Below are 57671 nucleotides of genomic sequence, written 5' to 3'. Positions count from 1 at the left end.
ATAGGTTTACGCAGCTTGAGTATGATTTTGGGATAGTAGTCGATAGACTAAGAAATGTCGGGAAATAATAGTAAAATGCCGCCCTGTTCAATAGACAGCCTGCGGTATTTTTGTAATCTTCTGAACTGCTACAGACAAATTGAATAACAAGAGTGTATTGGGAGACTGTTGAAAATGAGAATACAAGACTTTAAAGTGGGCAGCCCGATAGATATGTATGTGTACTACGGTGAAGGAGATAAGGGCTGGAAGTTCTTACAGAGTCTTTTTACTCCATTCGGTCAAGGTTTCGGAAAGTCAACAACCTCCGCCAATCCGGTGGCAAAAAGGGAGCGCCTAAAGGCCATCGCGGGCAGACGCTACATCCCGTGGCACAACCCGATGAGATTCGGGTTTATCCGCATCTAACGTGCACCTCCTGTCAGGCGTCTTTGGCAGATGTCCCGGCTCATGGGTTTGAAGCACGACAAGTCTTCGACCTGCTTCCAATGAAGTGGATTGTCACCGAACATCGGGCCGAAACGAAATGCTGCCCGTCCTGCAGGAGCACAAGTACCGCTGCTTTTCCCGAACGTGTCAAAGCTCCCGTTCAGTACGGTGAAACGCTACCGGCCTGGACCAGCTATCTAAGCGTCTACCAGTTGTTGCCCTTGGCACGGATCGCCCAGCTCTTCGAAGACTTAACCGGTCATGGCCCCAGTGAAGCCACACTGCTGTCGCAACTGCAGCAGATGTATGCCGACTTGGCACCTGTGGAAGAACAGATCCACCAGCATCTGCTTCAAAGCTCGGTCATCCACGCGGATGAGAGCGGCTTTCGCGGAGGCGGCAGCGGGGTCTGGATGCATGTTGCGAGTAATGGCGAGTACACGCAGTTCACCGTTCACAGTAGCCGGTCTTCAAATAGATTGTGAATGGCGTTTTGATATTTATAATCGCGTTGGATGTTTGGGAACTATATTTAAAGAGAAATAATGGGGGAAGTATGTTGAAGTATCTCATTTTATGGTTTGCACCCTGCTACTTCATTTTTTTTGGAATCTACATGATAAATGCTATGAAGAAAAAAAAGAAAAAAAGTCATAGTTTCTTTTCGTTCTGTGTCTTAACTATACTTTCAGGTACTATATGGTTTTCTTATTTAGTACTGGATTTATTCAAGATCAATGAATATGTTACCTGGAATGGCAACGTTGCTTCTGCCCATGATTATATTCCGGCTGCTGACTCTAAAACATCGGTTCATATGATATCAGTGGGCTCCATGTATGTGAATTCTATCGGTGATAAAACTTTAATCCACATTCTAAAATTTCTAAAAAATCCCTACTATTTTAATCGAGAGAATACTTCATTACAGTATTCAACGCAAGAGGAATACTCCAAGGTATCTGTATATTCAAAACAGGAATCAATCGATAACATGTATATCGCTGCGTATGATTTTGTAGGTAAGCCATTAAGTTATCAAACCTCATACAAGGTATTAACCACACATAAACAGTTCCCGTCAGCCTATCAGGAGTTGCAAGAAGGTGATATTTTGCTTTCTTATGATGGTCATTCAATGAATGGGAAGAAAGAGTTGGATTCATATATTCGTGCTTATAACAAGAACTCGTTACAACTTGAGATACAGCGGAATAGTGAACGGAAAACAGTTGATATTCAACTAGATCCTAAATATCCGGGGATTTATGGGACTGGATTTGAAATCGGCACTATACGAGACTACAAGCTGCCTGAAGATGCACCCAAAGTTGATCCGAAGGTATGGGACGGGGGCGATTCAGCAGGTATGATGATGGCGATTCAAACCGCCTCTCTATTGAATCGCATTAATTATGCAGAGGGCGTTCCTTTTGCGGGTACCGGTGCAATTGATGAAAAAGGTAATGCACGTGCTATTGGCGGTTTATATAACAAAGTCGATACCGTTAAGGGAACGGGATATATTAGCCATATGCTTGTACCCAAGGTGCAGGAGAAAGAAGCCATGAATGCCAAGTCCGAATTACACGCTGATCAAATCGAAATTCATCCTTATTCAAGCTTGAAAGAAGCGATTTCGATCTTAGAAAATTTGGGTACTCGAAAATAAATTCTATTTGTTGTTTCAGTAGTATTCCCATTTGCATTGCTAGGGTACGCTGTCATCCTTCATTAGTTTGGAGTAATTGATTGATATCACATATTGTGAACGCTATTCCAGAAGTGAGCTACCGCGGATCCACGCGGCGACCGCGGCGCGCTCCGTAAGCGTCCATTACCTTCGATAAATTCCATGTCATTCAGGCAGCGAACGAAGCTGTTGATGAAGTACGCCGAACGGAAAGAAAAAGCTGTTCCGAACTAAAGGATACGCGCTATATTTGGCTGAAGAACCCAGAAAACTTGACGGCCGCACAACAAGAAACGATGGACAAACTCAAGGACTGCGATTTAGATACAGCGAAGGCATACCGAATGCGCTTAATTCTGCAAGAGATTTACCGCTATCCGGCTGAGATTGCGCCTATGGTACTGAAAGACTGGATTCATTGGGGACTTCGATGCCGGTTAGAACCCATGGTCGAAGTAGCAAAAATGTTGCAAAACCACTACGATGGTGTTGTTCGATGGTTTTCGTCCAAACTGACGAATGGTCTTCTTGAAGGCGTGAACAGTCTATTCTAGGCGGCCAAGCGGAAGGCCCGAGGCTATCGTTCCGATAAAAACATCATCGCCATGGTATACATCTTGGCGGGCAAGCTAAACTTCGCCTTGAAATAGAAAAAGAATCGGCAACAGTACGGAGCCACGCATCGCTCGCATCTGCACCAATTCCCTTGTCCAGCAATTAGTATGTCCATGTTGGATTCTGTTTATGCTGCAACAGAGGGTGAGCGCGGAGCGAAGTATCTCTACCAATTCCCTTGTCCGATTTCCAAAGATTTTCTGGAAATTCATAGCGCTAATTTTGCCTCATAGCATTGCTAGTGGCGAGGAGCCAGTTTTCGCAATCTATGAGGATATTGATGGTTATGTACACTTCTATTATTTCGAATGCCCCCATGAGAATAAGAACAAGATGAAAAGTTATCATTTTTTTGAAGAGTTCAGGACATTTGTTGAAATGTATTGAATACGGAGGGTTTCGTGATGATGAGAAAAAGAGGAATTATCGTCGGCAAGCGTAGACGATTTTGGATGCGTTCATCATGGGCTAAAAATCGTCTGCATTGGCGGGGATTATGTCAAGTAGTACCTGAGTGAATACGGAAGTACATGAATGGGGATTTGTAACTGCCGTACCTGTGCGATACGGCTTTCCTCTTTTCTAACGATCTTCACAGAATATATTGCCTTATGATATAATTAACGCATTACGATTCTTTGCATTTTCTCCTCAGTCACTTTTTCTGGGGAGAGTGGGGAGTACGGCCGTCAGTGCCGTCGATAAACATTAAGGCTTAAATCAGCCGTGGAGAACAACAAGTATGCCTATTTGGGCATGCTTTTTTGTGCTTCCACGGCTATTTTTTTGCCTACAAACAAGGAGGAAATAGGTATGGGCATGGGCATCGACTTGGAAAGACTCAAGAGCAATCTGCAGCCAGCGAGAAATTCATCGTATTACACCCCCGGACTTTTTAGGGCTATTGAGGCCGCCCACTTCGAGTGCAGAAGCGACCAGGTAGACTGGGGCTCTTTCACTCTAGCTGAAGCTGAACAAGCGCTAGGGGAAGCGATGGTTTACGCTAGCGACGAAGATTTGTCCGCGACAAGTTTTATGAGTGAGGATGAACTGACGGAAGAGGATCGTTTTCCTAACCAGGAGAACGCCATTCATCAGTTTATTCATAACCTAGAGGCCATTAGCAAAATTAAGCGGACAAAGCCAATCAAGCAGAATGCTGAGGAAGTTCAATTTTTCTAAGGAGAGGTGTGGAGGCAATTGGAACAGACGTATTTTTGCTCTGAGCAGGTAGATCAGATGCAGGTACAATACGACGCGTTTGTCATGGTGAAAATTGCGTATGATGCTGGGTGTGATCTTGTGACGAATCCCATCAATTTTTATTGCTATGAGTGGACTTCGCAAACACCCTACTTCTACGATTGCCTGGAACGCATCTTTGGTGAGTGCCAAACGACGTTTGACGGAGAGAACGATTATGGCCAAGAAGTCGTCTCCATGCGGATCCCGCTCCCGCAATTAAAGGAGCTGTTCGCATTGGTGACTTCCGAAGAAAGACGCCGCTACATCCGGAAGTTCAATCAAAAGCTGCGTTACAGTTGCGATCGTTTCGAGATGAAGATGGAGGGTGTGTTAGCCGGAAATTGTCTACACGTGACACTTTCTGGCTCCTACGGCACTTACTCGCCGTTCTTAAAGCAATTGGTGGAAATAAGAAGCGAAGTGATCGAAGCAATTCATGAGCGGAAGCGTAATTTGATCCAGCACTTACGAAATGTGGCCATGATCAAAATGGTTCACGAACGTTTCGGGACGGTCCCAGACGTTTCGACGTGGGATAACCCGAATGTGGTTTTCTCGCGCTTGATGACGCACTGCGGGTTCGATCTTGCCCTCGAGGTAAACGATACGCTTTCCTACGACGCGATGGTGGCTATGCTTCAGCAAGTTCTCGATCAGGCGGCAATAAATAATTCCAGAAAGGATGAGGCGGCATGAGTCAGACTGCAGTAACGCCGGAAGAAAAAAAGGATAGTGAACTGGTGATTCGACTTCGCGAACACGGTTTGCCGATAGTGGAAGAATACCAAAAGGGAATCAAGGTGGGAGAGGGCCAATATACTCATGAGGCGCTTGCTCACGCAATCATGCGGTCAGCAGACGTCAGTGGGTTCTTGACTCCCATTCTTCCTCGAGGCGCGATCCAATACACGGAATCAACTACTGGATGGAGGAAATTCTGCTTTCTTGAAGTCCCCCCCCATCGCAGGACTGTGTACTATCACGAAGCTAAGATCGACGATGTTCCGTTTCCCCGTCTCATATTCGGATTTGAACTGATCGATAGGGAAGGCAAACTCGACATCTCCAAGGTATTTGTAGGAGCGCTTGGGGCATATGAACTTCCGAATGAGGATTCGGAGGTTTTTTTCTACCCCTATACCAATGTGGAGAACGATTTTACAGTTTGTTGGAATCATCAGAAACTCCCTGTGCTGGATCGGGTTTCTCAGTTGTCCACGTTACCGGAGCTGTTTTTCAATTCGCCGAATTCGGACTGCTATTACACCTCAGCGAATATCAGCAATAAGCCGTATCGTGAGCTGATTGAAACCCTGCGAGGCAAGGAGTTTCCGGATGAGTACCTGAAAAAAACAGGATACAAGCTCTCCGAATGGATCAACAAATTGACACCAACTAACTAATCCCGGTTCGAAACAATAACGAAAAAATTGGAGGCAATAAATATGTCAAATCAAGACCTTTTCGGTGGTAACGATCTTTTTTCCTATTTCGGTGGCGGATTTGCTTCTTCATCTGATTCTGAACCCGCTCCGGGCGCTGCCCAAACTCCGAATCCGGAGTATAGGGACAACGCTACTGGCTCTCCTTTGAAAGACGGGGGCCAAGCTGCAGGTGCAGGACAGGAACCGGTGGACGATAGTGGCAAGAGAAACGTCCTTCCACTTACGGCGGGACGTCAAAAGGGGCAGAAGGCGGAAAAACCTATAGACTCTTGCACAGGCACTTGCAAGTCTAATGGCCATAGGAAAGATACGGACGAATTGACCAAAGAAGAGTGTGAAGCACTCCAAAAAGAAGAACCGGAAGACGAAGCAGCAGATGACCGCAGAGAGCTTGCCGGCGGACAAATCGTAAAATCAGACGACAAGTCCACGGTAAAAAAAGGCGAGGTTAAACCGGTATTCAATAATACGACGTTCATCGCCTATGCTGGCCATACCCGCCCTCTGAACAAATATTTCACAGAGGATAAACTGGCTCTGCTCGAACTCGAAGACGTTCGAAAGCGTCTCGAGAAAGACCATCCAGAGCTCTCCAAGCAGCGTACCAAAATGGAGTGGGACGAGAAGAAGAACTTGATAATCCCAATCGTCACGGGTGGGAAGAAGGGCGCTTGGTTCTTTGAAGGAACCCGAGCCTTCTTTTCATCTGCGAAAGAACTTTTCGATAACAGGGAACTCCATCCGATTAACGTTTTCGCGGCCAAAGACGGTTTCTATGAAATCCGCGAGAATCCGATCGGCGTTTTCATGGTCAAGTCCCCTGTTGGCGAGTTGAAGGAATGGGATATCTTTGAAGAGTTCTCTTCGTCTCTTCCTCCGACTGCTGAACTGGAACATTGCCAGGAAGGTTTCAAATTGAACCTTCCCAAGATTCCGGATCAACTTTTCGTCCAGCTCATCTCCTTCTTCATGGATTATGCAGATCGCGAAGCAGAAGTTATGGGTGTCTTCTATTACGATACCATCGATAAGCGTTACGTCCTCGACGTACCGGTGCAGCGTGTCACCAAAGTCTCCGTCGATCCGAGCTATACGGAATTTCCGCCACATTTCATAAAGGTAGCGGAAATCCATTCCCACAATACCATGCGGGCCTATTTTAGCTCTATCGATAACGATGACGAACTGGGGACGATGCTTTACGGTGTCATTGGCCGGCTCAAGAAAGGGAGCGGGACCATTCGTTTCGACGTCCGGACTCGTGCTGGCGTAGCGGGCAAATTTATCCCGCTCGAGCCATCGGTCATCCTTCAGGGTAATTACGAAGGCGTCGATGATTCCTGGAATCTCGTGCCGTATACACCGTATCCGTCGAAGTGGAGAAGTCGCGTAATGATAAATCAAACTGGAGGCAATTCATATGATCAATCTGCTCAGTTTTCATAAAGGGGATTCTTCTTCCCTCCGTATTAGGGGGAATGAGATATCCAAGCTCTTTTACTATATCGTTCTGATTGGCGCCGGCGGCAACGGCGGATATACGGTGCAGCGCCTTACCAAGATGATGAGTGCGTTTAACAGCACCGTTAAGTCCTTTTTGCTGATTGCAGATCCGGATATGGTTGAGGAGCGCAACCTGCTGCGCCAACCCTTCATACCAAGCGATATCGGTCTGAAGAAGGCTGATGTACTAGCGAAGCGTTATGGAGCGACATACGGCCTGCGAATCGGCTCCTATTCTAATTCGTATGTGGAATCTGTGGAGCAGCTCGAGCGATTATTTTCGCTTACGGATTATCGGCATGAGGACGGCCAATTCATCCAGAAGGTGATTATTGGGGCAGTCGATAACGATTACTCCCGGAACGTGATGAACCAATTCTTTGAGAAAAGCGACGATTTAATTTATATCGACGCCGGCATCGAAGGGGTGTTCATCCCGCCCGGTGATCAATCGATGAACCAGTGGACACCCGAGGAAGCAATGGACCATAACGAGAGCGGCTATTCGGGGCAAGTCGTTGTGGGAGTCAAAAAAGGTGGCGAGGTTATCTTGCCGCCTCTTGATGGGGTTTACCCGATCAATGCGCAAGATGCGATTCCTCCTTCGCATAACTGCGGCTTGGAACCAAGCCAGCCGCAGCGTATGATTGCAAACGAAATGGCCGCCTTTCAAATCTCGACGGTCGTAAACGAGCTTTTCTCTTCAAACAGCATCATGATTCATTATGCCAACTTCAACGCGCGCGCCGGTAGCTGCCGTCCGGTTTATACCGACGAGTCTTATACCGCACCCGCTTCTGTTGAAGAAAGCTTGCCTGATTCCGGAAGCGTAGAGGCGGTTTCCGCCGGTACGAGGGAATTCTTACTTTCCGACGAGGCCATTGAATTCATCCGGCAATATTATGAGCTGGATGACCTCTCGGATACATCCAAACCATTTGTGGCCCAAGCCCTGATTGAGTACTCGCTAGATTACCTTAATGTTGACCTCCTTGGATGGAGTCGGCATACCCTTCATGTTGAGATCGACGTCAGGGGAGGGTTGACCTATCTAGTTGCAAAGGATGTGCCGGATACGGCAGCTATATCCTCGGGGTCATTGGAAAATGCCGAGGACGAAGGCAATGATGATGAGGATGACTACGTTGAAGAAGAATCCGAACGAATCATTGAACTCCAATTATCTGCTGGTGACCTCGACCGCGTAAAGGAAACCTACGAATTTGATGATCTTTCCGATACGCAGCATCCGGATGTGTTTAACGCGCTTGTGAACTTCACCAATGAAGCCCATGGTGTTGATTTGGTTGAGTGGTCTCGGCATGACCTGCATGTGGCACTCTTCGAGAGAAGCGGGAAGATGTTTCTTCTGGCCCGGGATATTCCGGATACTAACGGTAATTCATATATTACGCCGGTAGGAGGAGGGCACGACGATGAACAGGATCCGGGAGAGGATTCTGTTCGGACGATTAAGCTACAGATATCGCCGTCTGCCATTCCTTTTATTAAGGAATCTTATGGGCTCGATGATCTTTCCGATATGAAACGTGCAGAAGTGTTCAAAGCACTCATCCTGTACGCCAACGATTCACTCGGGGTTGATTTGCTGCGCTGGTATCGGCAAAAGCTCGATGTAGAGCTCACCGAGAAAGACGGGAAGATGTTTCTTCTTGCGCGGGATATTCCAGAGCCCGAACTCGAGACTGCTCGATAATAAGGAATAAAGGAAGGCAATAAATCATTCGTAAAAAGGACTTTCGAGTCCTTTTTACGAATTAATAGGGGCGGAATCATATGACAAATAAAGCTAAGGACGAATTGATCTTTACCGCATTGTGTGAAGCTATCGAGGATTACAAAGAGGAAAACAATAAGAATTTCCCGCAAGCCGGTGAAATTTGGACAAAGCAGTACAATGGATATACCGTTACCCTCACAGGAGAAAAACGTCTCCTCGATGCTTTTGCCAGTTACGAAGATACGGACGGAGTTTATGAGATGGTATGGACCGATGAAGAAGGATTATTGGGTTCTCCGGTTCAAACGTTTTTCCGTGCCCCTTTAGGGCTTTAGTGCTTTCGGGTGGAAATGGCAATAATTTAATTTAGTTTTGACACGGAAGGGGCCTTTAGGCTCTCTTTTTTTTCGTCTATACAAGGATATTGACGAATTATGCGGAATATGGTAAATATAAAGTACTACGATTTTGGTATTATTTTCTTTGTCGTTGATGAATCGACAGAGTAGGGGCAACGCCGCAACATTATTCGGCTGATAGATATTAGGGCTTATTTCGCCATGGAGTAAATCAAGACACCTTTGAGGTGTCTTTTTGTGCTTCCATGGCTTTTTTTATGCCCAAAAACAAGGAGGAAATAGAATTGGCGGTTACAAATGGGTACAAAGCAATCGTGCATTATTACCTGCAAAAAAACTGCTGGAGTATTCACGTCAAATCCTGCTGTTATCAAGGGCATTACGTCATCATTGAAGGTGCATGGGATACGGAAGTCAAACCGAATCGGAAAAGCAACCCGCGTGGATGGGTGACGGCTCGTTCTCACCAGATCACTCATTTTTGTGTCGAGGACGCAAGCCAACCTGAATACCGAAAGCGGTTAGATGACGCTGAAAAGCGTAAGGGTGAACGATTGCGGTATGACAAGGTGAACATGTTCTTTAACTTCCGTAACGGCCTTGGAGGGCTTTTGTTTACGCCTGACGGCGCCTACATCTTGCACACCCGGCCAGGAATGACGGAAACGGACCTCTTTTCGCTTTTCAATCGAAAGGAGGAGAACGTGCATGCCAGTTGATGTTCGTGATAGAGAATCCATACGAACTGCAGAACAGTATGTGCTTCCCCAGCTTCCTCCGGAAATGCTGCCGCTACATGAGTATGACGAGGTGCACATCAATGTTTCCGGCGGTGCTGATAGTCTCATAATTACGTTAATTGCGCTATACGGCTATAAGATCCCGAAGGAGAAGATCAAGCTCGTCCATATGCGCGTTGACGGCGATCCCAACGACCCGACCAAGCGTCAGCTATTCGATTGGCCCCAGACAGATAGTTATTTGCAGTATATGGCTGAAACCCTTGGCCTCGAACTGATCGTGATATGGGGGGATATGTCTCTGGAGGAACGTATCCGGGATCGCGGCATGTTCCCGAGTTCCAGCTGCAGGTACTGCACTTCGTCTGCGAAGCGAGATGTATATGGGAAATGGGTCCGTCAATTCGATAACTGTAAAATCTTGCTGCTGACCGGGGAACGATCGGAAGAATCCACCGAACGCGCCGACAAGCCGGTATTCATGTATCACTCGGCTCATGCGACGAAGAAAAAGAGTCGGCTCGTTCATTGGTTTAAGCCGATCAAGGATATGTATAAGTTCCAGGTTCGGCAACTGGCCGCCGATTACGGTATCGAATTGCACCCCTGTTACGAATGGGTCAGCCGCTGCAGTTGCAAATTCTGCATCTTTAACACATCTGCAGAAATGTCCAGGACCTCGCAGCTCTTCCCGGAAGACTGGGAGTACCTGAAGCAGATGGAGCGGGACCTCGGGCATACGATGAAAAGCAAAAACGGGAAATCATACTCACTTGGCGATTTCATCGATGAGGATCAAATTCCCCTTTTCGCATAAATTACAGAAACAAATGTTCGCTTTATGTACTATAATGGTGAATATACCTGAACAATGGGAGGTTATAGAGATGGCATCCAGTAGTGTGTTTAAAGAAACCCGTGTAAAAAAGATTCATCCTACGCTGATCGAGCGAATGGAATACATTGTGAAACAGATCGTCGTGCAAGAGAAATTCCGGACGGATTTCTATGTGAACGATAAAAAAGCAATGGAGACCAGCAGCACGTTTGCCTGGTACGTCTACGATTGCGGCACTCACTTTATCCCGCTGCATGACATGGAGGCTGTTAAGGCGTTTCAAAAGGAATGGATCGGCAATATGAAGGACATGGTTGATAGAAAGAAATCACCCGAAACAGACAGGCTATATGTTTGTGATACCTATTCAGGTGACATAAAAAGGGTCGAAAGATTTAAGGATGGCAATTGGGTTAAGCAATTGCAGGAAGTTATTTAACCGTTCCACCTTGATCATTTGGACGCCTTGAGAGGAAGTAGAGGGCTTTCACATGCTTCTCTTCTTCAACTAGGCGCCCAAATGCAGGGAAGCCAAAACATCAAATCATTACTACCATTTTAATTTACATAGGGAGGACTCATTATATGACTCAACAGCAAATTCAAGTTCAGGAAATCGCACTGAAGGTATTGTTTGAAGAAGATAAAGCAGAAGGCAATGTTACCGCGTATATCCCAGCATTGCGACTTGGTGTTCGCGGCGATACTCACGAGGAGGCGCGCGAGAACGCTAAGGACCTCGTTATGATGGAAATCGAGCAGGGCCGGAGAATTCCCGTTGATACAGCGATCGTCGAAACCATTACACTCAGCTTTCCGATTCAGAATTAAGATGGCTCAATTCTCCATCCCGGAAGATTGGGGCTTTAATAAAATTATGGCTCAGCTTACCCCATATTGAGCAATAAATATAGGAGTGATTTGATGCTGTTTAATTATTTGATTTCGGTATTTAAGAACAAAAAAAAGAAAAGTCCAAAAGATAGTTCTAGTTTTGTCGACCGGTCTCCGTCATCTAGCGAAACGCCGCGTGCTGATATCTGCGCGCGGCGTGAAAGTTCGGCCAGTTCTCGGATTTGTTTTGAAGTAATCGAAAAATCCAAAATACACAGCAATCATAAGCGTGAGTACCATTATAAAGCATCAATACGTTTGGAAAGTGAAAACTGGACAAATTCAGATATCAGCGTGATTGCTGGGCAAATTCAGAAAGATATGGGACATCACCCGATTGCATATCATTGTTTTGATGAAGAATTTACAGTAAGTGAAGGAGTAATTGAGATAAAGTGGAAATCATGGGATTCGTGCGACTAGTTTAAAAGGCTACTCAGCTTTTATGGTGGAAATGAGCGATTGGGTTTCCATTTCCCTTGATTCAAATGGTTATAATACAGTTTTTATATTTTATCGACGTAAAACCCCTTGCTTTAGTTATGGGGATGTAAGGCGCCCCAAGCATCCGACATATGCAATAATAGGACGTGTACGCACCTTGAAAACATCTGGCACGTAAAACATACAAGCAGTCCGATATTGCTTGATGACCGGACATTTTGGGCCGCAAGTGCCGCCGGAGTCACGTACAACGTGGTTAGGCTCGGACTGAGCCACAAAGACCTGTTTCCTTAAGATATGAGATATATCTTACAATCAAACGGAGGAGGGTTGATGATGAAATTCATCCAGTTACTTCTTAAGTTTTTGTTTGGCCGGAAATTAGTCCTAAACTGACAAGCAAGGGTGATTCAGGCCGCTACTTTACAGATCTCGCTCCTGGTTCTACCGGATGCGTGTTGGTGACGGCGACAGCCGGGCGCTACGCTGAAGCTCAAGCTCCTGGTTCTCACGGTGCGATCCTCGCTCGGACGGCGCTGGCCTGGCGGTTGCACTGCAACTCACGTGCTCCCAGTTCTCCCGGATGCGATCTCCTCTCGGCTCGGGCAGCGTGCCGGTGATGGCGTTGGCCGGTCCACTACGCTGGAACTCAAGCTCCTGGTTCTCACGGGCGCAATCTTCGTTCGGCCGGCACGTATTGTTATATCTTTCGCTCCGGGTTTCTTCCGGAGGCAACTTCGAAGCGATCGGCACGCCGGCACCGGCCGCTGGCTTGAGCAGCATCTCGCGATCCTGGTGCTTCCGGATGAAGCTGCGCTGTGATCGGTGCGCCGGCAATGGCCGTCGGATTGAGCAGCTGCGCTCACGCCGTTTCTTCCGGATATGGCCTCGCTGCGATCGGCGTGTCGGCAACGGCGGCCGGTTCGATCAGCTGCAAATCGCATTCCCGGTGCTTCCGGGATGCGGCCCGGCTTTGCGTTCGGCACGTCAGCGACGGCGGCGGCCGAGGTCTAAAACTTTTTATCTTTTTTTGTCTTTACCGCTTCGTAATCACGGGTTAGTCTACTACTTATTTTTCTTAATGAGACGATTCCTCATCTTCATAACCCCTCGCAGAATTAGCAATTCCAGTCTAAAACTATATTTTCTTTGCACAATTACACCGTCCGCATCAGAAAATAATCTCGGCTAAACACACATGTATGATCGTGGGTGAACCTACGATAGCTCTCTGCATCTGCGACCAAAAAGCTAGCCGAATTCGGGGGAACCTGGAAAACTGACCCCCCAGGTTGTTACCCACTGACGCCGCGTACCCATATGAGCAACTGCAGAGCGGTTTTCGAGATTGCTTCAGATAGCCAGGTGCCGACGGCCCGCTATTGTTAGCTGAAAAAAAGAGCGTTTGTAAGAAAATCGTCGAAAACATGATAAATTATAATATAAACAACGGAATTTGGTCCAAAATCTATTAGATGCACAACATATTGTATTGTATATTATTGTCTATACGACACTTGGTATACCCGACCAATTCTTTGTTTAAGAATGGGGGTGGAGACCAATGGTGAAATTCGAAGAAGTATTTAAAATCGTAATTATGTCCGGAACCTTCCTATTAGCCCTCTTAACTTTTATCATGAAATAGAAGAACCTACTCTCTCCGGGTCGAAACGGGTAGTAGGCTTCTCATGACTCAGAGGGTATTCTCCAAGTGTTGTATATAAACCAAGGGCGCTGGTAACGTTCTTGGTTTATTTATTTAATCATTATTTCATAATATACAATACGATATCGTTTATCGTATATTTGAGGCGTATGCATACCATACGAAACCTAAATAGCTTCTATATAAGTTTATCACAAAATGACGTCAAAATGTCAATATAAATATTTACTTTAATGACACTAAGGTTTACTTTAATGATACCAAGGTGCACAAGTCTAAAAAAGAGAAAAAAGACTTCGCGAATTGATACCGCAGGATGGTCTCTGAAAACTAAGAATTTCATTTAGTTCGTTCTCACAATCAGCATTAAATTGTGCCCCCCTAAAGGGGCAAGCTGATAGTGTGGTTTCGCGGACTGTTCCTTATAGCCCATGTACCCAGCTCTGGGCAGCCACTTTGTGGCGTTGATTTCATCTTTTTTTCCATTCATAATGACATGGTATAAATGCCGCAAGGGGGCGTGAACATGTTTAACGATGGCATCGATAGGTCACATTACTGGTATCGTTATTTCGGTCTTGATAGGGATGTAAATTAAGAGAGGAGCAATATTACGATCTTGAATGCCCAATCCGAGACTGTTTAAGCAGCTATAGTTAATCTGGGCTGCTCCTTAGCGAAAACCAGGTTGAATACATGAACAAGTTTTCCGCTGTTCGAGCAGGCCTAAATTGGAAAATCAATGAGGAAACTATAATGAGGTGGCGGATGTGAAAAATTTTTTTTGTGGGAAATGTGCTCAAAAGAACAACTTGAGTCTTGAAGAGCGCATTCATCTAGCACTTTCGATTAAAAGAGGGACTACATATACATGTACTTCATGTGGTGCAATTAAGATGTTACCTTTGACTAAACCAGTTGTCACCTTAACAAAAAATGTTACTGAAGTACCGGTGGGCCGCAAAGAGGAGAATGTACAAGCGTTTGAACAAATATCACTGTTTGACTAAACCAGAAAAGCCCTGCCGAACACCAATCGATTACATGATGCGGGTCCAGACAACATTTTAAAAAATATACGCTAAACCTTCAAGCATGAACGGTTTAGCGTTTTTTTATACTCTAAGCTCAGTAGGAAGGAGCTGGCTAGGGGCATCAATACGGAAGCAACTCAACGAGTTCGACACGCCGGTAAAGCTGGCCCCTGGTTAGCAGAGGCTGCGTGAGCTTCAGGAGCCGCTGAGCGCACCGGTCCAGCCGGAAGGAGTGACCGCTGGTGATTACAGATTCCTTGGTTTTTCCAGAAGACGTCGTACTGATGCCCGTGCAGGAACTCCCGGCCGAAATCCGCCAACAGTGAGGATGGAGACTACGCTCTCACCCGCCCCCGGTCCCGAACGACCTCGAGGATTGTGGATGCGCAGGCCGCGCAACTCCTGAAGGAGTTTCTCTGCCCGAAGACGATCGTGGAAGCTGTCCTCAGCAATAGTCAGTCGGGATGGAAGGACCCGGAGCAAACGCTGACGGAAGCGTTTCCAATGATCCGACGTTTTCTGGACTCACACCTGCTGGTAAAGGCCGGTTCAGCGGGAGCCGAGAAGATTGCGCCATGCTTCCGCTCCGGCGACCGAATCGACCGCTTCGAGGTAGAGCGCTGCATCCAGGCGCTTGAAGATACCGAGTTGTACCAGATACGAGGGGTAGGCTGGGATATCGCGGACCTGAAGATCGTCCGGCCGGACTCCCAAGATTGGGTGGCGCAGACGTTTGCACGTGAGGCCGCAGTCCTCAGGCACCTGGACGGCCGCATCAACCCAAATCTGCTAGCGGAAGGAGTCTTTGAAGAACGACCCTACCTTGCCGTGGTGTGGTGCGACGGAGAGGATGCTGCCACTGTGGCGTCCGCACTCCGCCGCCAGCCCGGGACCCTCGGTCGGAAGCGACAGGTGAGCCTTTGCTACGCCATTGTCGAAGCCTATGCCCACCTCCATTCCCAGCAGGTGATCCACTCGGATATGCACCCGCGCAACATCCTGATCGGCCCGGACGGATCAGTCAACGTGATTGACTACGGTCTGACACGGATCAACGGAGTGCGGCATACCTTTGGCGAGCCCCCCAGGGGCGGAATGGGCTTCTACTTTGAACCGGAGTATGCACGGGCCAAACTGAATGGCCACCGCAAGCCGAAAGCCATGGGGGCGCTCCTTTATCACCTTCTGACCGGCTTGCAATATGTGGACTTCTCCCCGGAAAAGCACGAGATGCTGCGGCAGATCGCCGAAGAGGATCCGTTGCCCCTGGCTCGCCGGGGAGTGCCGCCTTGGCCCGAGGTGGAGGATATCGCGGATGCCATGCGGCAACCCGGATCTCACCCTGGGCCGGACAGGGACACTTGCCGTCTGCATCGCTGCTCCTGGATGCACTGCCGGACAGCGACCTGGTGGACAGCTCAACGTTACGAGAACTGGGCGATGATACGATACGGAGCCTGTGGGATGCGTCTGCTGGCGCGATGACGTTTCTGGGGTGCTGCCCACGGATGGGCGGGCGTCCTCTACGCGACCCTCTGCTGGGCGCGGTCGTCAGGTAGCGACCTGCCTAGTGCGGTGGTGGAACGGCTCCGGTGGTTGGTGTCAGCAAATAAAAAAGTCTTAGACTGAATAATAAAGTATTAGACCGTGATAATGGAGTTGTAGACTGGAATAATAATGTTTTAGACTGGCGGGCAAGCCAGGCGTTACGGTTGGATGGCTGCGCTGCAGTTCGCGCTTCGGGTTCTTTCGGCGCGGGGATCCGCGCAAAGACAGCGTGCCGATGACGGCGGTGGTCAGGGCGGCTGCGCTACATCTAACACTCCTGGTTCTTCCGGCTGCGATCCGCGCATCGGCGGCGCGCCGGTGACGGCAGCGGCCGGGCGGCTGCGCTGCATGGCCTGTCAGCCAGGAGACCGGCCAAAGGCCAACCTATGCAGTCCGGAAACTGAACCATACCATCTTGGCGCGCTATCACCGGAGCTGGTCGGTCCGTACATCGTGCACCACATGCGCCTCGGGAGGCTGCAGCCGATTTTTTCGGAGCATGCGTTACAGGCGTTGCGCAAGAGTACGTTAACAATTCCGGTGTACTCGGCACGCACTCGCTCCTGTACTTGGCCCAGAGCCCTACGCGCAACGGCGCCGTCCACCGCCGGCACGCCGATCGCAAAGCCTGAGCCTTATCCGGAAGCGCTGGGAACATTCGCTGCAACTGCTCGCCTTTTGGAGGAAATGCGATCGGGTAGAAACTTCGGATCAAATTCAAACTAGCGATCCAAAACGGAGAAGCTTCTGAGGTGAAAGAAGTTCCTCGTTGTTTATGTTATGATGTAATCGGGGGCCAGTTGCCCCCTATAAAAACATATCAGAAATTTGGCTTAGGGAAGTGGTGGATTTTATGAAACAATCTAAAAAATATGATTTTCAAAAAATAAGAGAGCTTCGAGACCTTAGCGGGATGACTTTAACAGAAATTTCTTTAAATACAGGCATAGATCAAGGGCACTTATCTAATGTGTTACAAGGGAAAATTCCAAATGTACGATATAAGACTATGCAAAAAATAATAGAGTGTCTTGGAGCTTCAGTAGAAGATATTTATGTTAACCTTGACGAGAAGACTGATGAATACCGGCTTCTACATAGAGCTTTGAGAAAAGTCGTAGAGGAATTGTATTTTCAAAAAATAGTAGAGTGTCTTGGAGCTTCAGCAAAAGATATTAATGTTAACATTGATGAGATGACTGATGAATACCGGTTTCTACATATAACTCTACGAGAAGTCGTAGAGGAAATGTATTTTTTTCAAAAAGAAATAATTATTGGTGCTATTACAGATATACTGTTTGAAAGACATCGGGAAAAACTATACGAAACTATAGCATCAACAGCATTACGCGCGGCCTCTAAGTCATTAATAAAATAAACACTTCCAGTGTAGCAGAAGCGCTCATTGAATACGCCAATCAAAGCGTGCGTTTCTCCGTCCGGAGCGCAACCGCGTCGGCCGCCTTCGGTTGCCGGCATGCTGCTGCAGCTCCGGCTGAACGGTAGTAACAAAAATAGAGCGCGCTTCGACGACTGCTGCGGGGCGACGCAGCAATGTCTAACGCTCCCTAAATTTTAGTTCACAAAATACATGTTTGTTGTACTAATTTAAGGTATAGTAACATTTTTAATGCACGCGGCGGCCTTTGATTTCTTTTTCTCATCATCAAAAGTTTTTTTCTTTTTCATCTGTTTTCATCTGAGTACTTCTTGCGTAATATTTTCATTGTTTATTGATAGACCATAATTATTAAGTTTCTCAATAATTTCGTCAATAGATCTCACACCCAAATTTCGTATCTTACTAAGATTAGGGAAATTGTCAACCAGGTCATGTAATGTATGAATCCCAGCACGTTTTAGACTATTGTAGCTTCGGGCTGTCAAATACATTTCTTCTATTGTAACGTTCATGACATTTTTATCATTTATTCCAGAAAGATCTATTTTGGTTTCGATAGGAGTTGCAGTTATTTTTTTAGAGTTACTAACTAGTCTTATCACTAGATCTTTTACTAATTTTATATCCATCTCGTTAAGTAGTGATAGTGCACTTAGTAGTTCTCTATCTAAGAAGGATATTTCGTTCTGGAATTTTCGAATTCCTTCATTATCTAGTTCTGAATGAAAAGATTCACCCTTTACCCACTCTGAGGTAACCTGGTAGAAATTACAAAACGCTTGAAGTAATTCATCATCTACCTGCACTTCTCCATTTTCAATAGCGTTTAATCTCTTAGAATCTAACGCAAGAGCCTGTTGTGTTTGCCCTTTAGAGTAACCCCTCTTCTCTCTAGCCTCTTTCAATCTATTGGAAACTTCGCACAAAAAACCATACTCATCTGTCTCTGATTTACGGTAAACTGATTTTAATTTTGCATTTGATCTTTCGATAATTCTAGAGACCTGTGTTGGTGTAACGCCAATTTTTACAGATATAACTTGAATGGTATCACCAAGGACATAATAGCAAAATAACGAATATCTATCTCTTTCAGTTAAAACACTTGATTCATTATCAAAAATATTGATTTTTAGAGTCTCGTAAACCTCTTCGATTAGCAAATGCAACTCTTTAAAAAATGATCCCTCACGGTATTTAAAATCACGCTTAACAATCCCCATAATTTGATCTACCACCCTAAATATCATTTATCAATTATATTATATTATTCTTTCCCATTACCTGTAAAAGACAAACATATCACTCTTTTGTTCGCAGAGTCGTGATTCTGTGTACTATGTCCTCAATTTCTTAAGTATCACTATTATGTTAATGAGACTAATCAGGAATGCGTCGTTCTAAGGGAGCCAGAAGAATCAATGTCTTAGAATAGAGACGGAAGGAAAGAGGGTAGTGGGATATTCGGAACCCATGCGTCTAAAGCACTTAAAGCCGACCGCCGTTCCGGCACGCCAATCATAAATGTCCGCAAATAATAAAGAATTAGACTGAATAATAAAGTAATAGACCGTGATAATAGAGTTGTAGACTGGAATAATAAAGTTTTAGACTGGTGGGCTGCCAAGCGAGCTTGGCAGCCAGGTAGTTGTTAATCTGCTCACACTCTTGGTTCTTCCGAGATTGCGATCCGCGCTCGATCGGCGCCCAGTGACGGCAACGGCCAGACGCTGCTCTTGCAGCTCATGCTCCGGGTTCTCCCGGCGGGATCCGCGCGAGGGGCGGCGCGCCGGTGGCAGTCTGGCGGGCCATGCTGCAGCACGCGCAGTCTAATACTTTATTATCTGTTTTTGTCTTAATGGCTTCGTCGTCATGAGACGCTAGTCTAAAATTTATTTTTAATAGCTGACGATTTTTCAATTCAGAAACCGCATCATATCAACAACTGCAGTCTAATACTTTATTTTCGTCTAACAATAAAGCTTTATAAGGTGATCCTACATTACACTTCTCGAACGGTCACTGTCCTCGCCGATAACAAAGCAGGTGCCGGGAAAGTGTGGCCCATCGCGGCGCACTTCGCATCCTGGTGCGCCAGGCGCAAGCGTCTGCATCTGGCTTCTGGTCATTGAGCCGGAAGCGCCCGTGGCCCAGGACTGACGATTTGCCTCCAGACGAACCCTATGCCGGCAGCCTGATTCGATAACTCCGGTACCGTTTCTTATGTTATATACGACGGCACAATTAACAACATTCTTGAATAGCGACAGCGCGGGTGAAGCCGGAATTGTGTTTAGAGAATTACCATGATGTTCCAAGCTGTCGGTTGAACACTTCTGGTTGAAGATATCGGAGAGAAGGGAGACTGGGCCTTTAAATGCGCGCGGCGGCAATAGGGACCAGATAGAGGGTCAAAGACTGCAAGGTAGACCTGGAGGGGATACAACCGCGTTGCGATTAAACAATAACGCCCGCCACCTGAAGTATTATGCTTTCACTAAGGGGCTTATTCTATTAAGATTGCTTGACTGTTCTGCGATGTATTTTTATATCAGCGCCTTCCGTTTAATATATCTTTATATGGAAATAAATGAATGTAACTGCTATGATATTTATAACAGATAGAGCCGGACAGAAAAAAAATTGGGAGGAAAATTTATGTATTACATTCCGAATGAGGAATACAACTTATCAACAAAAGAAGTCGTTAATCTAATCAACTCAAAGTACAGTCATGTTTTCAAGAAAGAGATCTCATCTGCAGATATTGCTCGTTGGACCACGAATTATGAATTGAACGCAATCAAGAATGAGCTGAAGAGATGGAAGTTTAGAGAGATCGACGTTGAGGATTTTGTCTTCCGATATCACAATGGGATGCTTCATAAATTCAATGAATCCTATCACAGGCGTACCTATATACAACTTCCGAGAGAAATTTGGGCTGAATTGTTCGAAGCTGAAAATACTTTCGAGATGATCGTATGCAATTTAGTGACCCTACACCCTTATGCATTACGAAATGATCCGGACCGATACTTTGAAGCTTTAAACAGGGCAGAGGGCGGTATTATATTCAAAAATGCTGCAGTTCACTTTAGCCTTCATAGTGTTGGACCCAAAGACACGGCATTAGCTTTAAGAAAACAACGTTTGCTTTATCCCGTGATAGTTGCAGAGACAATTCAGCAGTTAGGCGAAGCTTTTAGCTTAACCGAAGGTACAAATATTAATGAACGGTTAGTGGCTGCTGGTTGGAAACTCGTAAATAACCGCATCTCGTATGAGCAATACATAGCGGAAATCAGTGACTTTTTCTTGGGAAACTGGTCAGGTCTAGTTAGTTGATTACTCGCAATCTGTTAAAGCAGAGTCCGTCAATTTCGCGGGCCTTCTGATTGACGCCTTTGATAAAGGCGTCTTTTTGTGCGACGGGCAGTCGTATCTTTAGCGAGTCAATCGCTATGAGTATTTGTTAAAAGCAGCGGCTACGTTACCATAAGGTAAACACGATCCGGGAGCTTGGAAGGATGCTTTCCAGAGGGTGAAAGTCCCTCCTCAAACGCTCTGGTGCGAGTTGAGAAGCCTAATCTAGGGCAATATCGCGAGGTACTTGTCTGAAGGAGATGCGGACAATCGAGAGACCCGCAGGCAGATGAACAGACCCAAATGCGAAAGCGTGAAGCACGTAGCGGCAGGATAAGTCGGCGACTGTGCGAAAAGAACGGGAAGCCTAAGAAAAAAAAAAAATCGTTATTCAATGAACCAGACGAAAAACGGTGGCTTATCAGGTGAAGGTGCTGGGTATGTTCAGAAGGAAGATGCGATGACCCCGTGAGGTTCTCTGCTCACCTGCAAAGGATGATTACATATAAGGCTTCGCCGAAGTTGTAGCCATGGCAGAGAACTCAGACGTTCTCATAGTACGGGAGTAGGCAGATGACCAAACGTTTGCTGAACGGAAGGGGAACGACCTCGTGGACAAACACTTGAATATGGTGCCGAACCACCGTTACGCTACTGCGGTAAGAACGAACGGAATGGGCACGATGAAAGGTGAGAGATAGATGTGAATCAGACGTTGAAACTAAAGTGGCACAGCATTTACGGGCAAATTCTGTTTGACCGAAAACTTCATGAAGCGTGGTTACAGGTTAAGGAAAACAAAGGGGCAGGCGGAATTGATGGCGAAACCCTCGAGAGCTACGAAAAGAGGTTAGATGACAATCTAAGCTCCCTCTTGCAGAAGCTTCGGGATAAAGTCTACGTGCCATCCCCCGTACGCAGACGATACATTCCAAAGAAGAACGGAAAGATGCGTCCGCTAGGCATACCGAATATCGAAGACCGGATTGTGCAACAAGCCATAGTGAACGTGCTACAGCCAAAGTGCGAAGAACTTATCTTTCATCGCTGGTCATGCGGGTATCGCCCGAATTATGGGGCGAAACGAGTAGCCCAGATTATCCTGTGGAACATCGAGACCGACCACAATTATATCTATGACTGTGACATACGCGGCTTCTTCGACAACATCCCGCATAAAAAGCTGATGGGGATTCTGACGAAGTACATCGCGGATGGAACGGTACTGGATATGATCTGGAAGTGGCTGAAAGCAGGGTACATGGAAGAAGGCAAATACCACGAGGTGGATGCCGGTACACCGCAAGGAGGGGTAATTTCTCCGCTGTTGGCCAACTTGTATCTGAATGAGCTGGACTGGAAGTTGGAGGAACAGGGCATCCGCTTCGTGCGCTACGCCGACGATTTCCTGCTATTCGCAAAAACGGAGGAAGACATCCGAAAAGCGGCTGAAGTCACCCGAGAAACGTTAACCGAGCTGGGATTGGAAGTCGCCATGGAGAAAACCAAGACGGTAAACTTCAAGAAAGACGACTTCGACTTTCTGGGATTCACGTATGAACACTGGCGGGAGCGAAAGAAGGATGGCAAGCCGTACTTCATAGCGAAACCTAAGGATTCCACATGGAAAGACTTTAAACAGAAAGTGAAGGCCAAGACACGGAAAACCCTAACGTTGAACAAGAAAGCATGGCTGGAACGCGTCAATCCGATTATTCGAGGGAAGGTAAACCACTTCCTGAATCTGTACAAAGCTGTTGAAGAAAATAAACGGTATGGGCAGGAAAGTCGTTGTTTCTACAACGCGTGCAAGAACCAGCTCTTTGACCTAGACGGATATGTGAGACAACGACTTCGAGTCGCCATGATACACAGCCATCCTAGTCAAAGAAAAGGGCATGCGATGAAAACGAAGTGGAACAACGAATTCTTTGCCCGTATCGGGTTGGTTCCTGCGTTCTGGCTATACTACAACGCGCAGTATGGACACACGCTCGACGACTATATTAACTACATGAAGAGCAGACAGAAATCAAAGCAAACCCAAAAGGTACAGAAAGCAAATGAACGCGGGCAGGAGTATTACACACCTGAACGCGTTCGAAAGATGCAAGCTGCACAACGTTTTTAGCGACATACTGATTCAGGTTGAATCACGTTGGTGAGCCGTATGCCTTAGTAGGGCACGTGCGGTTCGATAAGGGGGGAGCCATGAGAGTGGTTCCCCTACTTTATTAGTTCGCCTCACAGTGGCACAATCTAGGTGGCAAATCCACCCGGTAACTTACCCTTTTTAAAGTGCCATAGCCGAAGTAGAGGTCTGCCCTCCGGAGGAGGAGGACTGACAGGGTGTCTCTCGCGAGGGAGAATCTGAAAGGGGTCTGCAGGCAAAGTCCAGCCCGGAATGCGGTGAACCAGAGGAGGCGGCGATGTAAGGTGACCCGTCCATTCTGGAAGAAGAACTTCATTTATTTGCCCAGGACACGTAAAGCGGCTCTTCATCTGGAAGCACCAGTAAGCGGAGATGCAGTTGCTCCAGCCGATCGCGTTGCCGACGCATCAGTCTACAACTTTATTTTCAGTCTATCAGTGTCGCAGCTGCCAGCAAGCCCGGGTCGCACGGCGCTGGAGATCCGGATCCGGCCGAAGCCTCCCGAAGGCAGTCAACGAGCAGAACGTCGCACGAGAAAAGACCGTGCGTCAGATGAGTTCCGTTGGACTGAAAATCAGCGAGCCAACACAGCTTCAATTTTTTTGATTGCCTTATAGAAACGAGGTATATATTTGCGTACTAAATACATGTTAAGTTCGTAAAAGTTATTAATAACGGAAAGTTGTATTGCCGCGGATCGATCGGCGACCAGCAGGCGGATGCCCGATTCGCGGCGGCGTGGACGGAAGGAGCCGACGTCTGAAGCAAGCCGGTTGCCTTCTACGAAAGCCCGACTTATTGACCAGTTAACTACGATTCCAGTTGGCACCGTGTTTAAAAAATGCATAATTTGTCCTTTGACAACAAGAATGGCGTCGATCAATTTCGCTTCAATTTTCATTTTCTTAAAGGAACAGCAGGGCGGATGCAACCTTGTTCGGCGGTGTTGAGAGCGGAGGCAAGACCCATGCTTTTTCACAAACAGGATTATAACCTGAATTGCAAGGGCCTGTTATCAAACTATTCATAATGATTCCATTTTTATTTGGCCATTTTATTTCTACTGATATACTAAATCCCTAGTTTGCCCCATAATTCCACCTCTTTCTTGGTTAGCATATCCGGACTATTGTATCGGGAAGCAGTTTACATTTCTTGAGTATTTCTTGTAAGAAGAACAGAGCGCCTTCTGATGTTCCCCAACCATTCGGATTGTTCATTGCCGCATACTTTGCCGGATCCGTATGCATTTTATCTATTGCTTTTTCTAGTATGGGAATTGCTTCACGAGATAGCATTCCGGACAAAGTTATGAACGGTATTTCAAGCGCTTCGTGTAGCATTTCATGGACATTATTAGTGTAATTGCCACAGTCTAAAACTTCTACTTCTCCAATCGATAAATAAACATCATAGCTCATGCAGTGTCTGCCTCCTAAAAATACTCTTCTTTCGAAAGTTGCATAGATCAACCCTTCTTTAATGCATCCTCGGCTGCCGCCGTCAACAGCGCGCTAGCCAGGCTTCAAAGTTACTCATACAGCGAACTTATCTACACTGATGCTTATCGGCAACTGGGCTTCTTTAATCGCTTCAAGCATCGCATTTTCTGTGTTCTCTGAGGCGATGAGGAAAAGGACATTTCTCCTTTTTCCGTTGACAACAAGAATGTCGTCGATTAATTTTGCGTCAATGTTCATTTTCATAAAGGATTCCATGATCTTATCGACAATAATCTTTTTGCCTCCAAAGGTCATAAATCCATCATTTTCTACTACGAATTCCCTATCCATAACCGTGTATACCTTATCACCGGGCCTCATATATCGTCGTGGGCTACTCATTCTACCAGAACCAGTAGCGCCAATAACAATTTGTGACGTATCGTCTAAATTTGCTAATCTGTCGATTGTGAGGACAGGTGACGGTTGCATAGACATTTGATCCGTAAGATTTTGTAATTCATCCTGACTAACGATTTGAAAATTTTCAGGATCAATATACCTCTGAAGCCAAGTATTAAACACCTTAACATCTTTTGCTTCGAAAATTAGATACAAAGCATCTATTGTATTGATAAACTGAAATTTATTATTCATCGAAGAGATGTCCGTGTACATAACTTCAAACAGATTTTCATTTTCGATACTAAGCTTCAATTTTTTTGTATGAATTTTTATTCCTGAAATATTCGGAATTTGCTTAATTAGATTATTGGTTTTTCCCTTGAGTTTACTTCCAATCCAGTTTATAAGCCCCATAAGTTCGTTTCACTCCTATTCCTCTTTTAGTTCATTGGCACGCTTTGTGTAGTAATCTGCTGCTTTCGAATACTCAGCAGCTCTGCAGTTCATTGCTCCTGGTTTTCCCGGCGCAATCCACGCTCGACCGGATGATCGCAGGTTCTTCCTGGTCTCAATCCGCGGATCGATCGGCGCCGGTCAAGGAGCTTTCATGTGTGTAAATCTCCTTTAAATAGTGGGTATTCTTTCCGCGAAAGCGGCGTCCGGAAGGGCGGGCAGCAAGCCGGGTACTCCCTGGCGAAATACCCCTGGATTGATAGGGAACGGGCAGCGCGCGAGGCGTAGGCGCCGCTCGCCGGTGAAAAACAACGTACATTTTCGAAATGCAAAAAGTCAGTGTGGTGAGGGTTCTTCCGGGATATAATTTTTTATCATATCAGAATCTACCGACCGTTTAACGGAGGATAGTCGGCCCCGGTGAGAAATAGTTATTATGTAGTTCTTCGATTTTCGCCCATGCAACTGAAATTCCATCTTTAAATAAAGCATGATGAACTGGGTCGGCTTGTAGTCGCTCCACGATCATCACTAACTGCTAAACGGATACGAGTATTTCAACTATCAGCTTTATTTACGGATTCTCTACGATCCTCTTTTCCGATATGCGTGTAAATCATGGTCGTATTAATATCGGAGTGCCCCAAGATTTCTTTGAGGTCAGCCAAGTCCTTGTTCTTCTTATGATGATTTGTTGCAAATGAGTGCCGGAGCTTGTGAATGGTTAAAGATGGCTTACCGTACAAATCCGCGTATCGATCAAGCATTTTTTGGGCTGAGCGAACCGTTAGCCTGCCGACTTTTCCGTTCGGGCCAGTAGGGAGGGAGAGAAACACAGCGGTTACGGAATCTTTGACCTTATAACGATTTTGACGAATATTTATATAGGCTTTAAGATCGTCCATCGCAATGTCACTCACAGTAACAACGTCTTTCTTGCCGCCTTTACGTTTGACTCTCACGGTGCACTTTTGCCAATCAATATTATCTAAATCTAGAGAGAGGGCCTCGGATATACGAAGCCCTGATCCAAGAATAAGGCTAGTTAACGCTAGGTCACGTTCTCGATTTTTCAGATGAGCCAAGAGGAGGCGAGGTTTAATGTAGATAATTTGTTCATAGCCGGCTGCGATAAATGATCTAAAATCAAAAGTTTCATCATCCTGCAGTATTTTTCCTTCAATACGATCCGCTTTTTCAGCAGGTGTGAGTTTTTCTTTTTTAATTTCAATTTTCGTCATAACATTGCGTTTGAGATAAGGATAGAGGTTATCATCCTCAGCAACCTGGGATAAGTAGTAAAATAATGCTTTTAACGATGCGAACTTTCGTGCGACAGTATCCTCAGAGTTGCCATTGTTATGTGAAAGGAAATTCTTATACCGACTTACATCGGTTTTTTTTAATTTTTCAAGTATTTCCAACGGAACTTCAGAAATCGCTCCTGTAAAAAAACCTTCCTGAATTAACCAACCAAAGAAAGCTAAATAATCATGGCAGTAGTTCAAGATGGTATTAGGTGATTTAGAACTCATGTTTTCATTAAAATATTCTTGTACATACCAAGGCAAGAGTTCGAATTTACTTTCAGCGCGCAAAAATATTTTTTTTTCGAATTCAGCATGCATTTTGAAATTCCTCCGGGAATAATTAAATGACGTATAATTCAATTATCACGTAATTATTTAATGCCGTTAAACATTCATTAATATATAATCATTATACCAAACATATATTCCCTTGTATATAAAATTCGTCTAACTTGACTTATACGTAATTAAGAGAAGTTGTTTTTTTATTTCAATCTTCCTCTGTTCCCGCCGCCTCCTATGTACGTTGAAGCAAAACCCATTGCATTAATGAAACAAAACCCATTGCATTCAGTTCTATTGAAACAAAACATATTGCAAAGTCGTGTCAGTATTAACAGTAATCAATTTTTATGCAATGGGATTTGCTTCAATGAAATAGTTTAAACATACAGTCAATGAAGCAAAACCCATTGCATAACTTTCGGTGCCGAATTCTTTTAATATATCAGGTTACTCCTATCATTACTTAATTATAGAATAGTTTTTTCTGCATATAATCTGTTTTAAAACTAACAGAGAAAGAGGTGAAGAATCAGAATGTTTATTAAAGCTGTAAAGAGCAATATGATAACAAGACTCGACAGCAAAGAGCCGATTTTAAACGTGTTATCCCGATTGAAGAATTAATTGCCATAGACCCGCTTTTTAAGTCTTGGTGTGAAAATGCAAGAAATAGTTTATAACTCAAAAATGAGGTCTGGTTCAGAGCAGTTCCGGACGTCGCCGCGTCGCCGTCCCTTCTATCAAATGAAGAAAGCCGCCCGGCGGTCGCGCTGCGTTGACGCTCCCGGCGCTGCCGCGCCTGCGGGGAACCGGCCGCCGACGCCGTCAATTGGGGCGCGCCGCGCTCGGTCTTCCCGGTGCCCACCGGTCGCCCCGGTTCGCGCGGCAGCACCAGTTCGTCGCCGCCTGGCCGTCGTGATCAGCTACCACCGCCGTTCCCTTCATCGCATCGCCGTCCCTTCTATCAAATGAAGAAAGCCGCGCTGCGTTGTCGCTCCCGGCGCTGCCACACCTTCGGGGAACCGGCCGCCGACGCCGTCGATTGGAGCGCGCCGCGCTCGGTCTTCCCGGTGCCCACCGGTCGCCCCGGTTCGCGCGGCAGCACCAGTTCGTCGCCGCCTGGCCGTCGTGATCAGCTACCACCGCCGTTCCCTTCATCGCATCGCCGTCCCTTCTATCAAATGAAGAAAGCCGCGCTGCGTTGTCGCTCCCGGCGCTGCCACACCTTCGGGGAACCGGCCGCCGACGCCGTCGATTGGAGCGCGCCGCGCTCGGTCTTCCCGGTGCCCACCGGTCGCCCCGGTTCGCGCGGCAGCACCAGCTCGTCGCCGCCTGGCCGTCGTGATCAGCTACCACCGGGGTCGCGCTGCGTTTCGCTCCCGGCGCTGCCGCGCCTGCGGGGAACCGGCCGCCGCCACCGTCGATCGGAGCGCGCAGCGCAAAATTCGTAACGTAATTAAGGCTGTTTAACTAAGCATCATCTTATGGGGCGGTTGCTACGATTTACCCTCTGGATAAAGATAAACGGCACGGAGGAATCTAAGCGCGTCTCGGAAAGCATGGGAGGTCTCATAAACTTTATTTACATTCAATTTCAATAAATTCAACGATGTAATCGGGATCGATCTGACCGGACAGCGAATATTGAAGCTGATGTAAGAAGAGACTAACCAACAAAAGCAGTTTAGATATTGAAAAGACACGACTCTCTCCCCAAAAAAAGGGAAAGAAGGTCTTCTTTTTATTCGGGCTTCTAAGCTGTTCCAAAAAACTACAAGTTCTTTAGTAGCCTCACCGTCGACGAGCATCTTTATTAGTGAGTAGAGTGGTCGATCTTTTGAATCAGAAGTAATATTGAATGTGTCAAAAAGTGCACCTTTGCAATTCTTTTTCTGAAAAAAAAGAAAAGTCGGTCACTTTTTTGAGGTTGACCGACTTTTTATATTTTATTTACCCGGCTTTACCTTACGATTTCTTTTAGCAGGAGATGAATGCCGCGGCTCAGATGTTTTTGAAAGAACTCTGCCAGTCGTTGTGCTTCGTTTACTCCACTTGCCTCCCGCTCCAAGACCTTCAATGGCATAACCTTTACTTACCGCAGCGGGAAGGGAAGACGACGCAACTTTTGATGTTCTCTGACTTATTCTACTATGAGCTGATGCACGCTGAGCTGCTCGCAGAGTTTCTCGCTTAGTTTTTTCAAGTGTTTCGGTATAAACATTAATTTTAGCGCCACCTGATCGTTTCACTGTAGCTGATCTTCCGGTTTTTGCAGATGACTTTTGAGTAGGCATTTTCCCGTATTTCTGACGGGTTTTATGAATGTGATCAATCCACGTCTGTGGATCAATTCCGTCATTAAAAGCTTTGAAGAACCTTTCCGCTTGAACTCTTGCGCTATCATGGTCGTCTTGCAATTCACGAATAACAGGAAGGTAGATGTCCATTATTTGTCTGGCCGTTTTATCACCACAGAGATTTATCAGATGACTAAGGATGATTTCCTCGAATCTATCTAATGTTCTATGCATCATTCTCAACCCACTCCTTTCCATTGTAAGTGAAATAGCTGACTAATGATAAGAGCTCATTCATGCCCTCATCGCAAAAGGCGATTTGGTTACCAAGTTGTAGCGCGTCCAAGCGTCGTCCACTTTTATTCCTAGTAATGTTTTCATAAAAATAAGTATATTTATCCATTATTTGTTCTTTTCGCTGATCGTATTCATCCTTCAGGATATCCATTTTATTGTCCGCCATCTGACCTATGACAATAGCTGGATGTTTTTCAAGGCTGCCACAAGGATCTTTAAGACCTTGTTCGTTACACTCATATCGGTGGTCAACGATAAACTGTGTCCAAAGAGGGTTTGTTTCGCCCAAAAAAGCAAGGACGTTTGGGAACTCTTGATATCGTTCAGGAAAGCATTGAATTTTTAATACACAGCCAGTTACACCAATTTGTTTTTCCTCCGCTTTTGCTGCCCAATCAGCTGCTTGATCAAAGCTAATTGTAGTGTAGAAGGCTGGTCCAAAATCACGGTCAGTCTTACGCCAATGAGTACGATCTAAAAGACGTTTTTTCAAGGGATCTACGTACCTAGTGATGGTAGCGTGATAAACGTAACGTGGAAGTATTAGTTGTCCACTAAAGCTATTACTAAGCTTAATATGCTGATGATCCAAAACCTAACTCCCACCTTTATAATACCATGAAATTATCAGATAATTCGATGCCAGTATTACTTTACTACGTGCCATTATATTGATTATAAAGACATGGCAACGTATTGTCATCTTAAGTCACACGTTTCCTTTAAAATGCTTTAACATTAGAAAATGACTGCTCCATTAAGAGCAGTCGTCGGGACATACATATGTCAACTATTGAGTGGATGTTCGTTTGTATGCTTACGAATATAATCTACAAATTGACGTAGGTGAAAGTTGGACGAGCTGTAGCACTCATTAAATCATGGGCTTTTCGCCGAAGATTTTGTTACAACTACAGGTAAATTTGCCCGCGTTACATATCAACAATTATTATCAATTAATAACTGAAGAACTATAAGTCATACTTTGATTTGCATCAGGTCTTTACTCCCCTTGGCATCCTCACTCAAAGTTCCTTAGTTCCTCATATCCTAGCCTTATCATTTACCTTAGCCCTCTCCTATGACCCGCCAATCATCTTTTTGTCCTTCGTTGAGGGACTGGAGGCACCAATCCTTTCGAATCGGTATGAGGTCTTACGGGACGATGTTCGACCCCATGATTGAACCCACATAATGGGCGGACATTTTCGCTTTAATGTCCTTGGAGTTACGATCCTTACATACGGATATTCACGCGATATCTTGCATTAGGCATAGTAAATTTCATAGCCCCCCGGTTACTTCCCTAACCGCTTCGCAGGTCTGGTTTTCACCGACTTTACCGGGCTTCATACACATGAGCATTAAGTTCCGTATGCATGCCGGAATCTCAGGGAATGAACGCCAACGTTCGTTCAATGCGGGAACTGCCCCCGCTTACTCGGATATGAAGTTAGAACGCAAATTTTTTATTGATGTGGTAGACTATAGTTACCAGTCTTATGGAAGGAATGATGATAATGACCACTATCAAAAATAATCCATTTAGAAAGCTAAAGGAAATTAAGTACATTGATAAAGTTGGATCGATTGATCTAATTTCCAATTGTCTCGAATTGGTAGGAGAATTAGGTTCGAGAAGGCTATTCGAGAACAATCCGGAAGATTACCTAGAATTACTGAAAAGTATGCCAAAATCTAAAGATAACCATTATGTCGGTATGCCCGAGCATAAACTACTTGAGCTTCTTAATTCCTATCTTACCGAGCTTGCCGATCGAGAAACGAAAAAATGACCGATCGAAACTCTTGGGCCCACTAGCTTTGTTACGCATTTCTGCGATATTTGGCTAGGAGTCTGTCCGACGGAGTTGCGTTTGTGCATACCCACTGAATAATAACTACACCGGTGCTTTGCGAGCCGGACTCCAACCATCAGCCATCTTCTTCGAACGTGAAATCGAAGATTTTATCGGTAATCTGGAACCGCTGCGGTGCGAGCGCCACGAATCGACGGATAACTGGATCGAACGATTGCGCTGACCGTCTTCTCGCCTCCCTGCAAGATATCCGGGAACGCGCTTCTTCACAATCTTTCGGCCCTTAAACTTGTTTCTGACGAATGGCATTGGGGCTTGGGAACGAACCGAGTGTACCTAGCTTCCGTCATTTGTGCGATCTCGAAGTAAAATAGAAACTGTAAAGAGGGGCTATTCCGAAAAGTCTGCTTCTTCGCTGCCAACCAAGCAACGGAGAGACTTTCGGGATAGCCCCTTATGAATAGATAAACCGTCCTGAATTCAAATTCACCGAACAGTCTTTTGGTGCTAGGAATATCGTTTGTTCATTAGCGAGGGAATCGGATCGGGGGATTCCTCCCGCGCTTGGAATCGTGTTTCATTGAACTTGTTATGCGGTAGCAACGCGACTTCCAAAGCCGGCCGCTAGCGCTGCCCCCCTCCCCGTCCCCTCTTATTACCCTTGTTGCTTGTTGCTGCATCTTTTTCCCGATTCAGTCTCTGGCCCAACTCTGATCGTCCAGCCTTTTGCATGCGGATTCCCCGCTTACCAGTTCCGTTTTTCCTTGCTCGCCGCCCACAGCTTACCTTTTCAGACATCGCTAAATCAGTCAAGACACTCTTTTATCAGATAACAATTGAAAATAACTGCAATTGCTTTTGTAGGTATTTACTGTTGCTATTCTTTGGTGTTTAAGGCAATGCCAGCTTCCCCATGACATTGGAACGCGCAGCGCCGGTTGCCGACTGCAGATTGTTCGGCACGCCGTGCAGCCAGGCGTTGCCCAGTAGGGCAAACAAAATCGCTTCCTTCGCATCGCTCGAGATGCCGACTTCGTCGGAAGTGAGAATCGCCTGCTCCGAAAGAAGTTCTTGCAGCATCCGGAGCAAGGTCCGGTTATGCGCGCCTCCGCCGCTCACGATGACTTCCGAACCCGAAACCGGAAACACAAAATCCCGATACGCCTGCGCAATGGAGTGGGCAGTGAAAGCCGTCGCCGTCGCGACCGCATCCTCCGGGGATTGCCCTTGCCGTCGGGCATCGGCGAGCCAGGAAGAGGCGTACGCTTTGCCGAACATCTCGCGGCCCGTCGTCATGAGCGGAAGCTGCCGGAAATACCGATGCGAGAGCATGTCGCGTAGCAATTCCGCGTGAACCCTGCCTTCCGCCCCCATTGCACCGCTTTTGTCATAGGTGAGCCGGCCGTCGGTCAGCTCGTACACCACTTGGTCGATGATCATGTTGCCCGGCCCCGTATCGAATGCGACGAAGCAGCCGGCGTCCTCCGGCGAAGAAGGCGCGTACGCAGCTGGCAACGGCGTGCAATTGCCGATTCCGCCGTTTTGCAAAATACGTCCCTTGTCCGGGTGACGGAACAAGATGACGTCCCCATACGGCGCGAGCAGCGCGCCTTGCCCGCCGACCGCCATGTCGGCGGGACGGAAGTCACCTACCGTCGGGATACCCGTCTGTTTGGCGATGACGGACAAATCGCCGATCTGCAGCGTGGACTTCGGCAAGAACGGATCCGCGCCGTCCGCTTCGGGAATATGCCAGATCGTTTTGCCGTGGGAGCAGATCAGGTCGATCCGTTCCAACGGTAGCTTGGCGTCCGCGATGCGCTCGGCGATATTGAAGTTCATCTCGCACACGCGAGCCACGTCGGAACGCTCGATCGAGCACAACCGTTTGAGCGCCTCGCGCAGCTCCGTTTTATAAGGGAAGCTGCAGATATGAATCGGCTCTGCCTTGGCAGCCGTACCGTAGCCTTCGATGCGGACGAGCGCCACGTCGACGCCGTCGAGCGAAGTACCGGACATGACACCGGCTACGATCAACGTTTGCTTGTCGAGCAGATTATGCAGCATCATTGCTCAACCTCCCATCTCAAGCCGATCGGGTAATGCGGATGAAGCCGGCCTTCCGGGTTGAGGCGGCCTAGCAGGCAGCAGGCGGCGCTTTGCAGCGCAAGCGTATGGCTCTCATAGGCAAGGTAAGTGACACCACCAGCGTGTCCAGCAAATCGTACGGCACGCGCAACGCGACGACGACAAGCGGCTTGCCGAGTGCCTGCAGCGCGCGGACCAGTTCGGCCTGTGCCGGGTGGAAGCGGGCGTTGTACGTCCCGACGACAATCTGCTCCGCCTCCCGGGCATCGGCAAGCAAAGCTTCCGTCCGCTCGCCGATCTCAACCAGTGGAACAACGCGGTCGATCACATCCAGACCGCCCGCAGCTAGCGCGGCGCCAAGGCTTGCCGGGTCCCCGTACGCCTCGTCGACTTCTGACGAAACGGACGCGGCTGCAGTAACGGCAAGCGTGCGGACGGAACGCAGCGGCAGCAGCCCCCGCTCGTCCTTGACGAGCGTGATGCTCGCCTCGCTAAGACGCCGTGCGACCGCGATATGTTCCGGCGTCCCAACCGCAGACAAGCCGTCCTCTGCCGGCGGCTGCGGCGCGAACAAGCCGCGGCGCCGCTTCAGCGCGAGCAGACGCTCGACCGACGCGTCGATGCGCGCTTCGGTCAGCCGGCCTTCGCGTACGGCGCGCTCGATCGCGGTGATGTTCCCGGCTGTGGGTGAACAGGACAAGATCGGCTCCGGCTTCGACCGCCATGACGGCAGCTTCCACCGTACCGAAATGACCGGCGATCGCATTCATTTCCATGCAGTCGGTCATAATAACACCCTTATAGCCGAGCTCCTCGGGCAGCAACCCAGTCAAGATCGTCTTTGTAAAACGTTGCGGGATGCTTCTCGGGTTCCAGAGCGGGTAAACACGATATGCGATGACATGATGGCGTCGACGCCGTTCTCGATCACCTTCACGAAGGGAGCCAGCTCCACGGCGCGAATCCGTTCGGCGCTGTGGGCCACTGTCGGCAGATCGAGATGGGAGTCCACGTTCGTATCGCCATAGCCTGGAAAGTGCTTCGCGGTCGCCACTACTCCGGCGCTACTTGATAGCCTTGGACAGCCTCCGACCCATATACCGCGACAAGCTCGGTCGACACGCCGAACGAGCGTACGCCGATGACCGGATTGTCCGGATTGTTGTTGACATTGAGTACCGGCGCAAAGTTGAGGTTAATGCCGAGCGCACGGAGCTCATTGCCCGAGACGAACGCTGCCTTATAGACGCCGTTTGCGGACGCATCCCGGCCGGCGGCCAGCGCCATCTGTCCGGGCATGAGGGCCACTCCCTCGGTAATACGGGCGACCATGCAGCGTTCTTGGTCGATCGAAACCCATAACGGAACCGTATCCGCCTGCAGGGCGATCTGCTGGAGCCGCTCGGACAAGCGAGCAACCTGCCGTGTATTCTCCACATTGCGGGAAAAATAAGTGACGCCGCCGATCCGGTACTCCCGAATGAGCTCCTCCAGTCCTTCGTCCGGCTCCGTTCCGGCAAAGCCACACAACAGCATTTGCCCAATCTTCTCCTGCAAAGTCATGAATTCGATTTTCTTCATTTTCTACTCTCTCCTCTCCCCCCCATGCGGTTCCATGCCATCAGCGTCGCCCCGGCCGAAGCGTCGCGATTGGCCGCGAAGCAGCACATGCCGGGGTACCTCGCTTTCAGCAGATCCGTGAACATGTCCCGGACGAACCGGTTTTTGAGCAGCACGCTGCCCGCCATAGCCAAGTCTACTTCTTACATCGACAGCTTCTCCACTACGGGAACGATGAGCTCGATCAAGGAGCGGGCGCTTTTGCCGGCAATCTCCATCGCCGTTTCGTCCCAGCGTCGCTGGCATAGGACAAGATCGCCGCTAGCGCAGAGATATCTTTTTTGTTCGTCCCTCTGTCATAAACAAACCGGAAGAATCTCTTGAATCAACGCCAATCCGAGTCATTCGTGAATCTGCCGCGCAAAAGTAATACCGGGCAGACGCCCATCATGCGCGCGCATCAGTGCGACTAGCAGATCGGGTCTGATGCTGTAGCCACTGCCTTCGTCATCAATCAGATGCCCGAAGCCGCCCGTTCTGACGAAGCAGATCGACCCGGTGCCCGCGATGAGAATCATCCCGAATTCGCAGTCGTGCGCGCCGCAAAGCACCGTTTCCTGGCCGCCGACGATCGTCAATCCGCCTCCATACCCGCATGCCCGCACCGTCGCCTCCAGGCGGGCCACCGCCCGGCCGTGCCGATGCACATTTGCGTTCAATGCTCCAAGCCACCGCATACATGAGCGATCGTCTCGACAATATGCTGCAGACTGGCGCGCACGCTCGCTTCATCCTGCCCGTTGCAATTGATCGCGCCGGTCTCGAACGTTTGGAGGGCTCTGCCCTGCTCGTCAAGCACGGTCGCCGCGGTTTTAGTGCCGCCGCCGTCCAATCCTGTTAAGTATCAGAACCGTCCTTTCCTCAATACAGATGATAAGCCGCCTTCATGCTGGCAAACTCACTGCTTTCCTTGCGGAACCGCTCTAGCAGCACCGGACCGTCGAGCGGTTCCTGCCGGTACACGCTGTCTTCTCCCAGCAGGTCGATGAACGGTCTCAAGTCCTCCTTGATAGGCGGCAAAAAGCGAACGCCTCATAATTGCGTCGGATCGTATCCAGCAGCACGATGCCGGATTCGAGCGGCCTCAGAGCCCGAGCATCAAGAACGTGCAGTTGAACGCCACCGTTTAATTCGTCCCGGAACTTGGAGAATGTCGGCTTGAAATAAACCTGCCTGAATTTCACACCGGGCAGTCGCTTGGCGTTCATCTCGTCCGCCAACCGCTCGGCTTCGATGAACGGCGCACCGAACGCCTCGAACGGAATCGTCGTCCCCCGCGCTTCCGACAAGTTCGTGCCTTCGATCAAACAGGTGCCCGGGTATAGCAGCGCCGTCTCGAAGCGGGGTATACCGAGCGACGGCATGATCCACGTGCGGCCGGTGTCCGGAAACAGCATGTTCCTCTCCCAGCCATCCAACTGCACGATACGCAGTTCGGCGTTCCACTTCATCTGGTCGTTCGCCATAGCGGCGAGCTCTCCTGCCGTCATGCCGTAACGGACGGCAAGTGGATAATTGCCGACGAACGACCGGAAACCTTCCTTGAGCGCATTGCCTTCCACCGTCAAGCCGTCGATCGGGTTCAGCCGGTCGAGCACGACGAACGGTTTACCTGCATTCGCGCAGTCTTCGAGCGCATACAGCATCGTATAAATGAAAGTGTAATAACGGGTGCCCACATCCTGAATATCATTGATCACCATATCGACCTCGTTCATCATTTCGCTTGTCAGCCGCTTGGAATCTTTGCGGAACGTATTTTGCAGGTTGAATACTCGCACGATCAAATATAAAGAGGCACTTACGTGACCTGGTACAGAATCATCATCGACACCAGCAGCATGGAGAACAGAACGCCGCGCTTGTTCGACTGTCGGGGAATAGCCGGTGTCCATCCATTTCGAAGACTCGAACAGCTCCCGACGCACATAAGCATAGAACGGTTCGCCGAAAGCGGGCTTCGACTCAGTGAACACCGTCGACCTTCCCGATTTTCTAGATTTCGAGGCCCCATCACATTCAGTCCTGAATCCTAACTATCTACGCTTAAACGGCAATGTTACCATTGCAGTTCCAAGACTCGCTATTGGTGGCGTGGCTGCTCTCGCCTTTCCAAGCAGATCCCATACTCAACCTTTGCTCGGTCGCTTCTCACCGCCTAGTTAATCGCCATGCGTCGCGCACAAAAACAAGGCCGCTTGCGATTGCAGCGGCCTTGTTCATATTCTCGAATTACTAATATCTCACTATTTCGGATGTTTTGGTTATTTAACCAACTTCCGACCAATCATATTCATTAATTAGCGCTTCGATTCTTCGATTGAAAAGCGTGCACTGTCTAGTCAGTTCTTCGCTCAAGATGATCGTGTTGATGGATTGAATCATGTTTTCGATGTGCTCGAACATTGTGATATCGTGGATCCAAATGTTACTTAGTATGTCCTTGAACGTTGGCTTTTTTGGTGCACGAGAACACAATGATTTTACGGTTTCTTTTATTTCAAGTTCGAAATCTTCATAGATTGTTTGAAAGAGAGGTTTTTCAAATCCCCCTTGCCCTACTGCCTGACCATTGATTTCTATCGATTCACTAATGCTTTGAAGTTCGTGAATTTTTTGTTCCAAGGTAGCAATCAATTCCTCGAAGTTTGTTGCAGACTCCTGTAACTGATCCTCTGCATGAAATTCTTCATCCCTGAAGGTTCGTTCATCACACTTAAAAGTCAGCTTCCATTTTCCATCTTCTTGATGCAGGTAATTCGTAAATATAGCATCACGGAGAAAATACTTTTCTAACGAATCGGATAAACATATACGTTTATTTAAGTAATGGTCCAATCGTCTTGCTACGTCGTCAATGGATTTCGTATATTCTGAACGATCAATCGAACCTATGAGCCTAACGGATTTATCGTCGTTCTCTATGAGAGTGTTCAAAGATGCAGGAAAGAAATGTGCAACTGAGTGCATCGTAGTCAATCTAGGTAGATGAGGATCGTTATCGCCTAACAATAAGTGAATATCCATAAAAGCCTCCTTCTGTGATTGTTTCGCGCGTTTACTTCAAATAGATTACTCGTTGATTGGTCGTGGACGTTTAACCATTGGTACGTAATGAGTTGGGTGAATTTCATCATAAAGACGTTCATTCAAGCCTGACCACCCTTCGAACCCGAACCCATCTCCTGCTTCCTTCAAATAATCGTCATACAGAATACGATTATTAACAAGACTCCACCCGGCGGCTAATAGTCTTTCTTTAATCGATTTGCCTTCAGTTTCTTTATATGCAGCAGTTAACTGATTAATTGCTTGTGCGACCAGTACCGGATATAATAACCGTTGCTTTTCGAATGAGAGAACAGTGTCCTTAATATCAACACCCCAAGATCGAAATGCTACTGCTGCGTTTTTGAATATTATGCCACCTTCAGCTCGGCCAATATCCTCATAGTACCGTTCCGGATCATTAAATATTGCGTAAGGATGAAGGGTTACCAGGATGCAAATGATATGCTGAAAAGTCGATTCTTCATGAAACCAGTCCCTTAGAATATCGTCGGGGACTTTGCAACGCGTCCGTGAATCATACGAAGAATTAAACTTATGCAGCATATCATGTTGAAATCTGTATGCAAAATCGTGGATGTCAACTTCTCGATATCTCCACCGATTGCCTTCTCGTTTAATGGCATTAATTTCATTAAATTTCGTCCATTTGCCAACGTCAAATGTCGTGACCTCTTTTCCAAAGATGGAGCCATAGTTGCGGTTTAAAATCTCCATGACATCTCTGCTGGTTAAGTTATACTCGGCATCATCAATCCATATGAACATCTTATTCTTCTCCCCTCTTTTATGCTTTCTTCATGCTAATCGCAGACAGATATCTCGGAAAAGAAGCTTCAATCTGCCTAAGAATATAGGATTCAGGATTCTTCTTCATGTCCCTATCTGCTTTTTTCAATATCATTGGCCAGAAAGGACGCAACTCGTAAACGGGAATAAACCATTCGCAATCTTCTTCGTAGCAATGATACTTCCCAAAAGTACACCCAAAACTCCGTGCAGCAGGGCTCAGAAACAACTTTGCCGCTTCTTTGCTGACCATAAGACCTCCATGGAAGGGAGTAAAAACATCGAAAATATGACCGGACAGATATACCTCCACATCTTCCACATCTCCCCAGGGGGAATCCAGTAAACGTCTGCCGGTTAACGAAAATAAGCAGTCCAATATCTCGAAGGAACGATCCACAATGTTTTGCATATTATTCCATCGGTGGCCGTCTACGCTATCCTCGTCTTCGTAATCAGAAGAACCAATCTTAAAAATGTGTCCTAAATTGACAAACTTAACGCTAGTTTCTTTTCGCACCTGCAAGGAAAACGATTTTTCTTTAAGCCGATCAATTGACAAGTCAGTCCAGCCTAAATCCTTGGTCATATGTTGTAACCTAAAGACGATATCACCAAAATTCATTACATAATCACTTGAAACGCTTACCCAAGAAAAATCCACAGGTGCCCCCTCCTTCAGTCTCAAAAATATTTTCAGCTGGACAAAGAAGATACTTCTATTATTAATCTTTTTTTTGATAAGAGAAAGCGATTTTTTTGCTAGTTTCTTCTTGAGCCTCACAATTGTTATTAGAATTCATTTCCAAAAAACAAGTAAATATACATGTTGAAATCAATAAGATAGACAATATTTTCAGAAATAATACATATATGTATTAAATAATAAAAAATAATATATATAAATTACTTTATTCAAAGAGTTGTGATTTCGTCGCGAGTTGGCATATTAAATCGAGTAGGCCCACGCGCAATTGCATGGGCCTCTCAGTACGTGCGGGTCATCGCATACGGCTCCTCCCCTCTGGGGATGATGTTATCGTAAATATCCACGAGAAAGACGAGACCTCTTTCTCTAAACCAATCGATTGGCATAGCCACACTGGCAGGTTTGGAAAGGGAACTTCTCCATGCGAACATACGCACTTGGGGAAGTTCCCCTTTCCATTTCTTTTTCCTCAAAGCCCGATGAAAGTTCCTTGGCTTCTTCCAACTTCGCAGTTATACCATTCGAAGCCTTCTCCGTATCCATGTTTCATATACGATCATCAGTGTCTTCACATGTCCACAGCCGAAGTAATTCCCCCATCCGCGTAAATATGAATTCAGCTTCTTTTGTTGCCCACATTCACCGGCTGGTTTCCCACCTTGCGGTGCGCTAGGGTCTCTCACCCGTTAGTGCGATGAGCTGCCAAGCGCCAAAAGCCCACTCGATTTCTCTGTCGGGCGGGCTTTTGTGTCAGCAGAAAATAAAGTTTTAGACTGAAAAATAAAGTTGTAGACTGGCGCGCCAGCGGCTGTAGCTCGCGCTCTGGTTTCTTCCGGAGGCAACCGCGTACGGGGCTGTGCGTCGGTGACGGCGCCGGCCGGGCAGCTGCGCTGCCGCTCGCGCTTTAGGTTCTTCGGCGCTGGATCCGTGCATAGGTGGCGCGCCGGTGACGGCGCCGGCCGATGGCTACTCTGCATCTCTCGCTTCGGGTTCTTCTGCATGCTGTCTTGCGCACGGGCGCGCCGGTGACGGTAGTGGCCGGGTGGTTAGTCAGCAGTTGTGCTTCGGGTTCTTCCGGATGCGGCCCGCGAAGGGGCGGCGCGCCCGGCGACGGCGGCGACCGGATCGTTCCGCGGAGTCTAATACTTTATTTTCTGCTTTCGTCTTATGACGTACTAATTGTATCATTGGTGTTTATATTTGTAAGGACGAAAATATCCAAAGGTTTTTTGCGAAATTGATCGGGGTACTCAACATGGGAGCGGGTTAGCCACTCTGCCTTGGGTATCTTTTAACCATATGGTAAACCAATGCAAATTCCGGATCGCCTTCAAAACTCGGAGACGGCCATATTCTCTGAGGCGTACAATTCCAGATCGGTGCCTCGAGGATCCAAATAGAGAACTTCCCGATCGCTTCTCGGGTAAGCGAAAATTCCCAGTCCGTATCTCCATTGCGTCGGCGCGTCTCCCAAAAACGCAGTTGGTTATCCTCGTAATGGATGGCGCGGAACTGTACACCAGCCAAGCCGCGTAGCGGAGCCATGAGGTTGAGTGTTGCTGCTTCATGCATTCGTGTAAGGTCATTGTGAAAATAAAGACGCTTACTTTCTTGATCGTATAATGCCGGCCATCCGCCAGAGGCGTTGGAATAGCCACCGGGAAGACTTTTGTTCCAGCGAAAAAAACCAGTAACCCTCATGCCCCACGACCTTCTGTCAGTCTACGCAGGGATTCTACAGCGACTGAAATCGTATTGAGGATAGATGTATCGACCGGAATCGATCGGCCGTTTCTAAGGGCATCCTGGATGTTTTCATGAATAAGATTGCTAGCTTCCGTCATTACCATTTCCAAGTTGCTACCTACAGATCCCCTTCTGATCGCCGGTATATAGTCGCTAAACTCCGAATCACCTGCATCCTTTTCGAATATTACGCGACAATCCGTATTCTTTATGGTGGCATCCATAATGTCTTCGATCCAATCCAAGTCGGTCATGACTTCGTATCGGTCAATCGACAAATCCGCCGAAACGCGCTCAGACGAAAGCTTTACGGTGGAGCGGGAATCAAATTCGGACAGTACGCTGTACATCAACTTACCGAGCTCGCATAGCAGTCCACGTGTTCGCCGGTACGACAAGTTAGGAAAGATCGTAAGCACAGCCAGAGAGGCGCCTTTCGCGGCCTCATCACAGTTCCAAGTGCCCGCGTAGGTAGTCAGGACCTCGTTGTCCGCGTTGCAGTTCGCGACGGCGACAATAAAATTTGTATTGGCGCCGGTAAAAATAGCATGTACAGAGAAACGCGCGCTTACCCAGCTTTCGTTATTGATGAAATTGATAAAGGCATCACGTCCAACTTTACCGATCACCATACCATCCATCAACCAATCATATTCTCCCATAATCCCCCGAATTTCGGATTGTGTACCGCAGTGGTGGAACAATTTCTCCATTTTTAACATCCCTTCTCCAGTAAATTATTGGTAATAAAAAAGGAAGAACCAACTCAAGCCTTTCGGCGAGAGACGGTGCTTCCATCTTTGTATGCCCGAGATTTCCGAGCTATTATTCAATTTATTTATTACCGTAATCAATCATATCATGAGTAATAAAGTCAAAGCAAGAGATTGTTATGTATCTTCAAGCATCCCCACCAGTTAATGCACAACAATGGGCGAACGACGATACTCATCGGTTCGCCCGAAGCGTTACTACATTCTGACCGTCTGAACCCGAGGCTGCACGATCAGCAAGGATCGTCAACCCCCGATGCAGTCCAGTGCAATCGGCAGGCGCCTTCGCGCATCAACTTCCTTGCTGCATGTTTGCCGTCGGCTCAACTGGACACTGGGTGAATGACCCGGAAAGAAAACGTGCCCCCTGTCAGAAATAAAATTATTATATTGAAAATAAAGTCTTCGACCGAAAAACAAGGGTGATCCGATGATGATGGAGGTCGGTCAGCTATGAAGCAACTCAAGCTCACGCTCCTTATTCTTCCGGGTGCGTTCCCACGCTCGGGCAAGTGCCGGTGCGGTATGGCGATATCGCTGTATAAGGGATTTCCGTCAACAATTTAACGCTTACTAATCTTGGTATTATCCCATGAAAAAAGCTCCATGATTATTGATCTTTCGGGAGCCATTTATTTATATGTCATCTTAGTCTCTTGTCGATAATTTACAGCATGATACCAATGTCTTCTGGATCGCCTTCAACCAACAGATTCAACTTATGATCCATTTCTACAAGTTTATCATGTATAGGGGCAAGTTTTTTATCCAATAACTGCTCAATTAGCTTTAGGAAATCTTCGTTCACTATATCTCTCTCCCATATGTCAGTATAGCATTAGTATGTACATTTTCGAAGTCAACGTTCTTCTTTTCTTTGCCTACTTCTATTACTTCCCTTTCTCCCTCTTCTTTTAATAACCATTTATTTTATCAGTCAGGTACTTAATAAAGCTATACAACGTAGCAAATGGCCTGACCTTCAAGTAATCGTTAAAAACCTCTTCAAAACTCTTTTCAAGATTATCTACTTTCTTACCTGTAATTTTGATGATTTTTTTGTATTCTGCAAGGTATCTCTCTCGATCATTCATTGATTATCTCTATCCCCCATTAAAATTAATAAGCCGCTCTAAACTTCAATAATATGTTATGCAACAACTTTTCTTCACAAAATAATGAATCAAAAGTGGTTGCATAACAAAAAAAGTATTGATTAATAAACAATTTCAGCCATTTAGTGGGTGTAGAAGATTTGGTCGAACTTCGACGACATTACCTGGAGGTTTCGGACAACGCGACGCCCAAACGAGTGCGGTATCAAGATCAGGAACATCGATGATGAAGAAGCCGACAAGCTGCTCCTTGGTGTCGGCAATAGGTCCATCTTGAACGAGGAGTGGCTCGCCTTCACGTCGCAACCTTAAAGTAATCGATGTCTCCGGCGACTGTAGGCAAGCCCCGCCCACAACAATGCCTGCATCATGCAATGCCTCCACATAGTGGGGCCAGGCTGCCCAGTACTCTCTTTGTTGCTCTGGATCATTTCCAAGGTAAAAATCCTCGGAACACTCATAAAATAAAAGTGTGTAATGCATAGATATCCACCTCTCTCAAAAGTTTTTACGACGAGCTAACTTACAGAATTTCTACATCGCCCATAAACTATTTCGCTTTTGATTAGAATACCTCAAAAAGCCTCGCTGGTTAGCCGCCACTTTTGAATTAATCGGTGCACCGGTTTTTCAGCAGTAGCTATGTACATTAGCCAGGGTGCGCAAGGCTTTACAATCACGTCGCCGCGGCGCTTAAACGTCCCACCGCCCGGAGCATCGGCGTACCGTCATCACAGAACTTGCTATCAGTTGGATGTTGCCGGGGCGTGACACGACTCTGAGCAACTTAATTATCGCCTATAATTTAGAAACTTTAAAGGGGCGGCAATTGACAAAACAAATAAATGGCTCTCGAGCTACATCCGCCGAATCCATCTTTTTTCACGTTTCGATCAGTACAATTCAAATCCTAATAAATGAATACCGGCTTCAGAGCAGTACATGGCAGGCCTGGCCGACACGCCCGCGCCGGCGCCCGCGCCAAGTGGTGCCCGGTCGGCTCTCTTCTATCAAAGTGTGTGTCTCCGTCCGGAGCGCGACCGCACCGGCCGCCGTCGATTGCCGGCACGTTGCTGCAGATCCGGCCGAACGATCGCTACGAAAAAAAGAGCGCGCTCTCGCCGCTCCCCGCCGGCGCTCCGCCGCCACCATCTCCCACCGCCGTACATGGCAGGCCTGGCCGACACGCCCGCGCCGGCGCCCGCGCCAAGTGGTGCCCGGTCGGCTCTCTTCTATCAAAGTGTGTGTCTCCGTCCGGAGCGCGACCGCACCGGCCGCCGTCGATTGCCGGCACGTTGCTGCAGATCCGGCCGAACGATCGCTACGAAAAAAAGAGCGCGCTCTCGCCGCTCCCCGCCGGCGCTCCGCCGCCACCATCTCCCACCGCCGTACATGGCAGGCCTGGCCGACACGCCCGCGCCGGCGCCCGCAGTACTCCTTATCCCGTATTTGTTTACCCAATTGCTTATGAAGAACCTTCTTCGGATTGGTTACGGTTCCTATATCCCTACCCGCTACCACGCTTTCACAATTGGAAAGTAATGACTCTCCCCTTTTCAGTTTCCAGAAAGGATCAAACAAATCATTACTTTATTTCGGAACGGTCGCTGTTTAAGCACTTCGATGTACTATGCCTCTGTAACTTCGAGGCCGGCAATGAGGCTTCACTTAATACCCGGTTCCCGGTATCAGTGGCTTCACAAATAGCGAAGCAACCCTCGACTTCACTGACCCACTAGATCGTTACCCCATATGTGCCAGGCAGGTGATTTAAGTGGTATCCTGATCCACTTGTAGTTTATTATATTCTTCTGTTAATTTGATTAACTCTACATTATTTACTGGTAGCTGTAAATTTTTTGAACAATACGAACTGGAGCGACGGAAAACACGCTCTCCAGCTCCATGGTCCCTCCAAATTTTTACCCTGACGGACTTTGCCCGACCGGACTTATTAAGCCATTCCACTCATTTTTTTAAACTTGCAGCTTGCAATTGTATCGGCTTTCCTTCATTCCACCACGTTACCCTTAGTTCTGGGTAAAGTGCCGCGATATTAGCAGCTTGCCTCGCATCGCTCTCAACATAGTGGGTAAATCCGAGTTCAAGTGCCCGCTGTCCTTTCCATCTTGCAGTACTCTCAGCATCGGGGACATCAATGCCATCGTCCCGAAATACTACAGGTATACATATTTGGTTCTTTTGCAACCAGTTTATAGTTCTTTCACGATCGACTTCTGGACGCCCCGTGATAATTATATCGCCAGATGATACTCTTGGTACAAATGGCGAAAGTTCAAAGGTATCTCTTAGAGCCAACGCTTTCTCCAAGCTCTCTCTATAATGAACTGAATCAACGTCCTCCAAAAAAACCCCATCCATATCCCATGCAGTATGTTCATAATCGTGATCAGCAAGACCTGGACTCCGTAGAATTCCGTTTGTGTTGACCACGTGGCGTTCCCAAGGCAAAATAAATCTTGCATCTTTCTCATTTAATTGAAAACAAAAATAATCTGGTTCCGACGCAGAAATGAGATCCTTACATACAACAAGCGTCGAACAAGAATAACCCGCTCCAATCAGGTAATTTTTACTATCAATTAATGTCTTTCCACTGCCTGCGAAATCCTCGCAAAGTAAGATGCGTGAATTAACGGGAGGTAAATTTCCCAATGGCACGACAGCACTGTTAGCACGATCATATTGGATAAAGTAATACGGCAAGCCTGTGAGAAATGCCATATGTATACCAGGAAACGATCCACCTCTCAATAGAATTACTATTGCATCATGTCGATCTTTTTTTATCTCTTCTGATAACACGTCTAAACGTAAAGAAATGGAGCTATAATCCAAGTATATATTCCTTCTTTTCATTAGATCCTCCGGAAAATAATATTCGCTGATTTGTAAACTGAAAAATTAATCAAACTCATAATACTATATGCAAATTAAATTCATTACCTTCATTTGTAGTTAAGAGCTGTATAGTTCCTTGATATTTTTTTACTAGCTTAGTTACAATTGCTAACCCCAATCCAAAATTCCCTTCTCCTTTTGTTGAAAAGCCTGATTCGAAAATTTTCTCACTGATTTCTACAGGGATTGGCTCGCCAGTGTTAAATACACTAATTTTAAGCCGACCATTTACTATGGAACCAGTAAGTATTACCTTCTTTTCTTTCGACATAATTGTTGCATCAAAGGCATTGTCCAGTAGATTACTAATTATTTTAACTACATCAGTGGCTTTTACTGTGCTTTCACTTAGGTCTCTCATATTGGCAAGTTCATGTTCGAATATGATCTTTTTATCAACCGCTAGCGCTGCCTTTGCTTGAACAAGAGCACAGAGTGCGGGATTGTCTATCATGATTATATCGTTTATCGCTACCGTTTCGCCAATAATTTCTTCTGCATAACTCTTCAATTCATCATATTTTCCAAGCTCGATCAAGGAGTGAATTGTACTTACGTGATTATTGAAATCATGCCTTTGTTCCTTAATTGCATTGAAAAGGCCATGAATGTTGCCTGTATATATACCTTGAGCGCTTAAAAGAGCTTCCTCCTTGGATCGGTTTGTAATTCGAAATATTGTTACAAAAATAATCATAGCTATGAATGTAACTAATGAGGTAATAAGGAATAATTTAATTTGTTGCTTGTATAATGATTGTCGAATACTTTTGTAATCAGAAACTATGCACAAGAGTAAATCCGTATGATATGCACCTAAAGAGACATTTTTTATTGGAACATATGTTCTCATAATATCTTTGTTATTAACTTGTCCAAAGGTACTGACTGTTTTTCCGTACTTCATTCCGTCTAAAGCTATATTTACCACGTTTTCGTCTGGGTACGAATAACTTCCGAATAATATCTTTCTTTCTTGGTACCAATTTGGTTTCTCAGGATCTTGATTAATGAGTCCGCCAATAACAACGGGATTTAAGACTCCAATTTCGATAAGCCAATTATTTTTTTTAATCATTTCAGAGATTGTTGTTTCTACGCCTGTGGCTTTTTTAAATTCCAAAAAATGTGTATCGTGAACATAAGGATCTATTAAGTAATTTGTATCTCCATCATTGTAATAACCCCATTTATCTATATTAATTCTGTTCGTTGAAGATGTATCAAAAGGCCCGCTCCAATAATTGGGTAGAAATTGCCCGAATGTTAATGATCCGCCAACTTTAGCCTCATGCTCATTCAATAATTGATTAAAGGCTTCAAACCAACCATTTGTCCATCCCCGTGTACTCATGCCAATTTCTTTGGGGTCTGACGATTTATAGCCAATAATATCATCATCTTTTTTCTTTAATAAAGTGATACCATCAACCATTAATTTATTTTTTATTTCAATGAGTTTGTTATTGTCGACTTTCTCAATATCCGAGGGAAGTGCGTATTGTACAGCTATTGATGCTGTTCTAAGGTTAAGACCTAGCATATCCTCAAATAGTTGCTCCCCAATATTAGAATTATGTATCGATATGGTAATGCTATTAACCATAGTTGTTATTTTATTTTGCTGTTCTTGTATTAAGGTATTTTTAGTAGTCGAATAGTAAGTTATATTTATAGCGAAAATGCCAACTAAAGCCAGGGTTATCGCGATTAATCTTGTTTTCTTCAAGCGCGGCTCATCCTCCCACTTTAGTTTGTTAAAAAGTAACCGTATAAAAAAAAAGGAACCACCCACAATCGCGACGCACCAATTGGAACAACGTTGCTGCAGGCACCGCAGTGTTGCGCCAGTCCCCATCCAAAGAAACAAGGAGCGTTCTACAGTGACTTGCTCAGAGGTGCCGTAGGCCGAATCACGGTGCCCGTAAAGTACGAAGAAAATAAAAGCGTGAGTTGACAAATCTGAGAGAGTTTCTATAACCGTCAGCAGCTTGACACTAGCTACTACAGGAAGCCGATCGAGCCGACCGCGGGATCGAGTAGAAAAGGATCCGTAATGGACTACTGGGGATCTGGGCAACAACCTTGGCAAGCTTTGAACCTAGGGTTCTACGGTGACGCAATGTCTACCGCACCTAAGAGTAGTTAGTTAACGCTAGCCAACATTTTTGTTAATAATCCCTAGACAGCCTAGCAAACCACTGATCAAAGTCTTTTCGATTTCTTCTGCTCAAGTCAATTTCAATATCATTATAATTCATCTTTATTTTATAAGCACCTAAAACAGAGAAGCTAGGAAAAACCGTACTAATATATTTGAAATTAATTAAACTTGATTGGTTTGGTGCATAAATATGTTCTGTACACTGTGCTTGTATATCGGTTAAGGAGGTAGAGGTTTCAATTTCTCCTACCTTATCTTCTACAAACACCTTGACCTTATGCACACCTTTCATTTTTTGGGCATAAATAAACTTGTTCTCACTGATGAATAGAGTTCTATAGTTACTTTTTAATTGGATTATTCTTCCTGGTGGCGTTTTAGTATACGCATTGTCCTTTTCAATGATAGACTTAGCTTTTTCAACAGCAATTTGAAGACGTTCAAACGTAACAGGTTTACTCACAAAGTCAATACAATTCATTTCAAATCCTGCTAAAACCAAGTTATGGTCTTGGGTACCAGAAACCATAATAAGATATGGATTGATTCCTTTATCTAAAATCCTTTTGTATGCCGAAATTCCATCAGTATCAGATAATTCAATGTCGAGGAAAACGAGATCCGGATCATATTTTTGACAATCTTCTACAAACCAATCTCCCGAACCCGAAGAACCCAATACATTTAAATCTAACCGTTTTGCATATATTTCGAGCTTCTCTCGATCAAATTGCTTGTCTTCTGCAATCACAACTGAGAGTTCTCTCATAAAGCAAGTCCCTCCTTTAAAGGCAGAATAATGTGGAATTTGATTTTATTCATATCGGAATCAACCTTAATATCGCCGCGATACTTTTGGATTAGATTATGTATAATAGCTAACCCTAATCCTTGATGCCCTTCAGTTTTCGAACTATAACCGGCTTTGAAAAATAGGGTTTGTTGATTCTGATCTATCTCTCTTTGGATGGGATTTGTCACAGCAAAATGAAATTTCTTCCCCTCAACCAAACACTTACATTCAATCCAGCGATTGTCACCTTCAAGCTTCTCAACTTCATCAAAAGCATTGTCAATCAAATTTCCAATAATCCTCACAATATCTACAGACATCGATCCCGAAATAGTGTAGTTGATACTCTCAAAATCATGGATGAATTGAATTCTTCTATTCATTGCTGAAACCATCTTAGCTTGGATAATGGCCGCAATCTCAGGCTGTCCAATACTGATGACATCATTTAATGAGCTAATATCCTCTATATAAGAATCTGTAAATCTTTTTAATTCTTCGAAATTACCAGTTTCAACAAGTGAATGAATGACATTCACATGGTTTAGAAAGTCATGACGTTGGCCGCGAATATTTAAAAACATTTGGTTGACTTCTTCGGTATAGGTTTTCGATGTTTGTTGGACGGCTCTATCTTTAGATTTGCCGATCCAGCGAATTAAAAAGAGTAATAAACCCAATGCAAGAATTGAACCAAGGATAATAATCGAAATCAGAGTTGTAAATTGATGATTAAGACTATTTAAAATAAATTCGTAATCGGATACGATGGCTAAAACATAGGTGTCTTGTTTTTGCATTGCATCTTCATCAGTGCCCCTAACATCATTCAGCATCGTTGTATGTATCGGAATAAAGGTCTTTGTTACGTTCTTTCCATTAATAAATGCTCGATAAGATTTAGCCGTTTTCGTTTTTAGCGTCTCTTGGACGTAACTTGCATCTTTTGGTATGTTATCAAAGTTATAAGAGCCAAAGAAATAGGGACGAAAAACGAGCGGTGTAAGATCGCCGGCTGGGATTTTGTACGTCTTGGGGTCTTTTCCAAAAGTAGCTGGATTAATCCCAGTAATTTCTAGTAGAGAAGGGTCTTGCTTCAAAGTATTCTGAATAATTGCATCCATGCCTGTGCTCTTTAGATATTTCTTATAATCCGCATCACCTACATAGGGATCGATGATATAATCCGTTGTACCATCGAAATAATAACCCCATTTGTAAATCGTTTTGGTATCAGAAGCTGCAACTTCATAAGGACCTGACCAGTAATTTGGGAGTTTTTGTCCCCAGTTAAGCGAAACATTTTTATCGTCAAATAATTGCTTGAAAGCAATATACCATTCACTCCATCCCTTAGTACTCATCCCTATTTCTTTGGTGTCCGTTGATTTCGACACAATAATGTCATCCGGAGTCTTCGTCATCAAGGAGATTTCATCTAAATGGAGATCCGTTTTTAGCTTCTGCAGGTCCTCTTCTTTTACATCGTTCAAGTGAGGAGGTAGTGCGTATTTGATAACAATAGAAGCTGTTCGTAGCTCTTCACCGATTTTGTCTTCATACTGTTTTGCTCCGAGTCGCGACTGCTCGATGCTGCTTTGTATTTGATTTGCAGTAGTTGTAACTTCTTTTTCACTATTTTTTTCAAGTGCATTCTTTAATACATAATAAAAGAAAGCATTATTTGCTATGATGATAATAATCGCGATTATGGAAATCATCATCATTCTTGTGTTTTTCTCCACATTTGTTCCCCCATCTTTATCGAAAAAATCGATTTTTGACGTTCCAACAATAATTCTTAATGAAATACTTATCAAAACTTTAATGAATCTGACTATTGACGGCATGAATTCATCATATTTCGACAAATTATTTACCAAATAGGCTTAATTTTTGTCCAGATAGGCATTTTAATACAATGGGCCTATAGAAAAGTTATAATCGTACTATAATTAGTACAAAACAACCACAAAATCATCACAAACCTTTCAAACTCAGCAAGGAGGAAGCAATATGTCTATAAGTGGTTTTACTGTTTTGTTAGAAGAAGATTATGCATCGAATAACTTCTCAGCTTACATTCCAGAACTTCGTTTGAGTGGTGTCGGCGAGACAGAAGAAGAAGCTTTGGAGTGTGTTAAAGACCAGATCAAACTTGAATTAGCGAAAACACCAAAACCTTCAATTTACTCAACAAAGATCCTTACCATTCAAGTAGATATTCCAACTGCAACAAACTTGACTGGAACATATCCCACTGCAGTATAGTCCTGTTTTATTATGTAAAGTCCGCTCCTGGCCGCCAATAATATAAAGGGAGCGGACTATCGCATTTTAATAAAAAATAAAAGGCCGTGTCCCCGGATAGCAGGGGACACGGCCTTTTACCAAAGATAAATAATATCCTCCGGCAACCAGGCTATCATGATTCCTTACGGAATTTTAGACCCTTAGCTTTGCGTCCTTGCCTTTCAGCAAGTTTGCCCCTTTTTCGAGTTCAGTCTCTATGATAATACAAAGAAGGACTTCATGACAATAGACCTACATAAATAGGTTCATAAGACTATAGAATATTGTAGATAATCATACAAAGTATTACATCTGAACCAATATTGCTCATCCGTTCAAAATGCGGAGTAAGTGTCCCGTAATTGTTTGTGAATAATATAGTTTTTCTAGGAAGCCCTGATTTGCGATCCGTGCGTCGGGTTCAGAAAATAATAAACTATAAGATGAATAATAAAGTAGACTGACAAGTGAGGTGATCCGGCGATGATGGCCCGGACCGCTACGCTGCAGTTCCCGGTGCGATCCCGCGCTCGGACGGCGATCCGATAACGGCGGCTGACGGCCCTGCTACGCTGCAGCTCACGAGCCTGGTTCTTCCGGTTGCGTTCCTGCTTTCGGGCTGCGGCCAGTGATCGCAGCTGACGGTTTTCCCGGATGCGTTCCCGCGCACAGGCGGCCTGCCAGAAACGGCGGTGGCCAGCGGCTGCGCTATAGCTCTCACTTCAAGTTCTCCTTTATGCGATCTAATCTCGGACGGCGCCTCAGTCTATTACTCTATTATCCTACTTTCAGCATTCTCAGTTCCATCCTCATGAGTCAAGTCTACAACTTATTCTTCTAAAGCATATGTTTTTCTAACAAAAAACCGCTCGGATCCAACAACTCCAATCTACTACATTATTTTCTTAATACAACTGATACCACAAGCAACCTCTTGGTTCTTTTGCCAAGAGGTTTATTATAAGAACAGATGATAAGTTATATATATTTATAATTTATATTACAAACGGCTTTTGAACCATGAAAGAGAGCCGGGGGGTTGTCCGCGGCTCTTAAAGTTTCAAGAGGAAGCGGTAATCTCAACAAAGTCTCATGTTATTAGCAACCATTTACTGTCTCAAATAATTGATGCAGTACAAAATAAGAAGATATCCGATTCCACCTGGGGGGATGGCCAGGCCGACGGTTTACATGCTCAAGGGGAACCGATGCGCGACGGCGATGCCCGCCGATTGCTCTGTACGGCAGCGGAGATTGGATGCCTGCCGATTTATACCAGGATGATCCGGTGTTGATGGCGGACGGGCGAGTGCACTGCAGTTCCCGCGCTCCCGGTTCTCCCGGATGCGATCTGCGCTCGGGCGACGCGCCGGGACGGCGACGGTGGCCCGCTACTCCGCTGTTTGCGAATAATAAAGATTTAGACCGACAATATAGTTAAAGTTGAAGACTGGCGCGACAGCGGCTGCAGTTCTCGCTCTGGTTTCTTCCGGATGCCATCCGCATACAGGGCTGCGTGCCGGTGACGGCGTGGTCCGGATTGCTACTCTGCAGCTCTCGCTTCGGGTTCTTCTGCGTGTGGTCTCGCGCACGGGCGGCGACCGGGTGGCCTACTATTCAGCTCGCGCTCCCGGTTCTCCCCGGTTCGGTCTCGTGGAGTCTAATATAACGAGTGAGCTTACTTCCCACTGCCCCTTCCGTCTTTTTAGGTTTAATCCAAATGGATATCTAAATGATCTAAATAAATCATAGGATATCTTTGATATCTTAGATATCCAAAAGTAATATGATGCGTTTTAACTTACTTTTTTAGCGTAGGGCGCCCACTTAGCACCTACCTCACCCACCCCAGTTTAGCTGGTGTCTCCGTAGCTCGGGGACGTTCCTTGTCACAAGGGGTAAGTGTCAAGGGGAGCGGTGATGATGCTACGTTGCAGATCAGACCCTTGGCTCTTCCGGATGTGGCCAGCACACCGTCGGCGTGTCGGTGACGGCAGCGGACGGACGCCACTCTACCAGCACACGAAGTCTGGTTCTCCCGGATGTAAATCCGCACTCAGGCGACGTCGGTTCGATTCGTCATCTATATGTTTCTTATAGATATCCAATTAATAGTTTAAAATCAATGGATATCCTTGATATCTGAGATATCCATCGTTTACATATGTCCTTCATTGGTTTATAATGGTATCAAGAAAGATGCGCCAATGTCTAACGGATACGATTGTGGCTCAACTCAGCAGCGCTCTCTGCTGCAACTCACACTTCTGGTTCTTCCATCGTGCGTTTTCTTGCCTGATTGTCGCAGCGGGATACTTTATTTTCTTCTTATAAAGCGAAAAGAGAACGGGGAGGCAAACGATGGTAAACGTACTTCAATTAGAACAATTTAAACCGGGGCGCTCGACGCTCGTGGTAATGTACGAAGAGGCGACGGGGTATCATCCAACTAAAAAACTATCTATCAGATTAGAGGGGGCTGGACGATGAGCGAGAAGGTCGAGAAAACACAGAAACTCTATAAGCCTACCGTCGAGGCGCGCGAGATGGCGGAGCGCCTATTCCGCGAATCCGGACTTGAGTTCGAGGGGGACTTTTTCGCTCAGGTTATGTCGACGTATGAGCTGCAACAGATGAAAAACGGCCTCGGCGCTGGCTATCAGAAAATTATCTCGAACGCCGAGTATCACGCGAAAAGCCTCGTCGACGCTCTAACGTCGATCATCCAGACGGAGCAGGGGGATCGGATCCAGCTCGCCGAGGGATACGAGGATAAGATTGCCGGATTTGCTGGCGAACTGTCCGCGCAACAGGACGAGATCTCCCAGCTAAAAAAACTCCAACAGGAGACAGCGGAACAGGTCGTAAAGGTCATGGACGAGAACAGTGAGCTGAGAAAATACATCACGAACATCGAGCAGCTGAACGCGAAAAACGAGGTAATCCTCGTAGAGAACAAAGAACGGTTCGAACGCTTGTCGAAGATGATCACTGACGGACAAGACGCGGTTATCCAGAAGCAGGAATTAGAAGCTCGGATATCCGAGATATCAAAGATATCTGAAAAACAAGCGCGAGAATTGGAAGATGCGCAGAAAGCTGCAGACGAGGCACAGGTGCATTTTCGTGAGGAGCTAGAACGCATGGAGGTTGTCCATACTGAAAGGACGCAGAGCGCCACAGAACGCGCAGATATTGCCTTGGAGAAGGCTGTTCTCGCTGCTCGCCGGGAACTAACGGATCAGGCCGATAAAGAACGCGCTGAGTTGACGAAGCAGCTGCAAGCAGCCGAGCGTGAGCATAACGTCGAGATTCGGACACTCTATGGCGAAATGGACAAGCTCCGGCAGCAGCTCGCCACAATGCAGCAGCAGAAGGGGCCGCGCGTTAATGTCCGAGAGAAAAGAGAGGGCAGCGATGGAATAACTGAATGAAGAAGATCACGAGGACGCTCTTGGAGCGTCTTAAACGGATGATCAAGTCAGCGAACAAAGCAGCCAATAGAAGTAGCACTATTTTCACACTGAGATCGAGCTAGTCGCAATCAAGGCCGTAATGGAGACGGAAACGCCTCGTTCGTTCCAAGCGGTGCTCCATAAGGTTATAAGTTACCCTTATAAGAAGATGACAGGCCGCGATCCATGAGCATAAACACAAACATATTCGATCTCCAAAAAGAAAAAGCCCCCCGTTACACTGGAGGGCTTATTATTATTCACCAATGAGAGAAAATATGTAGTAGACTCGGGTTACTGATGATATCGATGCTCCGATGAATCCACGACTAATTTTCAGATGGAATAATTTCATCTAAAATCCCTTGTAGCTGGTCATGCTGAAATAGTTCTGCCACCACCTGTTAATCGAATGACCTTTTGCAAATGCTTCGCTGCCCGGCCGGAATGATATACCCACTCCCTAGTTGCTTGTGAGGTTAACGAATCGAGCATGATGTTATGATACGAAACCATAAGTCGATGATAGTGTTCTCGGATTTTGGATAGCAAAGTTATTCCTCCTCGTTGACTTTTCGTTGAAATTTTGCTTTAAACACGCCGTATCTGCCAGAACCCTGATAGGTTAGTACCATTCCTGCTTTTTCAAGAGAGCGGGACTTTTCCCGTTCCCAAACATCCTCTTCCATGATCCTCCCAATAATTTCAGGAAAGTCTTTGTCTAGGGGAAAACCCATTTTTCGAATCCATGCCGAAATAAATTGGCGTACATCGGGGTCGAACGCTTGGTATGTATTAATTGCAATTTCCTCGTCACCTAGAGTCAAAGAGGCCATTTGCTCAAGATCTTTCGTAACCGCGATAGGTGCATTTATTTTTAATCCATACGGGACATCAAAGCCGAATTCTTCGGCTATCATTTTTGTTGTGTGAAATTCCTGGTGCGTGGGCGCCTTCTTTTCTTCTTCAATATGGTCAGTCAGAGACTCTTCGGGTTGAACAGTTACACTCCTCAGCCAGGTATGAATCTTTTTTAGCACTGCTGCAGATAACTGTCGGTTAGGCCGATAAGAACGAACGTATCCATCGATCTCATCCGGATGCAAAACAGGGATTTCTTCGGTGTCAGTTTCCAAAATTACACGTGGATTATTAAATACGACGATCCCTTGAATCCATACATTACAGTCCAGCTCAATTAATTTTTTGGATATGGCATATATATGTAGTTTTGTTTGCTTGTTTGGATTCTTAAGTGATTTTTCAATTACTTGTCCCTTCTCAGTTTTATATTGCGTCCATTGTTCGTCTCTTTCAGAGCCTACAATACGGCCAGAGCGACTTTTTGTAACAATAAGGAAAATACCGTTTGGCCTCACGAGTATCCGATCGATCAGAACTGTCAAGTTTTCAAAGGTCACAGAAACATGCTCATAACTTTGCGGAGCGTTCCATATCTCACTTTCTGTTTCTAGATCTGACTTCGGTCTCCAAGCTTTCGGCTTGTCCGGAGCGGGATGAATTCGTTTTCTCTTCTTTTTTCGCCTAATCGTCGTTATAATGAGAAGCCAAGCTAGAAAACAAAACGCCATTATGATGATAAGAATCGCAGCATCATGCAAGACATACCAACACCCTTTCCTTGATTCCAACATATTAATTAATTAGTAAATATAATAATATGTAACTATTATATAATAGCACTCTCGACAAATAAATGACTTTTTCTTCTGTCAGCAAATAATACAATCGTAGACCGTGATAATAGAGTTGTAGACTGGTGGGCAAGCCAAGCGCTGCAGCTGGATGGCTACGCCGCAGGCTCACACTCCTGTGGTTCTTCTGGATGCCGTCCGCACACGAGGCTGTGCGTATGTGAAAGTAGCCGTCCGGGCAGCTGCGCTGCAGATCGCGCTTTAGGTTCTTCGGCGCGTAATCCGCGACGGAGCCGGCGGCACGGTGGCTACGCTGCAGTCGCGCTTCGGGTTCTACCGGATGCGGCCCGTGAAGGGGCGGCGCGCCCGGTATCCGACCTGTTCTCTGCAGCAGAAGAAGCGAGGTTTCCCTCGCTTCTTGACAGCATCTGGCGCCGCGGCAGCCGATTCTATTTTGTTAACATAAGCTTGATGACATAATAGACGCAACCGATATTGAGTGCAAATAAAGATGGGACCCCGAGGAGAAAGCTCATATGTTTGGTTTTATGTCGGAACGATCGCATCCCAAGCCAGGTTCCTAATGCTCCCCCTACTGCGGCAAAAGCAAACAAGCGCTTCTCCGGAATGCGCTGCCCTCCGCGACTTGATTGTCCTTTATCATATCCCATCATGATAAACCCGATTAAATTTACGAGGATGAGGTATGCAATAATGAGAGTCATTTTAAAATCTCCCTTTCTGACTAAAACTAAGACGAATTTTGCGTCATTCATAAATGATCGAAGGTTCAGTTAGTTTTCTACAGCTTTTTTTAATGTAGTCCTCCCATCATATTAGTTATATGTTACATCGGTCATGTCATTTTTATTTATTGTAAGACCAATTAGATTGTTGACTCTATCCCGAAATTCTTTATATTTTTTTGTTAGTCAAAAGACATTCGACGTAATTTTCTCCCACTGCTCACCGGCATACAGAGGCCCTGGAAGGTTCATCGTGCGGAAGAGGATGTGCTCGGCCGGCCCCGACCACCGCTTGTCCAGATACTC

At 46.1% G+C, this 57671-nt stretch carries 56 protein-coding genes, 1 pseudogene and 1 riboswitch (2 of these 58 cut by a window edge); of the genes and pseudogenes, 24 read left to right on the top strand and 33 right to left on the bottom strand.

Translation table 11 applies throughout. From position 1 onward, the window contains the following. The 19 genes and pseudogenes from AC0LWT_RS23795 to AC0LWT_RS23705 form a co-directional block, all read left to right on the top strand. Positions 1-68 carry the end of a hypothetical protein gene (locus AC0LWT_RS23795; RefSeq protein ID WP_474683776.1) on the top strand. It extends 442 nt beyond the left edge of the window, so the window shows 68 of its 510 coding nt (coding positions 443-510); its start codon lies off the left edge, out of view; it ends in the stop codon at positions 66-68. A 106-nt stretch (positions 69-174) separates the two neighbouring features. Then, positions 175-408, top strand: coding sequence for a hypothetical protein (locus AC0LWT_RS23790; protein ID WP_474683775.1), 234 nt, complete (start codon positions 175-177; stop codon positions 406-408). Next, positions 369-914, top strand: a complete 546-nt coding sequence (locus AC0LWT_RS23785) for an IS66 family transposase (protein WP_474683774.1) — start codon at positions 369-371, stop codon at positions 912-914. Before AC0LWT_RS23790 ends, AC0LWT_RS23785 begins: the two co-directional genes overlap by 40 nt. Positions 915-1057: 143 nt before the next feature. Next, entirely contained in the window at positions 1058-2101 is a 1044-nt protein-coding gene (locus tag AC0LWT_RS23780; protein ID WP_474683773.1) for a PDZ domain-containing protein, read from the top strand. A gap of 158 nt (positions 2102-2259) precedes the next feature. Beyond that, positions 2260-2772 (top strand): annotated as a pseudogene (locus tag AC0LWT_RS23775) (transposase); the annotation flags it as partial. Between the two features lie 778 nt (positions 2773-3550). Continuing rightward, positions 3551-3919: a hypothetical protein gene (locus AC0LWT_RS23770; RefSeq protein ID WP_474683772.1), complete on the top strand. Its 369-nt coding sequence runs from the start codon at positions 3551-3553 to the stop codon at positions 3917-3919. Positions 3920-3937: 18 nt separating this feature from the next. Beyond that, positions 3938-4678 (top strand): hypothetical protein, encoded by a 741-nt coding sequence (locus tag AC0LWT_RS23765; protein WP_474683771.1) that lies wholly within the window; start codon positions 3938-3940, stop codon positions 4676-4678. Continuing rightward, on the top strand, positions 4675-5385 hold the full coding sequence (locus tag AC0LWT_RS23760; RefSeq protein ID WP_474683770.1) for a hypothetical protein: 711 nt from the start codon (positions 4675-4677) through the stop codon (positions 5383-5385). The genes AC0LWT_RS23765 and AC0LWT_RS23760 overlap by 4 nt, the downstream gene beginning before the upstream one ends. Before the next feature lie 42 nt (positions 5386-5427). After that, positions 5428-6873 carry a hypothetical protein gene (locus tag AC0LWT_RS23755; protein ID WP_474683769.1) on the top strand — a complete coding sequence of 482 codons (1446 nt, stop codon included), beginning with the start codon at positions 5428-5430 and terminating at the stop codon, positions 6871-6873. After that, a complete protein-coding gene (locus AC0LWT_RS23750; RefSeq protein ID WP_474683768.1) occupies positions 6848-8647 on the top strand; it encodes a ThiF family adenylyltransferase in 1800 nt (599 codons plus the stop codon). The genes AC0LWT_RS23755 and AC0LWT_RS23750 overlap by 26 nt, the downstream gene beginning before the upstream one ends. 80 nt (positions 8648-8727) lie before the next feature. Then, positions 8728-9006 carry a hypothetical protein gene (locus tag AC0LWT_RS23745; protein WP_474683767.1) on the top strand — a complete coding sequence of 93 codons (279 nt, stop codon included), beginning with the start codon at positions 8728-8730 and terminating at the stop codon, positions 9004-9006. Positions 9007-9314: 308 nt separating this feature from the next. After that, entirely contained in the window at positions 9315-9749 is a 435-nt protein-coding gene (locus AC0LWT_RS23740; RefSeq protein ID WP_474683766.1) for a hypothetical protein, read from the top strand. Further along, the gene (locus tag AC0LWT_RS23735) at positions 9739-10587 is read left to right on the top strand and encodes a phosphoadenosine phosphosulfate reductase domain-containing protein (protein ID WP_474683765.1); all 849 of its coding nucleotides are present in this window, start codon (positions 9739-9741) and stop codon (positions 10585-10587) included. The genes AC0LWT_RS23740 and AC0LWT_RS23735 overlap by 11 nt, the downstream gene beginning before the upstream one ends. 70 nt (positions 10588-10657) lie before the next feature. Beyond that, on the top strand, positions 10658-11047 hold the full coding sequence (locus AC0LWT_RS23730; RefSeq protein ID WP_474683764.1) for a hypothetical protein: 390 nt from the start codon (positions 10658-10660) through the stop codon (positions 11045-11047). Positions 11048-11193: 146 nt separating this feature from the next. Beyond that, a complete protein-coding gene (locus AC0LWT_RS23725) occupies positions 11194-11439 on the top strand; it encodes a type II toxin-antitoxin system HicB family antitoxin (RefSeq protein ID WP_474683763.1) in 246 nt (81 codons plus the stop codon). A 93-nt stretch (positions 11440-11532) separates the two neighbouring features. Then, a complete protein-coding gene (locus AC0LWT_RS23720; RefSeq protein WP_474683762.1) occupies positions 11533-11925 on the top strand; it encodes a hypothetical protein in 393 nt (130 codons plus the stop codon). A gap of 2451 nt (positions 11926-14376) precedes the next feature. After that, complete coding sequence (locus AC0LWT_RS23715; protein WP_474683761.1) at positions 14377-14625, top strand: hypothetical protein; 249 nt, start codon at positions 14377-14379, stop codon at positions 14623-14625. Positions 14626-15027: 402 nt separating this feature from the next. After that, positions 15028-16134 carry a protein kinase domain-containing protein gene (locus tag AC0LWT_RS23710; protein ID WP_474683760.1) on the top strand — a complete coding sequence of 369 codons (1107 nt, stop codon included), beginning with the start codon at positions 15028-15030 and terminating at the stop codon, positions 16132-16134. A gap of 916 nt (positions 16135-17050) precedes the next feature. Further along, positions 17051-17578 (top strand): helix-turn-helix domain-containing protein, encoded by a 528-nt coding sequence (locus AC0LWT_RS23705; RefSeq protein WP_474683759.1) that lies wholly within the window; start codon positions 17051-17053, stop codon positions 17576-17578. A gap of 317 nt (positions 17579-17895) precedes the next feature. Here the strand turns inward: AC0LWT_RS23705 and AC0LWT_RS23700 are convergent, their stop codons facing one another. Next, the gene (locus AC0LWT_RS23700) at positions 17896-18825 is read right to left on the bottom strand and encodes a helix-turn-helix domain-containing protein (protein WP_474683758.1); all 930 of its coding nucleotides are present in this window, start codon (positions 18823-18825) and stop codon (positions 17896-17898) included. A gap of 1435 nt (positions 18826-20260) precedes the next feature. Between AC0LWT_RS23700 and AC0LWT_RS23695 the strand changes: the two genes are divergently transcribed. Together AC0LWT_RS23695 and ltrA are read left to right on the top strand one after the other, a co-directional pair. Then, on the top strand, positions 20261-20950 hold the full coding sequence (locus tag AC0LWT_RS23695; RefSeq protein WP_474683757.1) for a hypothetical protein: 690 nt from the start codon (positions 20261-20263) through the stop codon (positions 20948-20950). A gap of 721 nt (positions 20951-21671) precedes the next feature. Continuing rightward, positions 21672-23099: a group II intron reverse transcriptase/maturase gene (gene ltrA, locus AC0LWT_RS23690; RefSeq protein ID WP_474683756.1), complete on the top strand. Its 1428-nt coding sequence runs from the start codon at positions 21672-21674 to the stop codon at positions 23097-23099. A gap of 595 nt (positions 23100-23694) precedes the next feature. Here ltrA and AC0LWT_RS23685 read toward each other — a convergent pair. The 6 genes from AC0LWT_RS23685 to AC0LWT_RS23660 all read right to left on the bottom strand — a co-directional run bounded on the left by AC0LWT_RS23685 (position 23695) and on the right by AC0LWT_RS23660 (position 30201). Then, entirely contained in the window at positions 23695-24021 is a 327-nt protein-coding gene (locus tag AC0LWT_RS23685) for a hypothetical protein (protein WP_474683755.1), read from the bottom strand. A 211-nt stretch (positions 24022-24232) separates the two neighbouring features. After that, positions 24233-24541, bottom strand: a complete 309-nt coding sequence (locus AC0LWT_RS23680) for a hypothetical protein (RefSeq protein ID WP_474683754.1) — start codon at positions 24539-24541, stop codon at positions 24233-24235. 114 nt (positions 24542-24655) lie between these two features. Then, positions 24656-25381 (bottom strand): hypothetical protein, encoded by a 726-nt coding sequence (locus tag AC0LWT_RS23675; protein WP_474683753.1) that lies wholly within the window; start codon positions 25379-25381, stop codon positions 24656-24658. A gap of 596 nt (positions 25382-25977) precedes the next feature. Next, on the bottom strand, positions 25978-27048 hold the full coding sequence (gene xerS, locus AC0LWT_RS23670) for a tyrosine recombinase XerS (protein ID WP_474683752.1): 1071 nt from the start codon (positions 27046-27048) through the stop codon (positions 25978-25980). A gap of 1913 nt (positions 27049-28961) precedes the next feature. Then, entirely contained in the window at positions 28962-29549 is a 588-nt protein-coding gene (locus tag AC0LWT_RS23665) for a hypothetical protein (RefSeq protein WP_474683751.1), read from the bottom strand. Next, entirely contained in the window at positions 29539-30201 is a 663-nt protein-coding gene (locus AC0LWT_RS23660; RefSeq protein WP_474683750.1) for a DUF3990 domain-containing protein, read from the bottom strand. Before AC0LWT_RS23660 ends, AC0LWT_RS23665 begins: the two co-directional genes overlap by 11 nt. A 928-nt stretch (positions 30202-31129) precedes the next feature. Between AC0LWT_RS23660 and AC0LWT_RS23655 the strand changes: the two genes are divergently transcribed. Further along, positions 31130-31405, top strand: coding sequence for a hypothetical protein (locus AC0LWT_RS23655; protein ID WP_474683749.1), 276 nt, complete (start codon positions 31130-31132; stop codon positions 31403-31405). Positions 31406-32320: 915 nt separating this feature from the next. Here AC0LWT_RS23655 and AC0LWT_RS23650 read toward each other — a convergent pair. The 22 genes from AC0LWT_RS23650 to AC0LWT_RS23545 all read right to left on the bottom strand — a co-directional run bounded on the left by AC0LWT_RS23650 (position 32321) and on the right by AC0LWT_RS23545 (position 50962). Then, the gene (locus AC0LWT_RS23650; RefSeq protein WP_474683913.1) at positions 32321-33496 is read right to left on the bottom strand and encodes an anhydro-N-acetylmuramic acid kinase; all 1176 of its coding nucleotides are present in this window, start codon (positions 33494-33496) and stop codon (positions 32321-32323) included. A gap of 70 nt (positions 33497-33566) precedes the next feature. Continuing rightward, positions 33567-34058, bottom strand: a complete 492-nt coding sequence (locus AC0LWT_RS23645) for a glycoside hydrolase family 3 protein (protein WP_474683748.1) — start codon at positions 34056-34058, stop codon at positions 33567-33569. Next, on the bottom strand, positions 34009-34350 hold the full coding sequence (locus tag AC0LWT_RS23640) for a glycoside hydrolase family 3 N-terminal domain-containing protein (protein WP_474683747.1): 342 nt from the start codon (positions 34348-34350) through the stop codon (positions 34009-34011). Before AC0LWT_RS23640 ends, AC0LWT_RS23645 begins: the two co-directional genes overlap by 50 nt. Further along, positions 34347-34529, bottom strand: a complete 183-nt coding sequence (locus AC0LWT_RS23635) for a glycoside hydrolase family 3 N-terminal domain-containing protein (RefSeq protein WP_474683912.1) — start codon at positions 34527-34529, stop codon at positions 34347-34349. The genes AC0LWT_RS23640 and AC0LWT_RS23635 overlap by 4 nt, the downstream gene beginning before the upstream one ends. 41 nt (positions 34530-34570) lie before the next feature. Beyond that, positions 34571-35098 (bottom strand): glycoside hydrolase family 3 N-terminal domain-containing protein, encoded by a 528-nt coding sequence (locus tag AC0LWT_RS23630; protein ID WP_474683746.1) that lies wholly within the window; start codon positions 35096-35098, stop codon positions 34571-34573. Then, the gene (locus tag AC0LWT_RS23625; RefSeq protein ID WP_474683745.1) at positions 35095-35265 is read right to left on the bottom strand and encodes a hypothetical protein; all 171 of its coding nucleotides are present in this window, start codon (positions 35263-35265) and stop codon (positions 35095-35097) included. Before AC0LWT_RS23625 ends, AC0LWT_RS23630 begins: the two co-directional genes overlap by 4 nt. A gap of 213 nt (positions 35266-35478) precedes the next feature. Next, complete coding sequence (locus AC0LWT_RS23620; RefSeq protein WP_474683744.1) at positions 35479-35796, bottom strand: hypothetical protein; 318 nt, start codon at positions 35794-35796, stop codon at positions 35479-35481. Positions 35797-35998: 202 nt separating this feature from the next. Then, positions 35999-36136: a hypothetical protein gene (locus tag AC0LWT_RS23615; protein WP_474683743.1), complete on the bottom strand. Its 138-nt coding sequence runs from the start codon at positions 36134-36136 to the stop codon at positions 35999-36001. Further along, on the bottom strand, positions 36133-37113 hold the full coding sequence (locus AC0LWT_RS23610) for an exo-beta-N-acetylmuramidase NamZ family protein (protein ID WP_474683742.1): 981 nt from the start codon (positions 37111-37113) through the stop codon (positions 36133-36135). The genes AC0LWT_RS23615 and AC0LWT_RS23610 overlap by 4 nt, the downstream gene beginning before the upstream one ends. A 292-nt stretch (positions 37114-37405) precedes the next feature. Beyond that, positions 37406-38164, bottom strand: a complete 759-nt coding sequence (locus tag AC0LWT_RS23605) for a hypothetical protein (RefSeq protein ID WP_474683741.1) — start codon at positions 38162-38164, stop codon at positions 37406-37408. Positions 38165-38209: 45 nt separating this feature from the next. After that, positions 38210-38974 carry a hypothetical protein gene (locus AC0LWT_RS23600; RefSeq protein WP_474683740.1) on the bottom strand — a complete coding sequence of 255 codons (765 nt, stop codon included), beginning with the start codon at positions 38972-38974 and terminating at the stop codon, positions 38210-38212. 19 nt (positions 38975-38993) lie between these two features. Continuing rightward, complete coding sequence (locus AC0LWT_RS23595; RefSeq protein WP_474683739.1) at positions 38994-39659, bottom strand: DUF7007 domain-containing protein; 666 nt, start codon at positions 39657-39659, stop codon at positions 38994-38996. 323 nt (positions 39660-39982) lie between these two features. Then, on the bottom strand, positions 39983-40141 hold the full coding sequence (locus AC0LWT_RS23590) for a hypothetical protein (RefSeq protein WP_474683738.1): 159 nt from the start codon (positions 40139-40141) through the stop codon (positions 39983-39985). Between the two features lie 75 nt (positions 40142-40216). Then, positions 40217-40387, bottom strand: coding sequence for a group II intron maturase-specific domain-containing protein (locus tag AC0LWT_RS23585; protein WP_474683737.1), 171 nt, complete (start codon positions 40385-40387; stop codon positions 40217-40219). 583 nt (positions 40388-40970) lie between these two features. Continuing rightward, positions 40971-41405, bottom strand: coding sequence for a hypothetical protein (locus tag AC0LWT_RS23580; protein ID WP_474683736.1), 435 nt, complete (start codon positions 41403-41405; stop codon positions 40971-40973). After that, entirely contained in the window at positions 41402-42163 is a 762-nt protein-coding gene (locus AC0LWT_RS23575) for a hypothetical protein (RefSeq protein WP_474683735.1), read from the bottom strand. The genes AC0LWT_RS23580 and AC0LWT_RS23575 overlap by 4 nt, the downstream gene beginning before the upstream one ends. 727 nt (positions 42164-42890) lie before the next feature. Next, entirely contained in the window at positions 42891-43031 is a 141-nt protein-coding gene (locus AC0LWT_RS23570) for a hypothetical protein (protein WP_474683734.1), read from the bottom strand. A 421-nt stretch (positions 43032-43452) separates the two neighbouring features. Further along, positions 43453-43821: a YciI family protein gene (locus AC0LWT_RS23565; RefSeq protein WP_474683733.1), complete on the bottom strand. Its 369-nt coding sequence runs from the start codon at positions 43819-43821 to the stop codon at positions 43453-43455. Between the two features lie 1485 nt (positions 43822-45306). Next, positions 45307-46218: a hypothetical protein gene (locus AC0LWT_RS23560; protein WP_474683732.1), complete on the bottom strand. Its 912-nt coding sequence runs from the start codon at positions 46216-46218 to the stop codon at positions 45307-45309. A gap of 55 nt (positions 46219-46273) precedes the next feature. After that, positions 46274-47989, bottom strand: coding sequence for a sensor histidine kinase (locus AC0LWT_RS23555; RefSeq protein WP_474683731.1), 1716 nt, complete (start codon positions 47987-47989; stop codon positions 46274-46276). A gap of 442 nt (positions 47990-48431) precedes the next feature. Then, entirely contained in the window at positions 48432-49193 is a 762-nt protein-coding gene (locus AC0LWT_RS23550; protein ID WP_474683730.1) for a LytR/AlgR family response regulator transcription factor, read from the bottom strand. Further along, positions 49190-50962, bottom strand: coding sequence for a sensor histidine kinase (locus AC0LWT_RS23545; RefSeq protein WP_474683729.1), 1773 nt, complete (start codon positions 50960-50962; stop codon positions 49190-49192). Before AC0LWT_RS23545 ends, AC0LWT_RS23550 begins: the two co-directional genes overlap by 4 nt. 271 nt (positions 50963-51233) lie before the next feature. Between AC0LWT_RS23545 and AC0LWT_RS23540 the strand changes: the two genes are divergently transcribed. After that, on the top strand, positions 51234-51488 hold the full coding sequence (locus AC0LWT_RS23540; RefSeq protein WP_474683728.1) for a type II toxin-antitoxin system HicB family antitoxin: 255 nt from the start codon (positions 51234-51236) through the stop codon (positions 51486-51488). Positions 51489-51626: 138 nt separating this feature from the next. Then, positions 51627-51715, bottom strand: a riboswitch (cyclic di-GMP riboswitch). Between the two features lie 293 nt (positions 51716-52008). Here AC0LWT_RS23540 and AC0LWT_RS23535 read toward each other — a convergent pair. Next, entirely contained in the window at positions 52009-52230 is a 222-nt protein-coding gene (locus AC0LWT_RS23535; RefSeq protein ID WP_474683727.1) for a hypothetical protein, read from the bottom strand. 1765 nt (positions 52231-53995) lie between these two features. On the opposite strand from AC0LWT_RS23535, the gene AC0LWT_RS23530 reads away from it, so the two are divergent. Beyond that, positions 53996-54943: a coiled-coil domain-containing protein gene (locus AC0LWT_RS23530; protein WP_474683726.1), complete on the top strand. Its 948-nt coding sequence runs from the start codon at positions 53996-53998 to the stop codon at positions 54941-54943. Positions 54944-55518: 575 nt separating this feature from the next. On the opposite strand, the gene AC0LWT_RS23525 is transcribed toward AC0LWT_RS23530, so the two are convergent. The 3 genes from AC0LWT_RS23525 to AC0LWT_RS23515 all read right to left on the bottom strand — a co-directional run. After that, complete coding sequence (locus AC0LWT_RS23525) at positions 55519-56586, bottom strand: nuclease-related domain-containing protein (RefSeq protein ID WP_474683725.1); 1068 nt, start codon at positions 56584-56586, stop codon at positions 55519-55521. A gap of 482 nt (positions 56587-57068) precedes the next feature. After that, positions 57069-57344, bottom strand: a complete 276-nt coding sequence (locus AC0LWT_RS23520; RefSeq protein WP_474683724.1) for a DUF1294 domain-containing protein — start codon at positions 57342-57344, stop codon at positions 57069-57071. A 207-nt stretch (positions 57345-57551) separates the two neighbouring features. Further along, positions 57552-57671, bottom strand: partial view of a hypothetical protein gene (locus tag AC0LWT_RS23515; protein ID WP_474683723.1) — the 3' portion only. Its footprint extends 108 nt past the window's final position; 120 of the gene's 228 nt are visible here — the last part of the coding sequence; the start codon falls outside the window, past its right edge; it ends in the stop codon at positions 57552-57554.

This window comes from Paenibacillus sp. sgz302164, from assembly GCF_056120505.1.
This window is presented reverse-complemented; position numbering and strand designations above follow the sequence as displayed.

Coding starts and splice junctions, on each gene's coding strand:
- AC0LWT_RS23770 (WP_474683772.1), top strand. CDS start 3,551: ATGGGCATGGGCATCGACTTGGAAAGACTCAAGAGCAATCTGCAGCCA.
- AC0LWT_RS23695 (WP_474683757.1), top strand. CDS start 20,261: ATGTATTACATTCCGAATGAGGAATACAACTTATCAACAAAAGAAGTC.
- AC0LWT_RS23780 (WP_474683773.1), top strand. CDS start 1,058: ATGAAGAAAAAAAAGAAAAAAAGTCATAGTTTCTTTTCGTTCTGTGTC.
- AC0LWT_RS23600 (WP_474683740.1), bottom strand. CDS start 38,974: ATGTTCATATGGATTGATGATGCCGAGTATAACTTAACCAGCAGAGAT.
- AC0LWT_RS23790 (WP_474683775.1), top strand. CDS start 175: ATGAGAATACAAGACTTTAAAGTGGGCAGCCCGATAGATATGTATGTG.
- AC0LWT_RS23605 (WP_474683741.1), bottom strand. CDS start 38,164: ATGGATATTCACTTATTGTTAGGCGATAACGATCCTCATCTACCTAGA.
- AC0LWT_RS23550 (WP_474683730.1), bottom strand. CDS start 49,193: ATGAGAGAACTCTCAGTTGTGATTGCAGAAGACAAGCAATTTGATCGA.
- AC0LWT_RS23665 (WP_474683751.1), bottom strand. CDS start 29,549: ATGATGCATAGAACATTAGATAGATTCGAGGAAATCATCCTTAGTCAT.
- AC0LWT_RS23650 (WP_474683913.1), bottom strand. CDS start 33,496: ATGCTGCATAATCTGCTCGACAAGCAAACGTTGATCGTAGCCGGTGTC.
- AC0LWT_RS23735 (WP_474683765.1), top strand. CDS start 9,739: ATGCCAGTTGATGTTCGTGATAGAGAATCCATACGAACTGCAGAACAG.
- AC0LWT_RS23565 (WP_474683733.1), bottom strand. CDS start 43,821: ATGCATTACACACTTTTATTTTATGAGTGTTCCGAGGATTTTTACCTT.
- AC0LWT_RS23575 (WP_474683735.1), bottom strand. CDS start 42,163: ATGGAGAAATTGTTCCACCACTGCGGTACACAATCCGAAATTCGGGGG.
- AC0LWT_RS23720 (WP_474683762.1), top strand. CDS start 11,533: ATGCTGTTTAATTATTTGATTTCGGTATTTAAGAACAAAAAAAAGAAA.
- AC0LWT_RS23705 (WP_474683759.1), top strand. CDS start 17,051: ATGAAACAATCTAAAAAATATGATTTTCAAAAAATAAGAGAGCTTCGA.
- AC0LWT_RS23750 (WP_474683768.1), top strand. CDS start 6,848: ATGATCAATCTGCTCAGTTTTCATAAAGGGGATTCTTCTTCCCTCCGT.
- xerS (WP_474683752.1), bottom strand. CDS start 27,048: ATGCATGCTGAATTCGAAAAAAAAATATTTTTGCGCGCTGAAAGTAAA.
- AC0LWT_RS23730 (WP_474683764.1), top strand. CDS start 10,658: ATGGCATCCAGTAGTGTGTTTAAAGAAACCCGTGTAAAAAAGATTCAT.
- AC0LWT_RS23675 (WP_474683753.1), bottom strand. CDS start 25,381: ATGGGGCTTATAAACTGGATTGGAAGTAAACTCAAGGGAAAAACCAAT.
- AC0LWT_RS23725 (WP_474683763.1), top strand. CDS start 11,194: ATGACTCAACAGCAAATTCAAGTTCAGGAAATCGCACTGAAGGTATTG.
- AC0LWT_RS23560 (WP_474683732.1), bottom strand. CDS start 46,218: ATGAAAAGAAGGAATATATACTTGGATTATAGCTCCATTTCTTTACGT.
- AC0LWT_RS23760 (WP_474683770.1), top strand. CDS start 4,675: ATGAGTCAGACTGCAGTAACGCCGGAAGAAAAAAAGGATAGTGAACTG.
- AC0LWT_RS23520 (WP_474683724.1), bottom strand. CDS start 57,344: ATGACTCTCATTATTGCATACCTCATCCTCGTAAATTTAATCGGGTTT.
- AC0LWT_RS23755 (WP_474683769.1), top strand. CDS start 5,428: ATGTCAAATCAAGACCTTTTCGGTGGTAACGATCTTTTTTCCTATTTC.
- AC0LWT_RS23530 (WP_474683726.1), top strand. CDS start 53,996: ATGAGCGAGAAGGTCGAGAAAACACAGAAACTCTATAAGCCTACCGTC.
- AC0LWT_RS23680 (WP_474683754.1), bottom strand. CDS start 24,541: ATGAGCTATGATGTTTATTTATCGATTGGAGAAGTAGAAGTTTTAGAC.
- AC0LWT_RS23625 (WP_474683745.1), bottom strand. CDS start 35,265: ATGGCGGGCAGCGTGCTGCTCAAAAACCGGTTCGTCCGGGACATGTTC.
- AC0LWT_RS23745 (WP_474683767.1), top strand. CDS start 8,728: ATGACAAATAAAGCTAAGGACGAATTGATCTTTACCGCATTGTGTGAA.
- AC0LWT_RS23630 (WP_474683746.1), bottom strand. CDS start 35,098: ATGAAGAAAATCGAATTCATGACTTTGCAGGAGAAGATTGGGCAAATG.
- AC0LWT_RS23700 (WP_474683758.1), bottom strand. CDS start 18,825: ATGGGGATTGTTAAGCGTGATTTTAAATACCGTGAGGGATCATTTTTT.
- AC0LWT_RS23655 (WP_474683749.1), top strand. CDS start 31,130: ATGACCACTATCAAAAATAATCCATTTAGAAAGCTAAAGGAAATTAAG.
- AC0LWT_RS23540 (WP_474683728.1), top strand. CDS start 51,234: ATGTCTATAAGTGGTTTTACTGTTTTGTTAGAAGAAGATTATGCATCG.
- AC0LWT_RS23685 (WP_474683755.1), bottom strand. CDS start 24,021: ATGAAAATTGAAGCGAAATTGATCGACGCCATTCTTGTTGTCAAAGGA.
- AC0LWT_RS23580 (WP_474683736.1), bottom strand. CDS start 41,405: ATGAGGGTTACTGGTTTTTTTCGCTGGAACAAAAGTCTTCCCGGTGGC.